Source organism: Pseudoalteromonas luteoviolacea, assembly GCF_001750165.1.
GTDB classification, from domain to species: Bacteria; Pseudomonadota; Gammaproteobacteria; order Enterobacterales; family Alteromonadaceae; genus Pseudoalteromonas; species Pseudoalteromonas luteoviolacea_G.
The window spans coordinates 933,701-991,371 of record NZ_CP015411.1 but is presented as its reverse complement, the minus strand read 5'-3'; the positions used below and the strand labels follow the sequence as shown (position 1 = coordinate 991,371).

The 57,671-nt window shown below is 42.3% G+C and carries 55 protein-coding genes and 2 tRNA genes (2 of these 57 running past the window's edge); 16 read left to right on the top strand and 41 right to left on the bottom strand.

The genetic code is table 11. The annotated features are described in order from the left end of the window. The 4 genes from S4054249_RS04175 to S4054249_RS04160 form a co-directional block, all read right to left on the bottom strand. Positions 1–52, bottom strand: the 5' portion of a protein-coding gene (locus S4054249_RS04175) for a mandelate racemase/muconate lactonizing enzyme family protein (RefSeq protein ID WP_039611808.1). Its footprint begins 1,124 nt before the window's first position; only the first 52 of its 1,176 coding nucleotides appear in the window; the start codon lies at positions 50–52; the stop codon falls past the left edge of the window. Between the two features lie 8 nt (positions 53–60). Continuing rightward, positions 61–828: a class II aldolase/adducin family protein gene (locus S4054249_RS04170; RefSeq protein WP_046357984.1), complete on the bottom strand. Its 768-nt coding sequence runs from the start codon at positions 826–828 to the stop codon at positions 61–63. A gap of 157 nt (positions 829–985) precedes the next feature. Next, on the bottom strand, positions 986–1,261 hold the full coding sequence (locus S4054249_RS04165) for a c-type cytochrome (RefSeq protein ID WP_230851908.1): 276 nt from the start codon (positions 1,259–1,261) through the stop codon (positions 986–988). A gap of 167 nt (positions 1,262–1,428) precedes the next feature. Further along, a complete protein-coding gene (locus tag S4054249_RS04160) occupies positions 1,429–1,971 on the bottom strand; it encodes a DUF2058 domain-containing protein (protein ID WP_046357986.1) in 543 nt (180 codons plus the stop codon). A 253-nt stretch (positions 1,972–2,224) separates the two neighbouring features. Here S4054249_RS04160 and S4054249_RS04155 point away from each other — a divergent pair, with 253 nt between their 5' ends. After that, the gene (locus S4054249_RS04155) at positions 2,225–3,376 is read left to right on the top strand and encodes an MFS transporter (protein ID WP_046357987.1); all 1,152 of its coding nucleotides are present in this window, start codon (positions 2,225–2,227) and stop codon (positions 3,374–3,376) included. On the opposite strand, the gene S4054249_RS04150 is transcribed toward S4054249_RS04155, so the two are convergent. Together S4054249_RS04150 and S4054249_RS04145 are read right to left on the bottom strand one after the other, a co-directional pair. Beyond that, positions 3,322–3,840 carry a prolyl-tRNA synthetase associated domain-containing protein gene (locus S4054249_RS04150; RefSeq protein ID WP_046357999.1) on the bottom strand — a complete coding sequence of 173 codons (519 nt, stop codon included), beginning with the start codon at positions 3,838–3,840 and terminating at the stop codon, positions 3,322–3,324. The genes S4054249_RS04155 and S4054249_RS04150 overlap by 55 nt on opposite strands. Further along, complete coding sequence (locus S4054249_RS04145) at positions 3,840–4,226, bottom strand: hypothetical protein (RefSeq protein WP_046357988.1); 387 nt, start codon at positions 4,224–4,226, stop codon at positions 3,840–3,842. Before S4054249_RS04145 ends, S4054249_RS04150 begins: the two co-directional genes overlap by 1 nt. A gap of 124 nt (positions 4,227–4,350) precedes the next feature. Between S4054249_RS04145 and S4054249_RS04140 the strand changes: the two genes are divergently transcribed. Beyond that, positions 4,351–4,426, top strand: a tRNA-Ala gene (locus S4054249_RS04140). 30 nt (positions 4,427–4,456) lie between these two features. After that, a tRNA-Ala gene (locus S4054249_RS04135) sits at positions 4,457–4,532 on the top strand. Positions 4,533–4,537: 5 nt separating this feature from the next. On the opposite strand, the gene S4054249_RS04130 is transcribed toward S4054249_RS04135, so the two are convergent. After that, a complete protein-coding gene (locus tag S4054249_RS04130; RefSeq protein ID WP_046357989.1) occupies positions 4,538–5,785 on the bottom strand; it encodes a glutamate-5-semialdehyde dehydrogenase in 1,248 nt (415 codons plus the stop codon). Positions 5,786–6,053: 268 nt separating this feature from the next. On the opposite strand from S4054249_RS04130, the gene S4054249_RS04125 reads away from it, so the two are divergent. Next, entirely contained in the window at positions 6,054–7,910 is a 1,857-nt protein-coding gene (locus S4054249_RS04125; RefSeq protein WP_046357990.1) for a cation:proton antiporter, read from the top strand. Positions 7,911–7,919: 9 nt separating this feature from the next. Here the strand turns inward: S4054249_RS04125 and S4054249_RS04120 are convergent, their stop codons facing one another. The 11 genes from S4054249_RS04120 to S4054249_RS04070 form a co-directional block, all read right to left on the bottom strand. Next, complete coding sequence (locus S4054249_RS04120) at positions 7,920–8,543, bottom strand: tetratricopeptide repeat protein (RefSeq protein WP_046357991.1); 624 nt, start codon at positions 8,541–8,543, stop codon at positions 7,920–7,922. A gap of 118 nt (positions 8,544–8,661) precedes the next feature. Next, positions 8,662–9,978, bottom strand: a complete 1,317-nt coding sequence (locus S4054249_RS04115) for an adenylosuccinate synthase (protein ID WP_046357992.1) — start codon at positions 9,976–9,978, stop codon at positions 8,662–8,664. A 185-nt stretch (positions 9,979–10,163) separates the two neighbouring features. Next, positions 10,164–11,042, bottom strand: coding sequence for a protease modulator HflC (hflC, locus tag S4054249_RS04110; RefSeq protein WP_046357993.1), 879 nt, complete (start codon positions 11,040–11,042; stop codon positions 10,164–10,166). 3 nt (positions 11,043–11,045) lie between these two features. Beyond that, the gene (hflK, locus tag S4054249_RS04105; RefSeq protein WP_046357994.1) at positions 11,046–12,209 is read right to left on the bottom strand and encodes an FtsH protease activity modulator HflK; all 1,164 of its coding nucleotides are present in this window, start codon (positions 12,207–12,209) and stop codon (positions 11,046–11,048) included. A 91-nt stretch (positions 12,210–12,300) separates the two neighbouring features. Next, the gene (gene hflX, locus S4054249_RS04100; protein ID WP_046357995.1) at positions 12,301–13,590 is read right to left on the bottom strand and encodes a ribosome rescue GTPase HflX; all 1,290 of its coding nucleotides are present in this window, start codon (positions 13,588–13,590) and stop codon (positions 12,301–12,303) included. Positions 13,591–13,611: 21 nt separating this feature from the next. Then, positions 13,612–13,875, bottom strand: coding sequence for an RNA chaperone Hfq (gene hfq, locus S4054249_RS04095; protein ID WP_023399904.1), 264 nt, complete (start codon positions 13,873–13,875; stop codon positions 13,612–13,614). Between the two features lie 77 nt (positions 13,876–13,952). After that, entirely contained in the window at positions 13,953–14,870 is a 918-nt protein-coding gene (gene miaA, locus S4054249_RS04090; protein ID WP_080928456.1) for a tRNA (adenosine(37)-N6)-dimethylallyltransferase MiaA, read from the bottom strand. A gap of 1 nt (position 14,871) precedes the next feature. After that, positions 14,872–16,788 carry a DNA mismatch repair endonuclease MutL gene (gene mutL, locus S4054249_RS04085; protein WP_063881469.1) on the bottom strand — a complete coding sequence of 639 codons (1,917 nt, stop codon included), beginning with the start codon at positions 16,786–16,788 and terminating at the stop codon, positions 14,872–14,874. Positions 16,789–16,790: 2 nt separating this feature from the next. Next, complete coding sequence (locus S4054249_RS04080) at positions 16,791–18,131, bottom strand: N-acetylmuramoyl-L-alanine amidase (protein WP_046356955.1); 1,341 nt, start codon at positions 18,129–18,131, stop codon at positions 16,791–16,793. Beyond that, positions 18,124–18,600, bottom strand: a complete 477-nt coding sequence (tsaE, locus tag S4054249_RS04075; protein WP_046356956.1) for a tRNA (adenosine(37)-N6)-threonylcarbamoyltransferase complex ATPase subunit type 1 TsaE — start codon at positions 18,598–18,600, stop codon at positions 18,124–18,126. The genes S4054249_RS04080 and tsaE overlap by 8 nt, the downstream gene beginning before the upstream one ends. Further along, positions 18,597–20,084, bottom strand: a complete 1,488-nt coding sequence (locus S4054249_RS04070) for a bifunctional ADP-dependent NAD(P)H-hydrate dehydratase/NAD(P)H-hydrate epimerase (protein ID WP_046356957.1) — start codon at positions 20,082–20,084, stop codon at positions 18,597–18,599. The genes tsaE and S4054249_RS04070 overlap by 4 nt, the downstream gene beginning before the upstream one ends. Positions 20,085–20,087: 3 nt before the next feature. Here S4054249_RS04070 and queG point away from each other — a divergent pair, with 3 nt between their 5' ends. Then, entirely contained in the window at positions 20,088–21,224 is a 1,137-nt protein-coding gene (gene queG / locus S4054249_RS04065) for a tRNA epoxyqueuosine(34) reductase QueG (protein WP_419555212.1), read from the top strand. Between the two features lie 17 nt (positions 21,225–21,241). Here queG and S4054249_RS04060 read toward each other — a convergent pair whose 3' ends face one another. Both S4054249_RS04060 and S4054249_RS04055 read right to left on the bottom strand, forming a co-directional pair. Next, positions 21,242–22,375: a response regulator gene (locus S4054249_RS04060; protein WP_046356958.1), complete on the bottom strand. Its 1,134-nt coding sequence runs from the start codon at positions 22,373–22,375 to the stop codon at positions 21,242–21,244. Positions 22,376–22,431: 56 nt separating this feature from the next. Further along, on the bottom strand, positions 22,432–24,384 hold the full coding sequence (locus tag S4054249_RS04055) for an ATP-binding protein (RefSeq protein ID WP_046356959.1): 1,953 nt from the start codon (positions 24,382–24,384) through the stop codon (positions 22,432–22,434). A gap of 298 nt (positions 24,385–24,682) precedes the next feature. Between S4054249_RS04055 and S4054249_RS04050 the strand changes: the two genes are divergently transcribed. From S4054249_RS04050 to S4054249_RS04035, 4 genes are all read left to right on the top strand, one after another. Further along, positions 24,683–25,216 (top strand): glutathione peroxidase, encoded by a 534-nt coding sequence (locus tag S4054249_RS04050; RefSeq protein WP_080928393.1) that lies wholly within the window; start codon positions 24,683–24,685, stop codon positions 25,214–25,216. 71 nt (positions 25,217–25,287) lie between these two features. Continuing rightward, positions 25,288–25,569, top strand: a complete 282-nt coding sequence (locus S4054249_RS04045; protein WP_046356960.1) for a peptidylprolyl isomerase — start codon at positions 25,288–25,290, stop codon at positions 25,567–25,569. Between the two features lie 139 nt (positions 25,570–25,708). Further along, positions 25,709–26,287, top strand: coding sequence for a glutathione S-transferase family protein (locus tag S4054249_RS04040; protein ID WP_046356961.1), 579 nt, complete (start codon positions 25,709–25,711; stop codon positions 26,285–26,287). A gap of 19 nt (positions 26,288–26,306) precedes the next feature. After that, complete coding sequence (locus tag S4054249_RS04035) at positions 26,307–26,657, top strand: DUF2750 domain-containing protein (RefSeq protein WP_046356962.1); 351 nt, start codon at positions 26,307–26,309, stop codon at positions 26,655–26,657. Here S4054249_RS04035 and S4054249_RS04030 read toward each other — a convergent pair. The 10 genes from S4054249_RS04030 to ndk all read right to left on the bottom strand — a co-directional run bounded on the left by S4054249_RS04030 (position 26,634) and on the right by ndk (position 37,611). Further along, the gene (locus tag S4054249_RS04030; RefSeq protein WP_046356963.1) at positions 26,634–27,023 is read right to left on the bottom strand and encodes a VOC family protein; all 390 of its coding nucleotides are present in this window, start codon (positions 27,021–27,023) and stop codon (positions 26,634–26,636) included. The genes S4054249_RS04035 and S4054249_RS04030 overlap by 24 nt on opposite strands. Before the next feature lie 194 nt (positions 27,024–27,217). After that, entirely contained in the window at positions 27,218–28,690 is a 1,473-nt protein-coding gene (der, locus tag S4054249_RS04025; protein ID WP_046356964.1) for a ribosome biogenesis GTPase Der, read from the bottom strand. Positions 28,691–28,763: 73 nt separating this feature from the next. Continuing rightward, a complete protein-coding gene (bamB, locus tag S4054249_RS04020) occupies positions 28,764–29,939 on the bottom strand; it encodes an outer membrane protein assembly factor BamB (protein ID WP_046356965.1) in 1,176 nt (391 codons plus the stop codon). Between the two features lie 9 nt (positions 29,940–29,948). Next, positions 29,949–30,563, bottom strand: coding sequence for a YfgM family protein (locus S4054249_RS04015; RefSeq protein WP_046356966.1), 615 nt, complete (start codon positions 30,561–30,563; stop codon positions 29,949–29,951). 9 nt (positions 30,564–30,572) lie between these two features. Beyond that, on the bottom strand, positions 30,573–31,850 hold the full coding sequence (hisS, locus tag S4054249_RS04010; RefSeq protein ID WP_080928394.1) for a histidine--tRNA ligase: 1,278 nt from the start codon (positions 31,848–31,850) through the stop codon (positions 30,573–30,575). A gap of 142 nt (positions 31,851–31,992) precedes the next feature. After that, positions 31,993–33,114, bottom strand: a complete 1,122-nt coding sequence (gene ispG / locus S4054249_RS04005; protein ID WP_039611838.1) for a flavodoxin-dependent (E)-4-hydroxy-3-methylbut-2-enyl-diphosphate synthase — start codon at positions 33,112–33,114, stop codon at positions 31,993–31,995. Between the two features lie 5 nt (positions 33,115–33,119). Then, complete coding sequence (locus S4054249_RS04000; protein ID WP_046356967.1) at positions 33,120–34,109, bottom strand: RodZ domain-containing protein; 990 nt, start codon at positions 34,107–34,109, stop codon at positions 33,120–33,122. Beyond that, positions 34,106–35,791 carry a type IV pilus biogenesis/stability protein PilW gene (pilW, locus tag S4054249_RS03995; RefSeq protein ID WP_230851797.1) on the bottom strand — a complete coding sequence of 562 codons (1,686 nt, stop codon included), beginning with the start codon at positions 35,789–35,791 and terminating at the stop codon, positions 34,106–34,108. The genes S4054249_RS04000 and pilW overlap by 4 nt, the downstream gene beginning before the upstream one ends. Positions 35,792–35,858: 67 nt before the next feature. After that, complete coding sequence (locus S4054249_RS03990) at positions 35,859–36,989, bottom strand: bifunctional tRNA (adenosine(37)-C2)-methyltransferase TrmG/ribosomal RNA large subunit methyltransferase RlmN (RefSeq protein ID WP_046356968.1); 1,131 nt, start codon at positions 36,987–36,989, stop codon at positions 35,859–35,861. A 190-nt stretch (positions 36,990–37,179) separates the two neighbouring features. Then, complete coding sequence (ndk, locus tag S4054249_RS03985; protein ID WP_023399882.1) at positions 37,180–37,611, bottom strand: nucleoside-diphosphate kinase; 432 nt, start codon at positions 37,609–37,611, stop codon at positions 37,180–37,182. A 216-nt stretch (positions 37,612–37,827) separates the two neighbouring features. Between ndk and yegQ the strand changes: the two genes are divergently transcribed. The 4 genes from yegQ (at position 37,828) to S4054249_RS03970 (ending at position 41,745) form a co-directional block, all read left to right on the top strand. Further along, entirely contained in the window at positions 37,828–39,186 is a 1,359-nt protein-coding gene (yegQ, locus tag S4054249_RS03980) for a tRNA 5-hydroxyuridine modification protein YegQ (RefSeq protein WP_046356969.1), read from the top strand. A gap of 2 nt (positions 39,187–39,188) precedes the next feature. Next, positions 39,189–39,446, top strand: coding sequence for a YfhL family 4Fe-4S dicluster ferredoxin (locus S4054249_RS25815; protein WP_046356970.1), 258 nt, complete (start codon positions 39,189–39,191; stop codon positions 39,444–39,446). Positions 39,447–39,650: 204 nt separating this feature from the next. Further along, a complete protein-coding gene (locus S4054249_RS03975) occupies positions 39,651–40,802 on the top strand; it encodes a M23 family metallopeptidase (RefSeq protein WP_046356971.1) in 1,152 nt (383 codons plus the stop codon). A 226-nt stretch (positions 40,803–41,028) separates the two neighbouring features. Beyond that, positions 41,029–41,745 (top strand): response regulator transcription factor, encoded by a 717-nt coding sequence (locus S4054249_RS03970; protein WP_046356972.1) that lies wholly within the window; start codon positions 41,029–41,031, stop codon positions 41,743–41,745. On the opposite strand, the gene S4054249_RS03965 is transcribed toward S4054249_RS03970, so the two are convergent. The 4 genes from S4054249_RS03965 to S4054249_RS03950 are packed head-to-tail and all read right to left on the bottom strand — an operon-like array spanning position 41,711 to position 44,916. Next, positions 41,711–42,541 carry a CsgG/HfaB family protein gene (locus tag S4054249_RS03965; protein ID WP_046356973.1) on the bottom strand — a complete coding sequence of 277 codons (831 nt, stop codon included), beginning with the start codon at positions 42,539–42,541 and terminating at the stop codon, positions 41,711–41,713. The two genes, S4054249_RS03970 and S4054249_RS03965, sit on opposite strands and share 35 nt — an antisense overlap. Further along, positions 42,541–42,963: a curli assembly protein CsgF gene (locus tag S4054249_RS03960; protein WP_046356974.1), complete on the bottom strand. Its 423-nt coding sequence runs from the start codon at positions 42,961–42,963 to the stop codon at positions 42,541–42,543. Before S4054249_RS03960 ends, S4054249_RS03965 begins: the two co-directional genes overlap by 1 nt. Then, on the bottom strand, positions 42,957–43,355 hold the full coding sequence (locus tag S4054249_RS03955) for a curli production assembly/transport protein CsgE (RefSeq protein ID WP_259695859.1): 399 nt from the start codon (positions 43,353–43,355) through the stop codon (positions 42,957–42,959). The genes S4054249_RS03960 and S4054249_RS03955 overlap by 7 nt, the downstream gene beginning before the upstream one ends. A 28-nt stretch (positions 43,356–43,383) precedes the next feature. Beyond that, entirely contained in the window at positions 43,384–44,916 is a 1,533-nt protein-coding gene (locus tag S4054249_RS03950) for a curlin (RefSeq protein WP_046356975.1), read from the bottom strand. Between the two features lie 719 nt (positions 44,917–45,635). On the opposite strand from S4054249_RS03950, the gene S4054249_RS03945 reads away from it, so the two are divergent. Then, on the top strand, positions 45,636–48,137 hold the full coding sequence (locus S4054249_RS03945; RefSeq protein WP_046356976.1) for a S8 family serine peptidase: 2,502 nt from the start codon (positions 45,636–45,638) through the stop codon (positions 48,135–48,137). A gap of 41 nt (positions 48,138–48,178) precedes the next feature. Here the strand turns inward: S4054249_RS03945 and S4054249_RS03940 are convergent, their stop codons facing one another. The 5 genes from S4054249_RS03940 to S4054249_RS03920 all read right to left on the bottom strand — a co-directional run bounded on the left by S4054249_RS03940 (position 48,179) and on the right by S4054249_RS03920 (position 54,057). After that, positions 48,179–48,793 (bottom strand): flavin reductase family protein, encoded by a 615-nt coding sequence (locus S4054249_RS03940; RefSeq protein ID WP_046356977.1) that lies wholly within the window; start codon positions 48,791–48,793, stop codon positions 48,179–48,181. A gap of 255 nt (positions 48,794–49,048) precedes the next feature. Then, positions 49,049–50,185 carry an RNA polymerase sigma factor gene (locus S4054249_RS03935; RefSeq protein WP_046356978.1) on the bottom strand — a complete coding sequence of 379 codons (1,137 nt, stop codon included), beginning with the start codon at positions 50,183–50,185 and terminating at the stop codon, positions 49,049–49,051. A gap of 183 nt (positions 50,186–50,368) precedes the next feature. Beyond that, entirely contained in the window at positions 50,369–52,801 is a 2,433-nt protein-coding gene (locus tag S4054249_RS03930; RefSeq protein WP_046356979.1) for an ATP-binding protein, read from the bottom strand. 308 nt (positions 52,802–53,109) lie between these two features. Continuing rightward, positions 53,110–53,664 (bottom strand): hypothetical protein, encoded by a 555-nt coding sequence (locus S4054249_RS03925; protein WP_046356980.1) that lies wholly within the window; start codon positions 53,662–53,664, stop codon positions 53,110–53,112. A gap of 108 nt (positions 53,665–53,772) precedes the next feature. Then, positions 53,773–54,057, bottom strand: coding sequence for a hypothetical protein (locus S4054249_RS03920; protein ID WP_046356981.1), 285 nt, complete (start codon positions 54,055–54,057; stop codon positions 53,773–53,775). 103 nt (positions 54,058–54,160) lie between these two features. Here S4054249_RS03920 and S4054249_RS03915 point away from each other — a divergent pair, with 103 nt between their 5' ends. Beyond that, complete coding sequence (locus S4054249_RS03915; RefSeq protein ID WP_235611266.1) at positions 54,161–54,448, top strand: hypothetical protein; 288 nt, start codon at positions 54,161–54,163, stop codon at positions 54,446–54,448. Here S4054249_RS03915 and S4054249_RS26495 read toward each other — a convergent pair. Beyond that, a complete protein-coding gene (locus S4054249_RS26495) occupies positions 54,438–54,584 on the bottom strand; it encodes a hypothetical protein (protein WP_155401393.1) in 147 nt (48 codons plus the stop codon). The genes S4054249_RS03915 and S4054249_RS26495 overlap by 11 nt on opposite strands. Before the next feature lie 110 nt (positions 54,585–54,694). Between S4054249_RS26495 and S4054249_RS03910 the strand changes: the two genes are divergently transcribed. After that, a complete protein-coding gene (locus S4054249_RS03910; protein WP_046356983.1) occupies positions 54,695–55,570 on the top strand; it encodes an SDR family oxidoreductase in 876 nt (291 codons plus the stop codon). 42 nt (positions 55,571–55,612) lie between these two features. On the opposite strand, the gene S4054249_RS03905 is transcribed toward S4054249_RS03910, so the two are convergent. Then, a protein-coding gene (locus tag S4054249_RS03905; protein ID WP_145924975.1) for a hybrid sensor histidine kinase/response regulator crosses the window boundary here: on the bottom strand, positions 55,613–57,671 show its 3' portion. Its footprint extends 314 nt past the window's final position; the window shows 2,059 of its 2,373 coding nt (coding positions 315–2,373); its start codon lies beyond the right edge, outside the window; its stop codon occupies positions 55,613–55,615.

Genomic DNA, 57,671 nt, shown 5'->3' with positions numbered 1-57,671 from the left:
CTGGTCTGTCTGGACAATGTATATCAAATACTTCGACGCGATTTACTTTCATTATGACTCCTATTGGGCAAAGCCTGGATCTAAGCGATATGCTTTTCTCAGCATTGCTGGCCAAGCGACTTGACCACCGGTACTGCCGCTGTGCACGACTTTAGCTTGTTTGTATATATTATCTTGAATTGGTTGTGGGACTTGTATTGCTGGCTGACCAGTCGACATAATTGCGACTTGAATTTCACATGCGCGTTGTAAATCAAAAAAGCGCATAAAGGCGTCACCAATTGTTGGCCCCACTGTTAAACCACCATGATTGACTAGGAGCATGTGATTATTATCACCCAAGTCAGACTGTAAGCGAGCTCTTTCATCGTCATTCACAGCAAGCCCCTCATACCCATGATAAGACAATGATGGCAATGAGAACATGCTGTGCTGGCTCAGAGGTTTCAGCCCTCCTTCAAGACTCGCCACAGCAATCGTCTCTTTAGTATGCAAATGAATCACACAATGTGCATCTTCTCGGACTTCATGAATTGCGCTGTGAATCGTGAAGCCTGCAGGGTTGATCTCAAATGGCGTATCATCAAGAATATTACCTTGTAGATCTACCTTCACGAGATTAGACGCAGTGACCTCATCAAAGCTTAAGCCAAATGCATTCACTAAATAATGATCTGTACCTGGTAACCTAGCCGACATATGAGTGTAAATTAAATCACCCCAACGAAAATGCTCAACTAAGCGATAACAAGCGGCAAGGTCAACTCGTAACTTCCATTCTTCATCACTTACTTTTCCTTTCAAGTTTAGTTGTTGCAGTTCGAACATCTTGGCTCCTTACACTCACCATAGTGATTTTAGATGTATAGAAGTCTAAATCACAAAAAAAAATAGTTCAATACGCAGAAGAGATCCTGCGTAAATTAATTCGGTACTAAAAAGCCACCTAAAGGTGGCTTTCAGATTGATTCTAAATTTAAATCGGCTATTTAACTGTTGATAGATACTCAGCAATTGCTTCAAGTTCAGCATCGGAGACATTTGCCACCATGGCCTTCATCGCGGCAGACATACCATTACTTCGCTTCCCAGACTTTATGTCTTTCATTTGCGCCAGTGTATACTCTTTACTTTGCCCATTTATTTTAGGGTACAAAGGCATAATCGGTGCTTTACCTTCTGCCCCATGGCATGTTTGGCATAATTTAGCTGTATACAAAGCTTTTCCATCTGCCGCTGCCACATTACCTGATGCCAACATAGTCGCAGTAGTTACCGATGCGAACACAAATTGCTTTATCTTCATCATATCATTTCTCTTTTTTGACGGTTATTTAACCAGTGTAGTAGACCCAAAGCCGCTCTACACAATTACTTATTCGGATTTAAAAAATGAACCGAGTCAATCAAGAAAAATGAAATAATAATCTACCAAACTAAGTCATCAGGGACTTCGTAATCCGCATACGGATCATCATCATCCTTTTTATCACTACCGTCTTCTACATGGAAAACAATATACTTTTCATCAACTTCGGCAATTTTTCTCGCTGGCTCATCTTCCAGTACATAAAACTGACTTTCCAATACACAAATTGCCAAGCGCCCTTTGGATAAAGCTTGCTGTGTCGACTCATTAACCTCTAATTCCTTTACTTTATTTTCGTAAGTGAAGTTAAATGTACGGTCACCTCTAATTTCTTCTTGATTATGATGCTCAAGAATTTGCTTCACACGAGCAACTTGTTCACGCTCTTTTAAATCATCTTGCTTTGCTTTATTCAGTGCTTCTGCTTTTTGCTGCTGTACTAGTTTGGTCTGTTCAATATGCTTTTGCAGATCCGTTTGGTCGCTCGTTGCGCCTTTTTTCTTTTTCTTCTTTTGCTGTTTGCGCTTTTCCGTTTTAGCAACTTTCATTTTGTGCTCAGTTGTCAAACCGGCTTTTAACAGCTGATCCTGTAAAGAACCCATCATGTCACTCCATCAATCTATACTTGCCGCCATTTTAATACCAAACTTAGCAAATCTCTAAATAATTTCTCTTGTGACGCAGTAAAACAGTCTGACAAATAAAGAAAACAAGAACCTTCCCTTGCCTTTTGCCACTAATCTACCAAGTTCAGCGAAGTAATTTATGATGTATAACAAATTTTTACTTCTTTTTAGAGCAAAAGCGTCGTCAAAAGTAGATAATAATATTGCACTCAAATTAAGAAACTAGAACATGCCCATATTTCATTTGCTATTGTGCTCAATCGTCGTATTTTTTGTGCTGTACGCCCCACAACCATTACTGGCCATGTTCGCCGAACACTACCAAGTCAGTCCAGCCAAAGCAGGGCTATTGATGACAGTCACCATGTTGCCACTGGCTATAGCGCCTGTTTTCTATGGTTTGGTTTTAACTCGCCGATGTAAGTTGACCGTGTTACGTCACACCATGCTTGCTCTAGCAACATGCTGTCTCGTCATTAGCGTCACTCAGCAATTTGAAGTTTTCTTATTCATGCGTTTTATTGAAGGTTTACTGCTACCAGCAGCACTTACGTCTATGACTGGATATATTGGTCAAACTTGGCAAGGGCAAAACCTTCGAGAGAAAATGACATGGTATGTCGGTAGCACCATAGTCGGTGGCTATGTTGGACGCGCCTTGGCAGCAAACTTTGCTAACTGGTGGGGATTTGAGAGCTTTTACCTCTTCAATGCTAGTTTATTGATTGTTCTCGCTTTGATGATCCGCACCACACGCAAACAACAAGACAATGCCAAACAGCTCACTTCTCCAAAAGACTACTTAAAACCGTTAAAAACAATCAAGCTACTGCGCTTATATAGCGCTGTATTTTGTATGTTTTTTTGTTTTTCAGCTTTACTTAATTACCTACCTTTCATTTTAAGTAATGAATATGAAATAGAGGACCCATCAACCATAGCTTGGGTTTACAGCGGTTATCTAATTGGTGCAATCATCTCCATGTTAACTCCTTATTTATCCAAGCTGTCACGTAACAATTGGCTAATTTTGAGCGTCTTATTTGTAATATATTCAACCAGTTTACTGATTATGCAGTGGCGTAATTTAGAGGCTTTTGTCGTGATGTTCACCCTGTTTTGCGCCTGCATGTTCATGATACATGCTAGCGCAGCACCTCTAGCAAATGAAATGAGCACAGCCAATGCGAGTGTCACCAATGGTGCGTATGTATCTTTTTACTATTGTGGAGGTGCACTGGGCACTTTTGTACCCGGCTTTATTTATCAACTTTATGGCATGCACGCCTTTTTATTAAGCTTGCTGCTTATCTGTATAGCCGGTGGCTATTTAACATTACTCAATTTTCGTTCTGGTAAAGTAACCCAGCTGGGTTCATGACCACTGTTTCGCCAAAATGCCTTTAAATCTTCAAGCGTTATTACCCATGTTTTGTCATTTTCAAATGGGTGACACTGCCATTGCTTAGCTTGTCTTAACTCACCATCAAGCCATAGTTCAACCTGCTTGTGCTCATCATTGAGTGTTGCCAAGGCAGAAACACTGCCCGGCTTCACCTTTAAGTATTTTTCTAACCGTTCACTAGAGCAAAACCCCAGCCGAGATACACCTTGCTGCTTTGACAATGCTTTCAAATCCAATTGCTTATCAGCCAGTGTAATGACCAAAAAATGGCGCTTGCCATAATTATCTCTCAGAAAAAGGTTTTTCAATCCCACCCCTTCTCTTTCCAAACCTATCTCTTTCGCTACAGTGCAATTAGCTAAAGGAACATGTTCATAGCTAATATAATCAATGCCTAATTGTGCTAATCGTTCACCAAGCCATTCAGAACTGGGCAATATCACAAGCAATGTCCTCGCAATTGCACACTGCGTTGACGCCAATAAACATTGTCAATATTGTAACCTGCCAGACAATAGGCCTCGTCTTTTAATGCTTGCTGCAAGAGACTGACCGCCTTATCTTCTAATGCCAGTTTTAGCTCTGGCGACTCCTCGACGCGTTTAAACTCAGAAAACTTTTCGAGCTGTTTTTTTGTTATTGGTTTGTTCTTAGCAAGTTCCATCTGTGGTGTAGGTTTGACCGTAACGATAAACGCAAACTCTGATTTTCCCTGAGCATTCTGACGTTTATGCAGTGTTTGTTTTTCAACTTCAAAGTCAGGTTTAGAAACAGAACTACAGGCGACCAAAAAGGTTGACAGGAGCAATAAAAATAGACGACTCATAACTTTCCTATCCAAAAATTTGTCCCAGTGTATCAAAGCTGGCCATATTTTTGAGTTTTTTGAGAAAAAAACTTGACGCGAAGCGCAAAAGTCTTTAAATTTCGCCTCGTCCAAAAGACATGTTGGGGCTATAGCTCAGCTGGGAGAGCGCCTGCCTTGCACGCAGGAGGTCAGCAGTTCGATCCTGCTTAGCTCCACCAATTTTTCTTTTTGACATTCCCAAATAAAGTGGGGCTATAGCTCAGCTGGGAGAGCGCCTGCCTTGCACGCAGGAGGTCAGCAGTTCGATCCTGCTTAGCTCCACCACTTTACTACGTTCTTATATTTCCAAATCCATTTACTAAGTATTTTTCCGTCGTCAAAGACTCAAGACCCATTGGACCATATGCGTGTAACTTAGTTGTTGCTATGCCAATTTCTGCACCTAACCCTAACTGACCACCATCACTGAATCGAGAAGACGCGTTCACCATCACAACAGAAGCATCAACTTGTGTTTGAAATTGTAGTGCCGCTTGTGGTGAGTCAGTGCAAATGACTTCAGTATGGTGACTGCCAAATTGATCAATATGCGCCAGGGCACCAGTTAAATCTTCGACTATGCGAATGGCAATTTCCAGTCCTAAATATTCTTGACCAAATTGATCATCTGCTAAGGTATTTACGCAGCTAAAATACGCTGAAGCAGATTGGCAAGCATGCACCTGTACACCAGCTTGGCTTAATACGTCTCGTACCTTTGGTAAAAACTCTCGAGCAATAGATTGATGAACCAACAATCCCTCTAATGCATTACACACGCCTGTTCTTTGAGTTTTACCATTCAGTAAAAGCGCGATCGCCATATCGAGATCGGCGTCCTTATCAACGTATAAATGGCACACCCCTTTGAAGTGTTGAATCACAGGAATAGCACTATGTGTCGTTACAAATTCAATCAGCCCTTCACCGCCACGAGGGATCACGAGATCTATGTACTCTTTTTGTGCCATCAGTTCTAGCAGAAGGGCTCTATCTGGATCGGGTACCACCGTAATCAACTCTTTAGGTAAACCGTATTCATCAAGGACCTTGTGCATTACTTGAGCAATCGCAAGTGAGCTATTTAACGCTTCTTTACCACCACGCAGAATAACGCCATTACCTGACTTAAAACATAAAGCTCCCGCATCAGCGGTTACGTTTGGTCTTGCTTCATAAATCATGCAAATAACACCGAGTGGTACACGCATTTTTTGAACTTCTATGCCACTTGCTTGTTTACCTAGTATTCGTTTTCCTCCTACTGGATCTGGTAACTGCGCGACGTCTTCTAGCCCGGATGCCATATCTTCAATACGTGCAGGGCTTAAAGTGAGGCGATCTATCATTGCTGCAGACAAGTTATTTTCACTAGCCGCTTGTAGATCTAGCTCATTGGCTTGTTGAATTTCATACTTACTTGCTCTAATTTCACAAGCCATTGCATTTAAAATGATATTTTTCTGCTCAGTATCCAATATCGCGAGTTTTTTCGCAGCACTTGCTGCATTCTTTGCTAAATTTGTGATTAACGTCATTTTATGTCCCCTCATTCCTCATTCTTGAGTGTATGTGTAAAACCCCATCACATACCCAATGATAATACGCATGTTCAAAGCTGAGGGTAAAGTGAATATTGCTTAAATGACGCCCAACCAATTGCTTTCTAAACCATTAGAACAACCTAAAAAAAGCGAAAAAACAGCGAACTTTTAACAGCTTATTCTCTTTTTTGACTTATTTACTATGATATAACGAAGCTAACACTATACTAATATTCATTGAGCTAACTAAGCTGGAGAGTTTATGTCGGCTATCTATATTGCCGCGATTGCCATATTTTCTGTATTTGCCCAATGGCTAGCATGGGTTGCTAAAGTACCTGCAATCTTATTTTTATTATTGACTGGTCTGTTACTAGGACCAGTTTCAGGCGTATTAGACCCAGATCAGCTACTTGGAGACTTACTCTTTCCTGTCGTCTCTTTATCTGTGGCCATCATTCTCTTTGAGGGCTCTTTAACACTTCATTTTCGCGAGCTAAAAGGGATCGGTAAGGTTGTCAGGAACCTATGCTCAATCGGCATGCTAACCACATTTATCATTATTACAGCTTGCGCTATCTATGTACTTGAACTTGATTGGCCAGTGGCGGCTGTGCTGGGTGCTGTATTAGTTGTCACAGGACCCACTGTGATCGCGCCAATGCTAAACGCCATGCGCCCAACGAAAGATATTGACCGAATTCTACGTTGGGAAGGTATCGTCATCGATCCTATTGGCGCTTTATTCGCTGTTTTGGTATTTGAAGCTGTTAGCTTAGTTGATAAAGATGGCGTATTCAGCCATACCCTTATGGCTTTGTTATCAACCCTCGGCGTGGGCCTGAGTGTTGGCATTATCGCAGGCTGGTTTACTAGTTTTATTATCCGCAAAGAATGGCTGCCTTTTGAATTACACAAATTTGGCATATTAGCTTTGGTACTGATGAGTTTTACACTATCCAATCATTTAAGTCATGAGTCAGGGCTGCTTGCGGTCACTATCTTTGGCATATGGCTTGCCAATCAGGATGATTTGGAAATTGACGCAGTGCTTGAGTTTAAAGAAGACTTGTCGATGATATTAATTTCTAGTCTGTTCATTTTACTTGCAGCACGCTTAAAACTTGAAGAACTGATGATGCTAGACAGTGGTATTTTTTGGTTTTTGGCCGTTGTACTGTTTGTTGCACGACCTTTGAGTATCGCTGTATCGACATTTAATAGCGATATCCCTTTTAAGTCACGGCTCATGCTTGCTTGGATTGCCCCTCGAGGTATCGTTGCGGCTGCTGTCGGATCCGTCTTCGCACTCAGTATGGCCCAATCAGGCCACCCAGATGCCGTACAAATCGTGCCTTTAATCTTTACCGTCATCATAGTAACCGTCATTCTACAGAGTCTCACAGCGACACCATTAGCCCGCTTGCTTGGCGTTAGGCAACCCAGTCCAAGTACGTTACTCATCATTGGAGCCAATCATGTAGCCAGAGCCATTGCATGCGGACTAAAAGAGCAGAATATTGATGTCTATTTATCCGATCCAGCCTGGGAAAACTGCAAAATGGCGCGAATGGATGGTCTACCCTGTTATTATGGAAACCCACAGTCAGAGCATGCTGAGCGCTATTTGCCGCTAACCAGCCTTCATTCTGTATTAGCTTTATCACCCAACAGACATCATAACGCATTAGGCGTGCAATACTTTTCTCACCTGCTTGATGAGCAAAGCGTTTACTCACTAAAGTCTTCAACTAACCATGCAAAAGCTAATAAGGACAGTGCGACCTTTTTATCTCGTCAAATATTGTTTGGTGATACCGGCAACTATGCCAAACTGAGCAGTTTAATGGCAAAAGGTGGCAAAGTCAGTGCAACTCGATTGTCAGAGGAGTTTAGCTGGGAGCAATATTTAGAAGTAAATAAAGAGGCAATTCCCTTGTTTATTATTTCTGAGCAAAAAAAAGAGGACGATCCGCTTTCAATCAGGCCCTTTACATCTGAAGATAAAAAGCTGCCGGAACAAGGTGACAGAATTTTGGCTCTACAACCACCAAAAATGTCCATCTTAAAAGATACAACGAACAGAGAGACATCTATTGGAGAAAAGCTCAATAGCTAAACAAGTAGCCTAGTTAAGCATTCTCGCCCGTTTGATAACACTCTCGGGCATTTTTTTTGCCAACTTGGCCAATGACATTTCTATTTGCTTGTGGATTTCTTTATCTGCAACAACGGCATGAAATAACCAACGATAAGCATCTTCATAATCTCTAGGGCTACCAAACCCTTGGTTAAATAACCCGACCAAACGCAACTGAGCATTTAGATTACCTAACGCTGCCGCTTCGCGTAAATACACTATCGCCATAGACTTGTCAGCTTGTACAAGCTGCCCAACATCATAGTATCGGCCCAATTGCTCAAGTGCTGCGGCTAAGCCTTGCTGCGCAGCCTGGCGCATGTAATACAAACCTAACTCTACGTCACGGTCAACACACACAGCATACGCTAACATATCGCCATACAAGAATTGATACGAAGGCAAGCCCATGATTTCCGCTCGTGCTTCAATATCCTGTACTAACTGGCAATCGTCGTCTTTTACTCGCTGTAAATGTTTATTATTGTTGATTAAAGTAATCAACTCATCTTGGGTATATAAAGGTACAGCTTCAATTTGTTCGTTCGCAACAAGCTGGCCTGTAAGAGAGAAGCCCAACAGCAATAAAGATAATCGAAGAGTTTTAGTCATAATACTTGGCAATTATTTGGAATCTCATAATATGAATACAAAAAGCATACCAAATTATCGTTCTGAGCATACACTAGGCACAAAAAAAGCTGCCGTAGCAGCTTTTTCTAAACTTTAATTATTCGCCGAATGGGTTGCGAACAATCATCGTCTCTACACGGTCAGGACCTGTTGAAATGATATCAATCGGTACACCGGTAATTTCTTCTAAGCGTTTGATGTAGTTGATTGCTGCTTCTGGAAGCTGCTCAACAGAAGTTGCACCGAATGTATTTTCGCTCCAACCTGGCATCTCTTCATATACTGGCGTTACTTTCTCGTAACCTTCAGCTGCCAATGGCGTCACGTTAGTCACTGTGCCATCTTCAAGCTGGTAACCCGTACAAATCTTAATTGTCTCAATGCCATCAAGTACATCTAGCTTTGTTAAACAAAAGCCTGTGATACTGTTGATTTGTACTGCACGGCGCATCGCAACTGCATCAAACCAACCAGTACGACGCAAACGACCTGTCGTTGCACCAAACTCATGACCTTTTTCACCTAAGTGCTTACCAACTGGATCTTGCTTATCTAGACCATCGTAAAGCTCAGTTGGGAAAGGACCTGAACCTACACGTGTTGTGTAAGCTTTAACAATACCAAGTACATAGTCTAGGTTTAGAGGACCAAAACCAGCACCTGTTGCTACACCACCTGCCGTTGTGTTCGAAGATGTAACATACGGGTATGTACCGTGGTCAATATCAAGCAATGTACCTTGCGCACCTTCGAATAAGATGTTGTCACCTTTTTCACGAGTCTGGTCAAGCAGCTCAGTAACATCAACAACCATTGACTTAAGGATCTCTGCAATTTCCATCGCATCATCGTATGTCTTCTGGAAGTCAACTGGTTCAACTTTGTAATAATGCTCTAGTGAGAAGTTGTGGTATTCAATCACTTCTTTAAGCTTTGCAGCGAATTGCTCAGGGTTGAATAGGTCGCCAACACGAAGGCCACGACGCGCAACTTTATCTTCGTAAGCTGGACCGATACCACGACCAGTTGTACCGATTGCTTTGTTGCCACGTGCAAGTTCACGCGCTTGGTCTAGCGCAACATGGTAAGGAAGAATTAGAGGACAAGCTTCACTGATAAGAAGACGATCGCGCACTGGTACGCCACGCTCTTCAAGCATTTTCACTTCTCGCATTAACGCATCTGGTGCCAATACTACGCCGTTACCGATCACACACTTTACGTTATCACGTAAAATACCTGATGGAATTAGGTGTAATACAGTTTTCTCACCATTAATTACCAAAGTATGGCCTGCGTTGTGTCCGCCTTGATAGCGTACAACTAAAGAAGCCTTATCCGTTAGTAGGTCTACAACCTTACCTTTACCTTCGTCACCCCATTGGGTGCCTAATACAACGACGTTTTTACCCATTGCAATATCACTTAGAAAAAATTAGGCGCAGATTTTACCAGAAAAGGGAGGTGAAAATCACCCTGTTTCGAATGATTTTTCTTCAGTCATTTTGATATTAGATAAAACCGTTTGAAATAAATACAAAAAAGCCCGACTAATTGCGGGCTTTTTGTTCCATCTAAGTAACATGATAAGCAAAAAGGTTACTTACTTTCTTTTTGCTTCATGTAATCAAAGAACTCACTGTCCGGAGAAAGTACCATCACATCACTCTTGCTTGTGAAGGTTTTCTTGTACGCTTCTAAAGAACGCACAAAACTGAAGAACTCAGGGTCTTTGTTGTAAGCTTGCGCATAAATATTTGCAGCTTCAGCATCACCCTCACCTCGTACAGTTCGCGCATTACGCTCAGCGTCTGCAAGCATAACCGTTACACGACGGTCAACCTCTGCACGGATCGTCTCAGCTTTCTCTTGACCTTCAGAGCGGTGCTCTTTGGCAACAGCGGTACGCTCAGCGCGCATACGTTGGAAGATGGAGTTACTTACTTCATTCGGTAAGTTAATCTGCTTCACACGTACATCCAATACTTCAATACCGAGTTCTTGTGCACTCTCAGATGCCTGAACCAACGCTTCTGCCATCAGCTCGCTACGTTCACCAGACACAATTTCTTTAATTGTACGAGAACCAAAGTTTGTTCTTAGACCGTTGTTCACTTTCTGCTTGAGTAGTGTTTCAGCATACTGCTTATCACCACGCGCACGTAAATAGTAGTTAGAAAAATCACTTACACGCCACTTGACATAAGAGTCAACGATAAGGTCTTTTTTCTCACTTGTTACAAAGCGGTCAGGCGCACCATCTAATGTTTGAATACGCGCATCTAAGTGACGAACTTGGCTAAAGAAAGGCACTTTAAGGTGTAAACCTGGCTCATACACGACTGCGTTATCTGAACTGTCTTTTTGTACCTTACTGAATAATAATACAATCGCTCTTTGCCCCTCAGTCACCACAAAGACTGAAGAGAACCCTAACAGGGCGAGAAGTATCAAAAAGATAAAACCAAAATTTCTCATCAATTATCTCCCGCTGTTAAAACGATCTTGTGAAAATCTATCACTACTACTATTCACACTGCTATTTTGAGACTGACCCAGAGATTGACGTAACTGGTTAATGTCATTTCGACTTGGCAGAGTAACAGGTGACGATGATTGAGATTGCTGCATGATCTTATCCAAAGGTAAGTACATCATGTTATTGCCGCCTTTTACGTCAACAATAACCTTAGAGCTACGCCCTAAGACTTCTTCCATCGCTTCTATATATAAACGCTCACGTGTAACTTGCTTTGCCGATGCATATTCAGGTAAAAGCTTTTCAAAACGAGCCACCTCACCTTGCGCTTCAAGCAAAATACGTTCTTTGTAACCTTCAGCTTCTTGAGTCATACGCGTTACTCGACCACGTGCTCTTGGTTCAATCTCTCTTGCATAAGCCTCTGCTTCACGGATAAAACGCTGTTCATCTTCTTGTGCTGCAATAGCATCGTCAAACGCATCTTTCACTTCAGCAGGTGGACGAGAGTCTTTAAAGTTAACGTCTGTGACGATTAAACCAAGGTTATAAGGTTCTATAATTTCATTAAGTTCATCCCACGTACGCTGACGCACAAGCTCACGACCTGTTGTCAGTACCTGGTCCATGCGAGAGTGGCCCACAACGTAACGTAGTGCACTATCCAATGCTTGTTGTAGACTGTGATCAGCATCAGTGACACTGAAGCGATACAAAGTCGGGTCAACTACACGGTACTGAACTTCAAATTCAACGCTAACTACGTTTTCATCTTCAGTCAGCATAAAGCCTGATGCTGATAATGAACGAACTGCTTCAATATCAATTGGAATTACGCGCTCAATGAAGGTCATTTTCCAACGTAAACCAGGCTCAGCGATACGATCAAATTGACCAAACTGAAGTACAATACCTCGTTCAGCTTCTTTAACGGTGTAAATACCACTCAATGCCCATACAATTAAAGCGATGATGAAAATGAAGGTGATCCCTGCACCACCAAGCCCATTTTTATTATTTCCTGGCTTGCCGCCAAATATCCCACCGAACTTGTTGTTAAACTTGCGGAATACCTCGTCCAGATCTGGTGGCCCTTGATCCCGTCCACCGCGATTTTTCCACGGGTCGTTATCATTGCCATTATTACCCGGTTCGTTCCAGGCCATAGCTATACTCCATTGTTATAAAATGAATTAAATTAAATCTAACAAAATTTGCCGAATTCTTATAGCGAATTAGGTCGAATTAGTATTTTTTTCAATCTTGAGCAATAAACCGTTCTATTTCCGGCCCTTGGTCTTTTTTCAGGCGCTCCCAATCAGCTTGTGGTAATCGTACATCAAGCAACCAATTACCTCGCTCATCATAGCTTTCCTCACACACTGCATTCAGATTGAACAGTGCGCCACGCAACTTACCAAAAGCAGGCGGTACAATCAGTTGATTGCAAAACATTTTTTTCGCAAGTAACTCTGAAATTGCTTGCGACAGCAGCTCTATACCAATATTTGCCTGTGCTGATAGCCACACTCTAATTGGTACGCCGTTTTCATCTCGATCGATCTTTGGCTGTATCTCTTCAACTAAATCTATCTTGTTATAGACCAACAGTTGAGGGATCTCATCAGCTTCAATTTCTTCTAAAACCGATTGTACCTGCTCTATATTTTCTTTTCTTCTCTGATCTGCCACATCAACGACATGAAGCTGTAAATCTGCTTCCCGTGTTTCAGTCAATGTTGCTTTAAACGCCGCAACCAGGTCATGGGGTAAATGCCTTATAAAACCAACAGTGTCAGCTAAAATAATAGGACCAACATCTGCTATTTCGAGTTTACGCAGCGTTGGATCTAGCGTTGCGAATAGCTGATCGGCAGCATAGACGTCAGAATTCGTAATTTGGTTAAACAACGTGGACTTACCCGCATTGGTATAACCAACTAAAGACACAGTTGGTATTTCATTACGGCTTCTAGCTCTGCGCCCCTGCTCCCGAACAACAGCTACTTTATCAAGCCGCTTTCGAATACTCTTAATTCGCTCTCTAAGTAATCGACGGTCTGTTTCTAACTGTGTTTCACCAGGGCCACGTAAACCAATACCGCCTTTTTGTCTTTCTAAGTGTGTCCATCCTCTGATCAAGCGCGTTGAAATATGTCTCAGCTGAGCCAGCTCAACCTGCAACTTACCTTCATGCGTCCTCGCGCGTTGCGCAAAGATATCTAAAATCAGTGTCGTTCTATCCAACACGCGGCATCGACAAATATGCTCTAAATTTCGCTCTTGAGAAGGACTGAGTTGGTGATTAAATATAATGACGTCTGCTTTATAAGTTCTGACAATCTCGGCAATTTCTTCTGCTTTACCTGTACCAACAAATAGTTTGGGGTGTGGTGCTTGACGGCTGCCTTGCACAACCGCCACGCTACTAACACCAGCAGAAGATACTAGCATTTCCAATTCTTGCAGATCTTCACGATCTCCTTCGTTAGGAAACTCTATGTGCACTAAGACTGCCTGTTCGCCGGCTTCATAACGGTCAAACAAGCAATATGCTCCTAATATCTATTAAAAATTTCCATCTTCGCTTTGCTCTGCGCCTTCATTTCCTTGTGTATTTTGGAAATTGACAGCTCTTGCAGGAACAACTGTTGAGATAGCATGTTTGTAAACCATTTGGTTCACAGTATTTTCGAGTAAAATTACAAATTGGTCAAAAGACTGGATTTTGCCTTGTAATTTGATGCCGTTAACTAAAAAAATTGAAACTGGAATGCGCTCACGACGCAAGACATTCAAAAACGGGTCTTGTAACGATTGGCCTTTTGCCATTTTCTTATCCTTCGTTCTAGGTGTTATTATGTTGAGTTAGTTGAATAAATCAAAACAAATTAATGGTTCAACTACTACTAGCTTAGCGAACTTAAAATTCGTTGCAAGTTTTCTTGCTCTCCGGTCTCTAGCCAAGTTACATTTGGCCAACTACGAAGCCAGGTCAACTGTCGCTTTGCAAGTTGTCTGGTAGCGGCAATACCTCTGAATACCATTTCATCGTAATCGCATTCACCGCTTAAATGCTCCCACATTTGTCGATATCCAACGCAACGGATTGACGGCAAATCAGGATGTAAATCATCTCGATGATATAAGGCCAAAACTTCGTTTTTAAACCCTTGTTCGAGCATTATTTTAAATCTTTTCTCAATTCGCTCATGTAGTATTTTACGATCATTTGGAGCAATGGCAAATTGATAGAAAGTATAAGGTAGCTCAGGTTGTTTTTGCTTTTGCAATAACGACATGGGCTTTCCTGTTATACGGTACACTTCGATTGCTCGATTTATTCGCTGCGAATCATTTTCAGATATTTTCGCAGCTGCATCTGGGTCGATCTTAGTTAATTCAGCGTGAAGCGCCTGCCAACCTTTTTCTGCCGCCTCTTTTTCAAGCTGTGCACGGACATCTTCAGACGCTTCAGGTAAAGGAGATAGCCCTTCAATTAACCCCTTGAAGTACATCATTGTACCACCGACCAATACTGGTACTTTCCCCTGCGCATGAAGCTTATCAATAAGCACAATGGCGTCACGGCGAAAATCCGCAACCGAATAACTCTCTCGGGGATCGATCAAATCTATTAAGTGATGTGGCGCCTGTGCAAGCTCATGACAGTCAGGCTTCGCGGTGCCAACATCCATCCCCTTATATACTAGTGCAGAGTCCACACTGATAATTTCAGTATCTAGATGCTTACATAGCTCTATAGCTAACGCTGTTTTACCAGCAGCTGTTGGCCCCATTAGCGTGATGACGGGTTTATTATGCAAACTAATACCCTTTTGGTAATAAATCTAAAATATAACTTGGCTCTATTTTAACGGCTTTTGCCATAATTGCTGCTCTGCTTTTTTGTTTTTTTAGCATTTTTTCACGCACTTTCAAAAAATGTTGCGAGTTAAAATACCCTTTCGGTGTATTTTTCAACAACCAGTCAACCCAAAAGCGAAGATTGTCCATATTGTTTTGGCTGTCATTGCAGGTCTCTAACAAACGCGCCATACATTGACCGACATCTAAACTATACAAGCTTACGGGCAACTTTTTCACCATCACATGGGCGTCCTGAAAAGTGAGATCAAAACCAAGTAGAGTCAACCATGAATTAACTCGCTCTATTACTGCAGACTCTTCCTGAGATTGATTTACTCTTACAGGCAACAACAGTGCTTTCCCCAAAAGCGTTCCATCCGTTTCTATTTGCTCTTGCCACATAACAGAAAGACCGTCACGTGTATGACCAACCATCAAAGTCTCTGTATGTTGCAATAACACGGCTCCGTCAGGAAGCGGCATCCAAGACGTTTGTTCGACACGCTGCTCTTTATCTATATCAATATGAGGCGTACTTTGTTCTGCACTTGAGCTTTCAATAGGACGGTTGTTAGACTCAGTTGTGAAAGCTTGATAAAGTTGGTTTACATTAACCTGTTTTGTCTGACCTGTAGCTGAATCTAAGCGATTTCGTGATGCTGCTTTATGTGAACGACTAGAGTGGCCGCCAAAGTCACTTGTATTGCTATCGTGAAAAGAAGTTACACTTGTGGATGACATCGACGAAGGTGCCACCGCTGCGGACTCATGTCTAAGCGGTGTTCGATACGATTGATGCTGATCCAATTGATTTTGCTCTGCGCTCGGCTCACATACCACCATATTTGGCTCAGTTTGAATCACTTCTTCTGTGTATGACAACACGGATCTGTTTGGCTCTACAACCTGTTTGACCGCCTGAACAATAAAGTCATGAACTAAGCGAGCTTGATGAAACCTAACTTCATGCTTTGCTGGGTGTACATTGACATCAACTTGCCTAGGATCTAACTCTAAATAAATCACAAACCCAGGCGTTTCTGGACTACCAGTCGCTTCTTCAAAGGCCTGTCTAATAGCATGCAAGATCAATTTGTCGCGCATCATCCGGCCGTTAACATAGGTGTATTGTGGTTGAGTATTGCTACCAAGAGGTAACACCCAACCGTATAACTCCAAACCTTCATAGCCAGATTCAATAAAGCTCGCTTCGCGTTGAAATACTCTACCAGCAACTTGCGCTACACGCTCAATACAGCGGGGGTCTTGTTTCGCTCGGTATTGACGTACTACTTTTTGATTGTGTGTCAGTGTTATCGCAATATCAAAGCGACTTAAAGCGATGCGTTTTACCAACTCGTCGATATGACTAAACTCTGTTTTTTCGGTACGCAAAAACTTTCTTCGAGCTGGTGTGTTAAAAAACAAATCTTTAACTTCGATCGTGGTACCGTTGGGGTGAGCTGTCGGCTGCACTTGCACAGCCATATCACGTCCTTCGGCACAGGCTTGCCAAGCCGTATCTTGTGATTCAGGTTTCGAGCTTAAAGTGAGCCTAGATACAGAGCTAATTGAAGCCAAAGCTTCACCTCTAAAGCCCAAAGAAGCAATCGCTTCCAAATCATCTAAATTTTTAAGTTTACTGGTGGCATGTCGCGATAAGGCCAGCGCTAGTTCATCTTTATAAATACCAGAACCATTATCTCGAATACGGATTAACTTGTGCCCCCCGCGCTCAATCTCAACTTGGATCCGCGTGGCCCCTGCATCAATGCTGTTTTCTACCAATTCTTTCACAACAGAAGCTGGGCGCTCCACAACTTCACCAGCTGCTATTTGGTTGGCCAGCCTTGCGGGTAATATCTCAATTGCCATCTTTATGCCTTGGGAATAGTCAAAACTTGACCAACATGTAAAATATTATTTTTCAACCGGTTGGCGCGTTTTAGTGCCGATATAGTGGTGCCATATCTCGCTGCAACCACACTGAGAGACTCCCCTCGCTTCACCTTATGCTGCAAAGGCTTTTTCTCTTTTAATCGAGCAAATAATGAATCATCGGGAGGATTTTGTTGGTAATAACGCTTAATTGCAACAAAAACAGCATTAGCCAAGCGCTGCTGATGATACCCCGTTTTTAATTGCTTTTCTTCTTGAGGATTAGAAATAAACCCCGTTTCAACCAGTATAGAAGGGATATCTGGCGACTTTAATACACCAAAATTAGCAGCTTGTGGACGCTTTTTATGTAACTTAGCCACTTTTTGCAACTCATTTACGACTTTTTCAGCCACTTGAAAACCCGTTTTCATGGAGTGATCCATCGACATATCTAATAATGTCTTAGCAAGATACTTTTCATTTGCAGTGTCTTTGATAACTCCTGCTGCGCCACCGAGTAATTGAGACTGTTTTTCCCTATTTTCCAACCATTTACCAATTTCTGAATTGGCACGACGCAATGACAACGTCCATACTGATGCCCCCCTTGGTCGTGGACTAGAAAATGCGTCGGCATGAATAGAGACAAAAAAGTCAGCACGTTTCTTTCTCGCTTTGGCTGTACGTGTATTGAGTTTTAAAAAGTAGTCACCAGAACGGGTTAGCTGCGCCTGCATACCCGGTTGTTTGTTTATCAACCTCTCGAGGCGCTTTGCTATTTGTAATGTTATATGTTTCTCATAGGTGCCAGTTGGGCCAATAGATCCTGGATCTTGACCGCCATGACCTGCATCAATCGCGATGATAATGTCTCTATCGCGCTTCAGGTTGCGTTTGGTACTTACCTTTTTAGAGGCTGGCGGCTTTTTTTGCCCATAGAGATCAACCACAAGCCTATCTGAGCTCTTACCTGTTGGGGCCAACGCAAAAATTACTGGCTTTGTCGGGCGTCCCAGTTCAAAAACGACACGTGTACTGTTGCGCTTTTTGGGTGAGCTATAACGTATTTTTTTAATAAGGCGATGTTGTCTAGGGATGGCGGGCAATTTAGGCAGGCGCTTGGTATTTTCAAAATCCACTACTAGTCGCAGCGGTTTTTGCAATACAAAATAGCTGAACTCTGGTTTTTTTGATAAATCGAATACCACACGTGTACTTTCAGCAGAGGGGCTGATCCGCACATTTTTTATGGTATTTTTTGCAAATGTTTGTGCCGCAAACATCAGCAGCACAAACATTGTAATTAAATGGCTGTATTTAATAGTAACACTACGCATAACTACTGATAGTTGATAATACCTGTAACCCACGTTCGCTATGTGCTTTTAACGTCACCTCTCTGGCATTTCCATGGTAGGCAAGGTAAATATCCATATCAGGTTCGGGAATAAATCCTCCCCCCTTCTCTGGCCACTCTACAATACATACCGCATTTGTAGCGAAGTAATCACGGATCCCCATAAACTCGAGTTCTTCAGGATCACCTAAGCGATATAAATCAAAATGATATACCGACTTCATCGGTAATTCGTATGGTTCTACCAATGTATAAGTTGGGCTTTTGACATTACCTGTGTGCCCAAGCCCCTGCACAATGCCACGAGTCATGGTGGTTTTACCAGCACCTAGATCACCGTGCATATAAAATACCGCACCTTCTACAATTGAAGATGCCAGTTTTTTACCTAGTTCAACGGTCGCTTCTTCATTGGCTAAAGGAAACGTTAAAGTACTGTTCTGGCTCATCCCATAATACCTCTAATATGGTCAAATAAATCACTTGCTAACATACCAAGTTGCCCATCGCGAGCTGCTTGCTCCGCTGCAAGGCCATGAATATACACACCTAGCGTTGCCGCTTCAAACCGGCTCAAGCCCTGTGCTAATAAGCCCGCGATTATACCAGATAATACATCACCCATCCCAGCACTGGCCATCGCTGAGCATCCTGAGCGGTTAATATTTACCCTTTTACCATCAACAATTAGACTTCCAGGTCCTTTTAACACGATACAAGCCGCATACTCTTTGCTTAGCTGTTCAGCCAATTCAAATCGCTTTGAGGTATTTACTGTTGGCTCACCCAGTAGACGCTTAGCCTCTCCAAAGTGGGGGGTTAATATCGCACGATGCCATGGCAAATGCGATTGAGCAAGCAAGTTAAGGCCATCCGCATCACAGACAACTAAGCCCTTATACTCCTTAACTGCTTTATACATTTTTTTAGCCCAAGCATCTTGGCCAAGCCCAGGGCCTATGACCACTACATCCGCTTTATTGAGCAGCGTATCCAACTCTGTGGTGACAGCAACACCATGAACCATCAATTCATAGCGCCCATGTAACACTGCGGCTTGGTTTTCAGGGTGCGTCGCAACGCTCACCAATCCGGCTCCGGTCCGTAAACATGCCTCAGCAGCGAGCCTTATGGCTCCCGCCATCCCTTTCCCCCCTCCAATCAATAACACATGTCCACATTGATTTTTATAGCTATCAGCTGCGCGAATTGGACGTAATGTGCGTAAATATTTCCCTCCAGGGTAACAGCAATTAGTGTGAGAAAGGTCCGCAAATGCATAGGCGATCCCTAAATCAGCCAGTAACAATTCGCCGCATAAGTGACGAGCATTACCCGTTAACATGCCTTGTTTTAGCGCAATAAAAGTCAGTGTAGTATCTGCTTGAAAGCTACAGGGAGATACTTCTGCTGTGGTGCCGTTGACTCCACTGGGAATATCTACAGCTAATTTCCATGCCTTACTGGATTTAAAGTGATTAAATGCTTCTTTAACTTGTTCGGGTAATTCTCCTCTAAACCCGTTGCCAAATACGGCATCGACAATTGCATCGTATTTACCGTCAATACACGAGCGTAGCGACACAACGCGACCACCGCTGCGGAAAAACAGTTGATAAGCTTCTGCCGCATCCCCTTTCAGTAAAGAAGGTTCAAACAGTGCACATACAGTGACGTGAATTTGCGCATGTAAACAACGTTTTGCAAGCATAAAGCCATCGCCTGCGTTATTTCCTTTACCAGTAAAAATCAAAATATTTTTCACCGATTTATCGCGCGTTAACTCAAACAAAGCATGGCCTGCTCGCTGCATTAATTCGCTAAGCGTGGTACCTGAATTTAAAGCGGCTTGCTCTTCATGCAGCTTTACTTCTTGGGCGCAATAAGCAATTTGTGGTAAATTATGGGTGTATTGACCTTGCAAAATAGACATTCCGTGAATAAAGCCATCTCTACTATTAACTATACTGAACTTGCCGAAAAAATTAAGTGTTGGGGCAAAGAATTAGGGTTTTCAGAAGTCGGGATCACCGATATTGACCTCAGTGAACATGAACAGCAACTTCAACGATGGTTAGATATGGGGTATCACGGAGAGATGGACTATATGGCGGCGCATGGTATGAAACGCGCTCGCCCAGCCGAATTGGTGCCAGGTACAAAAAGTATTGTCTCAGTAAAAATGAACTATCTCCCGCCTGATGCCAGTTTTGCACGCGCTCTAAAAAATAGTACTACCGCCTATATCAGTCGCTACGCACTTGGACGTGATTATCACAAAGTACTGCGTAATCGACTCAAAAAACTCGGACAGCGAATAGAACAAGAAGTTGGACAATATGGTTTTCGTCCCTTCGTCGACTCAGCTCCAGTCCTTGAAAGACAAATAGCTGAAAAAGCAGGTCTTGGATGGCGTGGTAAAAATAGCCTGCTTATCCACAAACAAGCTGGTTCCTGGTTTTTTCTTGGTGAGCTATTTGTCGACCTTCCTCTTCCAGCGGATGAAAAAAAAGTTGAAGAAGGGTGTGGCAAATGCAACGCATGTATCAGCTTATGTCCAACCGGTGCAATCGTAGAGCCTTATGTCGTTGATGCTAGACGCTGCATTTCTTACCTTACTATTGAACTGCAAGGGGCCATACCGGAAGAGTTTCGCTCATTACTAGGCAACCGTATTTATGGTTGTGACGACTGCCAACTTGTCTGCCCATGGAATCGTTTTGGCCAATTAACTGAAGAAGCTGATTTCCATCCTAGAAAAACGCTCAAAGATAGAGAGTTACTTGAGTTATTTGCCTGGGATGAAGCGACATTTTTAAAAAATACTGAGGGCAGTCCAATAAGGCGCATTGGGCACGAACGCTGGCAACGCAACCTCGCAGTTGGCCTTGGCAATGCAAACTATCATGAGCAGATAGTCACCGCGCTAAATGAAAAGCTACCCCATGTGAGTGAATTAGTGCAAGAGCACATACATTGGGCTATCGCGCAACAACATCTCAAACAGCATGATGAGCGTAAGAAGGCGCGCCTCATTCGTATCGTAGAAAAAGGCTTGCCTAGAGATGCCTGATCAGCATCTCGCCTTTGCTAATTTTCATCCGTAGTCAAATTACATAGATCGTGTTCTATCTCAGCAAAGGCATCTTTTACTTGTGCTATCGCTTCTTCTCTCGCTACCGAACTTTGAATCGCCTGATCAATATGGGTGAAAATAAAAACTTCCTGATCTTCGTCCAACCCCATAGACGGAATACGTGCTTCAAATAGCTCTTGCAATCGCTTAAAAATGGCTTCATTTTGAGATCGATTATTATTAAGCATTGATAACAACCCCGTAAACTTACTGTGGATGGTTTTTATTGCACCATTCAATTCTCGCTGTTGGTTGATCAGGGTATTTTTTGTCAAAATAGATAGTAGTTGTTGCTCAGTCACACTGACAATAAAACAAATGTGGTCACGGATCCGTCCATGCTTATCTGGATCATCAGAAGGCATATTTAATATCAATACGCTTAATAACTCATAATTAACTAATATTCTGTTTGTAAACTCATGCAATCTGCCTTTGGAGTGCAGGATTTCAAATAGCTCAATCACGATTGGTGAACACAGACCCGCTGTAGCAAAGTGCAAATTTTCACTATCGACACGCATTTCAACGTTACAACTTAACCCAAAGTTTGCTAGACAGCTTATCAGCGCATTCGCCAATTCTGGTACATCTTGAATCGTCCCGACCTGTTCTACAAAATTTACTATCTGCCCCATTTCACTGCTGGTTGCCATCGCGCTAAAAGCAGTTGTCGTCGCGTCTTCGATTTGCTGCTCTAATATATCCTTTTCTAACAGCATTTGGCCTAAATGGAGCAACTTAGCTTTTAGTTCACTGTGACCAAAAGGCTTCACTATATAATCTTCCGCCCCCACGGAGTACCCTTCCATACGCTCCTCAACCGAGCCGCGTGCGGATACAAACATCACAATAATATGGCTCAAGCTCGGATTTGCTTTAATGGCTTTACATACTTCATAGCCGCTCATTTGGGGCATGCTCACATCGAGTAATATCACTTGGGGATCAAAAGACTCTACGACTTCAAGGCACTCTTGACCACTGGTTGCTGTTTGAATTTCAAAGTCTAGGTCTTCCAAGATTTCTTCTATGATTTCGAGGTTAAACGGTTCATCATCCACTGCTAAAATACGTTGTAATGCCATAATTTAAGTTCCTTGTGCACTGTCCATATAGTTATAGACTGGGATTGAGATTGTCGCTAGTTGCCTTGAATATAAGGCAACTCAACAACAAACTCGGCGCCACCACTATCACTGTTACGCGCATAGATGCACCCTTTATGTAACAATACGAACTCTTTGCAAATTGCCAAACCAAGCCCTGTTCCTCCTGCGCCACTGTTGGTCTTACTACTTTGGGCAAATTTATCAAAAATATGCTCCAATTCATCACTCGGGATCCCAACCCCTTGGTCACAAATAGATAAATTTACACCCTCTTCGTTTGTAGACAAATAAACTTGAACTTGGCTCTGCTCAGGGCTAAATTTCAAGGCATTCCCAAGTAGGTTTCTCACAACCTGCACCATCTGTTCACGATCACAATAGATATCAACACCAGCCTCTTGCGTGTGTAAATTGATGGTAATGCACTTTTCCATTGCTAAGCCGGATACATCCTCAACACCCTCCGCTAAGATTGATGAAAAATCATGCGAAGCAGGATTAAATGGAAAGCGCCCGGCATCAAGCTTAGATAAATCGAGTAAATTATTTAACAGCAATAGAAGCCTCTCTCCACTGGTTTCAATGCGAGATAAATACTTAGTGAGTTTGTCTATAGGCGCTTCATTTGCAGCTAATTTGTCCAAACCAAAACGGGCAAAACTCAATATTGAGTGCATGGGTGTACGCAATTCATGAGACATATTGGCTAAAAACTCTGACTTGCTAATATTAGCTCGTTCTGCTGCGTCTTTTGCGGATTGCAACTGTGCTGTTCGAGCTTGTACTTCGGCCTCCAACACCTCTTTCGCCTCTTCTAGCAATTGTTGCTTACGCTTTAAATGAGCAACGTTTTTAAAAATAGCCGCCAATGCAATCTCGCCATGATGGTCAATCTCAATAAAGGTCCCCATTAGCGGAATTGCGAGGCCTTCCTTCCTCGGCAAAACCAAATCACAATCAAAGTGCCTAGCTATCAAGCCTGTTTCAATGCGACTTTTTAAAGCTTCAACTGATTGGCGCTCAAATAGGTTAAAAATTGAGTGCGACTCGAGTTCCTCTGCGTTTAATCCAAATAAATTCAAGCATGCGTCATTGGCCTCTATGACAAAACCTTTCAGGTTAAATAACATGATTGGATCTGGTGTGTGTTTATAGATAACACGCAATAAGCTATCCCGTTCAATAAGCGCGTCGACAGTATCTTGTAAGCGCTCCACTAACTCCTGATTATGCCGCCTCAATAGCTCGGTTTGCCAAAGCTTATGTAAAGATTGCAACAGAGCATTTTCGTCGACAGGCTTAGTCAATACATCTTCGACTCCCTGTCGAATCGCTTTTAACGTATCTACCTGGCTTTCACGAGAAGTCATCAGCAAACAGCGGCAGTTAATACGGTGCATTCGCACTTGCTCGAAGACGTCTAGTCCAGTTTCTGCTTCCAAGTTAAAATCACAAATAAGCAAATCGAAATTATGATCTTTAGCTAACTTTCCGGCTTCATTAGCATTAGCAGCCGTTTTTACATCCAACTGCGCGCCTCTTAAGCTAACGGACAATTGCTTAAGTCTTGCAGGCATATGGTCAACCAATAGCACCTTAGGTAACAGCAGCTGAGCTTGCTCACCAACCTCTAATACTCGCTCTAACAACCCTGTTATTTCTTTGTTGCCAAAGAATGGATAAATCACAATTGCATTGGAAAGCACTCGGTTCAGTTGGCTAAAAGCACTTAAGTGTTCTGAGTTTTCGGGTTTGGGCGCAAGCAGTATAATTTTTTCATGCTGGCTGAGCTCATCCAAAATCTCGAAATATTCTTGCGGGATACCATGCGCAATGGCAATAACATCGAAATGAGAGAAACAAGTTTGACTATCTAACGTTTCATAATGAATGTGCTCAACTTCACTACCAAGTAGTTCAAACAGTACCTTGATGCGCATTGCCAGCACACTATTACTGTCAATGATTAATACCTTATTTGGCATAGCTTTACCCTTTATCCGTGGTAAAGCTTAGTGTAGTCGAAATTCATAAAACCAATACAGAAATGCGAAAAGCACCACCCATCACGGATTGCAACGGGTGTAAATAACAAGCCAACAGGCACCAATAGACCAATTAGAGTAATCAATCTTTTCTCGTTTTTATGATAATCTCTAAGACCAAACAAGTTTCGCGTTCAGTATGCCAAAAAGCACATTTAAAACCATGTGCTTTAATTACCTGCAAAAATGAACTATTTCTTTTGCCGCTCGTAAATAAAAATAAACAACGGAATTAACCATGTTAAAAAGAACGATTATCAGCCTTGCTTTCGCCCTGAGTAGCCCATTCACTTTTGCTAAGTGTGACGACTTTACCGACGTTGATGTAAGAAAGCTACGCTCAAAAGAAACAGTGAACTTATGCCAATTCAAAGATAAGCCTTTATTGATTGTTAACACCGCCAGTAATTGTGGATTTACTGGTCAATTCAAAGACCTAGAAGCACTACATCAAAAGTATAAAGACCAAGGGCTAGTCGTTCTTGGCTTTCCATCTGATGACTTTTTCCAGGAAGAAAACGACGAGGCGGATACCGCAAAAGTATGTTTCGTAAACTACGGAGTCACATTCACTATGCTTGCTACAAGCCCAGTGCGCGGCGACGATGCAAATCCAATTTTTAAGCATTTGGGTGAGCAGGTCGGCTCTCCAAAGTGGAATTTTTACAAGTATTTAGTTTCAGCAGACAGAAAAGAGATAAAGCGTTTTGGTAGTCGTACTAAGCCGCTTTCCGAAGAGTTAACGACAGCCATAGAAAAGCAAATCAGGTAAAAGAATGCGTTTTTAGCACTTATATATTAGAATAAGGTATGAATAAAAATCAGGCAAGGCATGGAGAGAAAATGACATTAGCAAGTGCAAGACATATTTTAGTAGATAGCGAAGCACAGTGCTTGGAGTTAAAGCAGCGGATCGCAAGTGGAGAAGACTTTGCAGAATTAGCAAAAGAGTTTTCAAATTGTCCTTCAGGACAGGATGGTGGTGCACTGGGTGAGTTTGGACCAGGTATGATGGTGCCAGAGTTCGACAAAGTGGTATTTTCAGCTCCGTTAAACGAGGTACAGGGACCTGTACAAACGCAATTCGGATATCACCTACTCGAGGTGACTTCTCGTCAAGATTAACAGGCATTTGGCAGCACACAGTGTTGCCCCCCTTTCATCTGAATGAACACGTAACTACTTAAGATGTAATATTTCCTCCCTTAAACTAAAACCATGTCGTGCTACACTCATATGCAATTCAATAATGAGGGAACACACCATGATTTTATACGGTTCAAATACATCTCCTTATGTCAGAAGGCTAAGAATGTACTGTGGTATTCACCAGCTACCGATTGAATACAAAAGCATTGATATCTTCAATACACACGATCGAGAAGTTCTGATCAAACACAACCCAGCTCGTAAAATCCCTTTTATAGTCAGTGAAGAGCAAGCAATATGTGACTCCAATGTGATAGCTAGGTATCTACAGGATAAGTTTTCTCTACCACATTTAAACTGGGATCAGGAAAATCTACTCACCACCATTAACGCCTGTAATGATTCTCTAGTAGAAATGCTCTTAGGCGATCGTTCTGGCTTTGATACCAAAGCAGACGTTTTGTTTTTCAATTTACAACGCGAGCGTATAACTGAAACATTGGTTTACTTAGATAAACAATGTACAACAGATGTATTTTTGAACTGCGAGTATTTGCAGATCAGTTTATACTGCTTATTAGATTGGATCCGATTCAGAGACCTTGCAGATATTAGTCACCTAAATGGGCTGCTTAATCATCTGGAAACATGGCAGCAGCATACACTCGCCCAAGAAACGGATCCTCGCAGTTAATTTTTTACTGGTAAATAATATGAATGATCTTGAATTAGAATCTGAAGTGGTCAATTTTGTCACTGTCGTTAAACAAAGTGAGCAGCTATGGGCATTAGGCGCAGAAGACGGCGGCTTTGTCATTGTTGAGTCAAATCAATTTGAAGAGTCAGATGTTTTACTACTGTGGGGCGATGAAGCAGCAGCACAAGCACAGTGTAAAGATGAGTGGAATGAATTTAAGCCCATCGCAATTGATTTAGATTCATTTCTTGACGAGTGGGTTGAAGATCTCAGAGATGACAGCGCACTGGTCGGTATCAACTGGAATGATGATAATGTCTGCGTTGAGATAGAGCCTGTTAGCTTAGCTCGAGCACTCGCTGACTAACGCAATCAGCGTTCCTTCTATTGCGCGCACATAGGCTTGTATATGCGCGCCTTTTTGACATGGTGCAGACAAAGGCTCTGCGCCTGCTGCCACTGCCTTATCATAACAGCTAGAGACATTTTCACAGCCCAACGTTAATTCGAATCCTAAAGCAGGCTGCTTTGGCTGAGAGCGAATATAGGTTTGTTTAAACTGAGACTGTGCAACTGGATGCGTTGCAAATGCAAGCAATACAGTGCCGGTATTTAGCTCACCATAATCGCCATTTTCAGTTACTGAGTGTGCACTCAATCCAAAAGCTTGAAAATAAAAATCTAAGACTTCTTCGACATCATCTACATAAATGACTGTTTTAAGAAAATGCATCACTACAATAAGTTAAACAAGAATATAACTAATAAAGCATAATTAGTGAGCAGCGTAAAGCTTACAACTAAATCAATCCTAGCAAAGGGTAACTTAGTACAATGTACCAATTTTGATGTCAGACTAAGGTATGGAGAATTTGGGCGTGAAAAGTGATGTATGCAAAAATGAAAGTGGCGCTTAACGCGCCACTATTAAGATTTATTTCGCTGTTCTTTAGTAAACGCTCTCAATTTACGTTTTTGCGATAATGTCATCTTATTTGTTCTACCTGAATACGGGTTATCACCCTCTCTGAACTCAATTTTTATCGGAGTACCCATAATATTAAGAGCTTTACGATAATAGTTCATTAGGTAACGCTTATAGCTATCTGGCAAATCATGCACCTGATTACCATGGATAACAATCCTAGGTGGGTTGTAGCCACCGGCATGGGCATACTTAAGCTTTACTCGACGACCACGAACTAGTGGAGGCTGGTGATCAGCTTGAGCCATATCCATGATACGTCTAAGCATTGCGGTGCTCACCCGTTTAGTTGCAGACTCATATGCCTCATCTACAGACTCAAATAAATGACCGACACCTGTACCATGTAATGCAGAGATAAAATGTAAACGAGCAAAGTCAATGAAACCCAAACGACGATCTAACTCAGACTTAATACGCTCTTTAACGTAATTGTCTAAACCATCCCATTTATTTACGGCAATCACGAGAGAGCGCCCTGAGTTTAACGCAAAACCGAGTAAACTCAGATCTTGATCAGAGATACCCTCGCGCGCATCAACAACCAACAAAATAACGTTAGCATCCTCAATGGCCTTCAATGTTTTTATCACTGAAAACTTTTCAACCACATCACTGACTTTCTTACGCTTACGAACACCCGCGGTATCAATTAAAACGTATTCACGCTCGTTACGCGTCATTGGAATATAAATAGAGTCGCGAGTGGTGCCGGGCATGTCATATACAATAACACGCTCTTCACCAAGTATACGGTTTGTAAGTGTTGACTTACCAACATTCGGACGACCAATAATCGCCAGCTTTACAGGCTTATCTTCAAAACCTGTTTTTCCTTCTTCAGGCGCCTCTTCACCTTCAAAATAAAGCTCCGCAACACTATCATCATCTTGTACAATTTCATCTTCTTGCTGTGCAAGTTCAGCAATCGTTGGACCAAGTGTTGCGTCCAATAACTGTGTTACGCCACGACCATGAGCTGCTGCGATTTGATGAATGTCGCCCAATGCAAGCTGATAGAACTCAGCGCAACTAGAATCAGCGTCTATGCCGTCTGTTTTATTAGCAACAATGAAACTTTTCTTTTCTTGCTTCCTTAAATGTTGCGCAATGGCCTGATCTGCTGCAGTCATACCCGCACGAGCATCGACCAAAAATAAGACAACATCAGCCTCTTCAATCGCCAATAGCGACTGCTCAGCCATTTCCGTTTCAATGCCTTCTTCGCTGCCGTCAATACCACCAGTATCTACAACAATAAACTCATAACCATCATAATCAGCCTGACCGTATTTACGGTCACGTGTTAGACCAGGAAAGTCAGCGACGAGTGCGTCACGAGTACGCGTTAAACGATTAAATAATGTGGATTTTCCCACATTTGGTCGCCCTACCAGAGCGATCACAGGAAGCATAGACTACCTCTTCATTAAACAACAAAAGGCTTCGCAGTGCGAAGCCTTACTAAAACCTTTTCGTCAGGGATGATTAAGGGATTTTTATCGCACTGATCTCACCATCTCGGGTATACACGATCAACTTATCATCAACCACGATGGGTTCTACAAAAAAGCCCGAATCATCAAACTCTTGACGAGATACCAAATCACCAGTCTGCTTATCGAGCCAATGCAGGTTACCTTCCTGATCGCCAACGACAACATAATTACCAGCAACCGCAGGCGCGGTTAAATACCAACCACGCAGGCCTGCTTGGCTCCAACGTTCTGTTCCAGAGTCTTTATCTAGAGCATAGAGCACACCATCACTATCTACCAAGTAAATAGTATTCAGCTCAATCGCCAAATCACGATAACTACTGTACTCTCGATCCCAAACTGCGTTGCCATTGCGCACATCAATAGCAGCAAGCTTGCCATTATACGCTATCGTGTACACATACGCACCGGATACTATTGGTTTTGTATCGACATCGACCAAACGTTCAAATTCAGAAGCACCCTCGGCTAAGGCAACATCGGTACTCCAAGCAGTAAATCCGCTATCAGCAATAAGTACACTCAGCTTACCGCTTTCCTCACCAATCAAAACCCCACCATTTGCTGAAGTAGGTGAACTAAGACCACGCAGTGTTAACGCAGGTACTTCCTGCTCATAACTCCATCGCTCTTCACCAGTATCAGGGTGTAAGGCCAATAGTTTTCCTGAGCCTAAGTTGACATAAACGAGTCCATCACCGGCGCTCGGTGACGATAAAGCTTCACCAGGCACAGATTTACGCCAAACGACCTCGCCAGTTTCACGATCTAATGCAATTACTTCACCGTGCTCTGAACCAATATATATCTTACCGTACGCTTGTAATATACCACCAGATAACTTGGCTGAGTCATCATCTGCCCATGGCCAAATTGAAGTATCTTTACGCGTATCAATGACCCACAGTTGCTCACCATCTTCTGCATTGTAAGCAGCAACAAGGCCTTTTCGCTCTGCAGCAAAAACACGATTGTCATGTGATGTTGGTATCAGACGTGAAAAATAATGCTCAACTCCATCACCAAGAGATTCTTGCCAAACTGTCTGAGGTTCAAATTGATTGACGATCTCAGGGAGTACCAACTCCTCTTCATCATCGCTTGATGAACACCCCATTAACGATGCCATACACAATGCCAGTGAGGCCATTGTCAACTTCTTCATGGCTACTCCTTAGTTTGACACGATTGCCAAGTCATCCAACTTAATTTGCAGCAACGCGTTATTTTCAGCGCCATCCGCATCTATTGCTGCTTGGTATTGCTCGCGTGCTTTGTCTTTTTCACCTTGAGACAAATAAATGTCGCCTTTTACTTCAGCAACTTGAGCTGTAAAGCCAGCAGGAACAGACTGAGATAACGTACTTAATGCTTTTTCTGACTCACCTTGTGCAGCTTGAACACGTGCTAAGCGAAGTAAAGCCGTTGCTTTTAGTTCTGGGCTTTTAACAGTATCAACTACAAACTGCAGTTTTGTTGCTGCCAGTTCTAATTTACCAGCTTCAACCGCCTCTCTTGCAGCAACAAACGCAGCAAGCACGGCATAGTTAGAATCTGCATTATCCGCTAAAAAGGCATCACTTTTTGATAATACTTCACCACTTTCAATTAAAGTATTATACGCTTCTGAGCTTGTTTCAGCTGATGCAATTTGATTTTGGTTATAAGCCTTCCAACCATATAAGCCACCTAGAGCCAAAACAGCACCTAAGGCTAATGAAGTCCCGTTTTCTCTAAAAAAATTCTTTATCGCTTCAGCTTGTTGTTCTTCTGTTGAATAAATTTCCATTCTAACCTCTTACCCTACCAATTGTGCCAAAACCGCATGAGCTTCAACCATAGGCAAAGTCAATTGTTCTTTTTGTTCGCGTAAATACTTAATTGTCACTGTATTGTTTGCAATCTCATCTTCACCAAAGATAAGCGCAACAACAGCACCACTGTTATCTGCACGCTTTAATTGTTTCTTAAAGTTACCACCACCGGCGTGTACTTGAACTCTCAACCCAGGCACACTATCGCGAAGTTCCTCTGCAATTGCTGGCGCTTTGATACTAGCAACATCACCCATCGCCGCAACATAAACATCTACATTACGACGAATTTCACCCACACTGTTCAATTCTTCTAGCAGTAAAATTAAACGCTCCATGCCCATTGCAAAACCAACAGCAGGCGTACCTTTACCACCGAGTTGTTCAACTAAGCCATCGTAGCGACCACCGGCACAGACCGTACCTTGTGCACCAAGACTATCAGTTACCCACTCAAAAACAGTGCGATTATAGTAATCTAAACCGCGTACCAAGTTATCATTAACCTGATATTCGACGCCAGCCGCGTCTAAACGTTCACATAAATTTGTAAAATGTTGAACTGACTCTTCGTCTAAATGCTCTGACAGCTTTGGAGCATCTGCTACCACAGCTTGAACTTCTGGATTCTTACTATCTAGAACACGAAGCGGGTTAGTATACATACGACGTAATGAGTCTTCATCTAACCTGTCTTTATGCTGTTCTAGATACGCCACTAAAATATCTTTATATGCCGCACGCGCGTCATTAGAGCCTAATGAGTTAAGTTCCAATCTAACATGCTCTGAGATACCAAATGACTTCCAAAGTCTTGCAGTCATGATGATTAGCTCAGCGTCGATGTCAGCAGTCGCAATACCAAAAGTCTCGACACCAAATTGGTGGAATTGACGGTAGCGGCCTTTTTGCGGACGCTCACGGCGGAACATTGGACCCATATACCAAAGTCTTTGCTCTTGGTTATAAAGTAATCCACCTTCCACACCGGCTCTCACACATACCGCAGTCCCTTCTGGACGTAAAGTCAGTGAGTCACCATTGCGATCTTCAAATGTATACATTTCTTTTTCAACGATATCGGTCACTTCACCGATAGAGCGTTTAAACAAATCTGTTGATTCGACAGTAGGGAAACGAATTTCCTGATAACCGAATGCGCCCATTGTATCTCTTAATGCCGCTTCAACTTTTTGCCAGATCTGAGTCGTGCCCGGCAGGCAATCTTTCATGCCACGAATTGCCTTAATTTGCTTTGCCACTGAAATTCCTAATTTTTAACTATGCTTTTCTTAAAAATACAAGCGCAGGATACAACAAAACCCTGAATGCGGTACGATAAAATGCGTCTATTATACCCAGCTCGCCTAAAACGTAAACGAATTAAATCTGCCTACAAAAAGCCTATTCTTCGATAATTTTAACATCTATGCTCGGTTGAGCTTCTTTTTTAGCAACGTAATCTCGTACTTGCTCTTCTAATTGTTCAACGATGTTATCGTTGTCAATTCTCGTCTTTTGACGCTCACCATTGATATAAAGGCCTGAGCGACGATTAGCCCCCGCTAAACCAAGGTCACTCACCAGCGCTTCACCAGGTCCGTTTACAACACAACCAATAACAGAAACCGTGATTGGTGAGATGATATCTTCTAACCTTTCTTCTAATTGGTTCATGGTATTGACTACATCAAACTCTTGCCTTGAGCAACTAGGGCAAGCGATGAAATTAATACCTCGGGAACGGATCCGCAAAGACTTTAAAATATCAAAGCCAACTTTGATTTCTTGTACTGGATCTGCTGCCAGTGATACACGCAATGTATCACCAATCCCTTCGGCAAGTAGCATACCTAAACCCACTGCTGACTTTACAGAACCGGCTCTAAAGCCACCTGCTTCGGTAATACCTAAGTGCAAAGGTTGATCAATTTCTTTGGCCAGTAAGCGATAGGCGCCAACAGCCAAAAATACATCTGATGCTTTCACAGACACTTTAAACTGATCGAAGTTTAATCGCTGCAAAATTTCCACATGACGCATTGCAGATTCAAGCAACGCTTCCGGTGTCGGCTCTCCATATTTCTCTTGTAAATCGCGCTCCAGTGATCCGCCATTTACCCCTATACGAATTGGAATATTACGCTCTTGCGCTGCGTCAACAACCGCTCTTATTCTGTCTTCGCTACCAATGTTTCCGGGGTTAATACGCAAGCAATCAACGCCATATTGCGCCACTTTCAAAGCAATTCGATAGTCAAAATGTATATCCGCTACAAGTGGGATATCCACTTGTTCTTTAATGCTTTTGAATGCTTCCGCTGCATCCATCGTCGGAACAGAAACACGCACGATATCCGCGCCAGCATCTTGAATAGCACGGATCTGCGCCACAGTGGCATCAACATCCAAGGTGTCCGTGTTTGTCATCGATTGCACAGCAATTGGCGCGCCATCGCCAATGGGAACATTACCAACATTGATACGTGTGGACTTTCTTCGTTTTATGGGAGATTCTGAAAACATGACGACTACTCTGCTAACGGTAATTTAAATTTTGCTAAACGATTTCGTGGTAATCCAGATATATCGATCGGTTGACCATCCAATTCAATACTTACCACTTGGTGTTTACCTAGCACAACAGAAAAAGGCGCTTGGCCTGTGACTGTCATTGTATAACCAGCTTTTTTTACACCAAATGCAACTCTTTCTTGGGTTGCATCAAAGATCTCTACCCAACTATCTTGTTCAAAATACATGACAACTTGACTCATAGAAGGTGTAGCAAGCGTATTTTGAGACTCTGGCGATCGAACAGGTGACTCAGAGCCTTGTATTTGTACATTGAAGCTTTCATCAGCAACTGGATTAACTGAGCTACTTTGTTGCTCGGTGACTTGCTGAGCATCACTATTTACTGATTCCGTTGTTGGTGCAACTTCCATATTGAATGACTCACTAAGCTCATTTTTTTGACTTGCCACAGTTTGTTGCTCAGTAACCATTGGCTCAATCGCCTTTGTCGGAGATGCTTCTGAAGTAGGGGTAACTGACGAGCTTTGCGTCGCAATTGCCTCACTCAAGCCACTAATTTCCTCGCTAGAGTCCTTTTTACTTGCTGTTTGCCACCACCAAAATGCCGACAAGCCAACAAACACAATGAGCATCAAATAACTGACGACCATCAGCCGATTATCATTGGCCTCTTTTTCTGTGCGCCGAGAAAAGCTTTTCATATTGCGCTTCTGTTCTGGCACATCAGGCGTCTCATATAGGGCTAAGACACTTTCACTGTCTAACCCGAGTAACGAGCTGTAACTTTTGATATAACCTCTTACAAACGTCTCTGGTCCCAAAGTTTGATATTCATCATTCTCTAGCTTAGTAATTTGGCTGTGATTTAGTTTTAAACGAGCAGCAATATCATCAAAGCTTAAACTCTGCTCTGTTCTGGCGTTTGCTAAGGTCTGACCGAGCGATATTGACTCGGTCTTCGTTTCATTCTCTTCTAGATTCATAAAATATAGTTATTAGGGTCTACTATTAAAATGCGTCGCCCAGGCGTTAGGGCAACATCAGGTGTTAATCTGTTCCAGCGCATTAAGTCATCAATTAATAACTTATGCTTTATGGCAATATCAAACAATGACTCACCTTGTACGATAGCATGTGTCGTAATAGGGTCATTTAAAAAAACAACTTGCCCGACTGTAAGCCGATCAGACTTTTTTAGCGCATTCCATTTTAGCAACTTTTCAAGCTTAATATTATATTTTACTGATATACTGAACAGGTTTTCTCCCATTTCAATACGGTGTGTCGGTACTTCAGGAAGCAGTACTTCCTCATTCAGCATTCGCCCTGAATCATCAAACTCAATGCTGCTCGCTAGTGGCTCTCGGGAAAAAGTTATCTCACTCGGATCTACCCGATGAAAAACCACTTGCTCAGTATCAACTTTCTTGGGTGTCGTTATAAAACGTACTTTGGACTCGTCCTGTTGTTCAGTAATAACAATATCGGGGTCTATTGTATTTTCGCGCAGTGCTACTGTACGTTGTGCGCGTGAACCATCGGTGAATATTGCAGAATCAGTTTCAGAGTTGTCTCTCACTGCGCTCTGTTGACTTTGCTCATTCGATGCCTGAGAAACAGAGTGCTTTGCTTTTGTGAGCAATGAGTAAGAAGACGTCGCTTTTTGATTTGCATCATCTGCTAATACACGATTCTCTTCATTGTGTGCAACTTCAGGTACTTTACGCTTTATTTTAATTTGCGGATTAGCCACCACGCGGCTGTCATCAAGTTGAGTGATCTTATTAAGCTGAGCGACTCTATATTGCTCTTTCAATTGCTCGAATTCACTCAACTGCAATGTGTTATTTAACATCAAGCGTGCTTCAACAGAACTTGGATAAGTTTGTAACAGCAAAGTCTCTAGCTCTTGCGCATATTGCAAGCGCCCCATTCTGGCAGACAATAGATGCTCAAGCAGCATCCCTCGAGCTGAAACGAACCCTTTATTGGCGTAAACCTTGAGTACATCTTCAGCTCGGTGTAACTCACTTTTCGCATAAAACACACTGGCCATCAAGATCAGCACAGATTGACGCTGAGAGTTATGATCTAAGGCGCGTTTCAAATACTCTAATGCGAGATCAAAGTTGTCCTGACGCAGCGCGCACAGTGCAAGATTTTCGTAGCTCTCTGCGACACGCAGGTAACTCGGGATATCAATGGCTTTAAAAAATTGTTCAGTCGCAGCGTCGTAATCTCCGATACGACATAAAAAAGCGCCATAGTTATTGCGTGTGTTGGGGTCATTTGGGCCGTACTTCAAGGCACTGACATACGCATTTTGCGCTTTTTCATTTTCGCCGACTTGTTCAAAGTAATACGCAAGCGCATAATGGCTTTCAGGCAATTTGGGCGCTAAGTTCAAAGCCCTATCAAGATTATATTTCGCTTGGGTATTATTACCCGCGTTGAGATACTGTAAGGCAAGGGCAATACGGGTTTTAGCCGCATCTTTATTGTTGGTCTTTTTTTGCACTACTGGCTTATTGTTGTTTGCATAACGTGTTTCAGTTACACAACCACTTAGACTCGCTAATACCACAACACCACAGATACCGCTCAGCATACGCCGAGATGTACAAAATGATAACTGAGTGAGTAAACCATCCTTTAAAGCAGGCATTGACCACCTTTTTGCTAAGACACAGTGACTCTATATTACCTCAAAGCCACTGTGTTTCATCTATTTTTTAGCCTACTTTTACTGTTATTGCATTGTCTTGGTTTTGCTGCTTTCTCACAACACGTTTGGTTCTGTCAACGACATCACCTACTAATTGACCACAAGCAGCGTCAATATCATCACCACGTGTGCGTCGAACAATACAAGTTAGGCCCGCAGCTTGTAGCACTTTAGAAAAGCGATCGATTCGGCTATTGCTCGAACGACCGTACTCATTACCAGGGAACGGGTTGAATGGGATCAAATTAATTTTCGACGGTGTGCCCTTTAACACTTGCACCAACTCATGTGCATGATCTGTGCTGTCGTTCACCCCTTGCAACATCACGTACTCAATGGTGACATCTTTGTTTGCCTTTGAGCCATCAATATAGCGACGACATGCTGCTAGAAACTCTTCAATTGGGTACTTCTTATTGATTGGCACCAGTTCATCACGAAGAGGGTTATTAGGCGCATGAAGAGAAATCGCCAAAGCAACGTCAATTTTCTCTTTTAATATATCTAATGCAGGTACCACCCCTGATGTACTCAACGTGACTCGACGCTTAGACAAGCCAAACGCCCAGTCATCCATCATCAATTCCATCGCAGGTACAACGTTATTGATGTTTAGCAAGGGCTCACCCATGCCCATCATGACAACATTGGTAATGGGTCGCTTGGTGCTGTCGCCATCATGAAGGCCAATGTCGGTCGCAACACGCCACACCTGACCAATGATTTCAGACACTTTCAAGTTACGGTTGAAACCTTGTTGAGCAGTCGAACAGAAAGTACACTCTAGTGCACAGCCAACCTGTGAAGAAACACACAATGTAGCACGGTCTTTTTCAGGGATCCATACAGTCTCTACTTCCTGACCCCCCTCAAGAATCATTGCATATTTAATCGTGCCATCACTTGCAACCTGCTTTACTGAAATTTCAGGCGCTTTAATTTCGCACTGGCTTTGCAGTTTTGCTCTTAACTTTTTATTGATATTGCTCATATCATCAAAGTTATCGATACCAAAATGGTATATCCACTTCATCACCTGATCGGCGCGGAATGGCTTTTCGCCAAATGAAGCAAATAACTCGCGCATCCCCTCGCGGTTTAAATCTAATAGGTTAATTTTTTTCTCAGTCGTGGCCATGAAACAACCTCAGTTCAGGTGACGGATTGAACAACATAAATAAAAGCGCGCAATTGTACAAAAATCAATCAAACATCGCAATGATGTAATCGCTTTCAAAAACACCCCAATTGCTTTTCAAAACGATCAATACGTATTAAAGAGATTAAAAAAGGGCCCTAGAGCCCTTTTTCATCTGCTCAACTCGAAATTAACGAGTACGAGGGCAGATTTCTTCGTCGCTGAAGAAGTAAGCGATTTCGCGAGCAGCTGATTCAGTCGCGTCTGAACCGTGTACCGCGTTCTCGTCGATGCTGTCAGCGTAGTCAGCGCGTAAAGTACCAGCTAGTGCTTCTGCAGGGTTAGTAGCACCCATGATTTCACGGTTCTTGCGAACTGCGTCTTCACCTTCAAGAACCTGAACCATTACTGGGCCAGATGTCATGAACTCAACTAGTGCACCGAAGAAAGGACGCTCTTTGTGCTCTGCGTAGAAACCTTCAGCTTTCTCTTGAGAAAGGTGAACCATTTTAGAAGCAACGATCTTAAGACCAGCAGACTCGAAACGGTTATAGATTGCACCGATGTGGTTTTTAGCTACCGCATCAGGCTTAACGATTGAAAAAGTACGCTCTAAAGCCATCTTTTTAGCTCCAATAATAATTGTTGATATTTACGGGCGCGAATTATACGCGCTTTAGACGTAAAAGCCCACACCCTTGTTAAAATACACTGTGTATTGCTCTGAATTAAACCTGATCTACGTCAAAATCTCCTATACCAATCTCCCTTATACTGCGCCGCTTTTTAATTTCCCCAGCAGCTGGCTTGTAACCAGTTCAATGTATGAGGTCTAGACATGTTTGTACCAGAGCTACTTTCACCCGCAGGCAGTTTAAAGAATATGCGTTACGCTTTTGCGTATGGCGCAGATGCGGTATATGCCGGACAGCCAAGATACAGTTTGCGTGTGCGCAACAATGAATTTGATTTAGCGAACCTTGAGATCGGCATAAATGAAGCCCACCAGCAAAACAAAAAGCTCTATGTGGTGTCGAATATTGCGCCGCACAATAGCAAGGTAAAAACCTATTTAAGGGATATTGAGCCCGTTATCGCAATGAAACCAGATGCGTTGATCATGTCAGATCCTGGTCTAATTATGCTCGTACGTGAAAAATGGCCTGATATGCCCATTCACCTCTCAGTGCAAGCCAATGCTGTAAATTATGCCTCTGTGCAGTTTTGGGCAAATCAAGGGATTGAGCGCGTCATTTTATCTCGAGAGCTTTCGCTCGAAGAAATCGCAGAAATACGCTCATTGTGCCCACAAACAGAGTTAGAGGTCTTTGTCCATGGCGCTCTGTGTATGGCGTATTCTGGCCGCTGCTTACTATCAGGTTATATTAATAAACGCGATCCAAACCAAGGAACTTGCACCAATGCGTGCCGCTGGGGATACGATGCCAAACCAGGGCAAGAAACTGAATTAGGTGATGTCGTCCATAAAGTAGATCCAAACGCAGTGATCCCAACGCTTGGCGAAGGTCAGCCCACTGATCAGGTATTCATGTTAGAAGAGCAAGGCCGCCCAGGTGAGTATATGCCTGCATTTGAAGATGAGCACGGCACTTACATTATGAATTCAAAAGATCTACGTGCTGTACAATATGTTGAGCAACTCACCCAAATGGGCGTGCACAGTTTAAAAATTGAAGGCAGAACAAAGTCATTCTATTACGTTGCACGAACTGCTCAAGTATACCGCAAAGCCATTGATGATGCCGTTGCAGGTAAACCTTTTGACCCGAGCCTCATGCGCACGTTAGAAAACCTTGCTCATCGCGGTTATACCGAAGGTTTCTTAAAACGTCACGCGCATCAAGATTATCAAAACTATGAATATGGTCACTCGATTTCTGACAAGCAGCAATTTGTCGGCGAAATCTTAGGCCGAAATAATAATGGCTTGGTCGACATTGATGTGAAAAACAAATTCTGTACTGGCCACAGCTTAGAGCTCATGACGCCACAAGGGAATATTGCCTTTAACCTAGAGCATATGGAAAACAAAAAAGGTGAAACCATCATAGATGCCAAAGGCTCTGGACATATAGTGCAAATTCCGTTGCCAGAAGACATCAACTTAGACCATGCTATTTTAATGCGTAATTTGGGCACCGACGAAGACACGCGCAACCCATTTAAAAAGGCATAAATATGGCGCTGCTCATTACCAGCAAATGCATCAACTGTGATATGTGCGACCCTGAATGTCCAAACCAAGCAATTTACATGGGCAGTAAAGTCTATGAAATAGACCCCGATAAATGTACAGAATGCGTCGGGCATTACGACCAGCCAACGTGTGTCAGCGTTTGCCCCATAGATTGCATTAAGCCAGACCCCAACCACTTGGAAAGCCTAGATACCCTAGCGGACAAGTATCTTCGCCTAACCGGTCAATTAGATCAGTAATCTTTTTGTTGGCAAACACCATTATTCCAGATGGTGTTTGCCCACTGCGCCAAGCCATTATTGCGACATCCTTAATTATCCTCTCAATTTGTACTTTTTATTATACAAACGCCCTCATTTAGTGCTTAAGCTCTTATTTTACAATTTTATTACTTCTCGATATATACATAAAAGCAGTACAAAAAACAATCAAGAGGATACAACATGAAATCACCTATTAATAAAATGGCCGCAGTGCTCCCTGCACTCTTATTCACCTCAATATCAGCACATTCAGAGGGACAGCATCTTGATATCACGCCCTTCAACTTTAACCAGCAAACATTAGAACAACTGGCCATCAACCCACTTATTCAAGTAGATGAAACACAATTTATTTTTACCAATGAATTAGTAAATGAAGACTGGAGCGCTTTTCTTTACAGCGAAGCGCCGCATCTAATTGAGTACCAAGAAGCACTGTTACACTGGGCTGGATACACCAGCATCAACCCCAAGCTACTGCTCGCCCTCATGGAGCATGCAAGTCAGCTCATCAGTGCACCAAATCAAAAGTCTTTTTTGAAGCCATTCAATAATTGGTCTGAAAAAACGGGGTTTTCACAACAACTCAAAGATGTGGCATTGCAACTGAACCAGCGTTTCTATGCCTTTGAGGAACATGCAGCTCATCACAATACAGTCAAGAGTAACGCAGCTACGGTCGCACTTTCGAGCTTGTTAGGCAGTCCACAAGCACTGGCATCCTTTGCATCTAAATATAAATTATTAGTTTCAAGAAATTTATTCTCACCCAAAAAAACACACTTCACATCTACCAACAATGTACCTAACAATAACTTTTCAATGAACTTGCCATGGCCTTCTGGCTATTCTTGGACTAGTGGCGGGGCACACTCAAATACAGGCTCTGGTTATCCTTACTCATCGTTAGATTTTAACAATGGTTCTGGTGGATGGGGCTCCAATACCCCTTGGGTGCAAGCTTCTCATGAAGGCAGAGTCACCCGCTATTCCGCTTGTAACATCCGCGTAACGCACCCTAGTGGATACGCAACTCAGTACTACCACATGGATAATTTACAATACAGCTCGGGTGATTATGTCTCAGCAGGTGCTTGGCTTGGACGCTATGCCAACAACCGAAACATGGCGCTTTGCCAAGGCGGTCAATCTAGTGGACCACATGTACACTTTTCACTTTTGTATAACGGTAGGTTTGTTTCATTACATAACGCCTATATTAGTGGCTACAGGATTGACGTAGGTAATTCAAATTATGACGATAACTGCTACCGTTTCTATTTTGAGAAAAACGGTTACAGAACGTGTGCTTGGTCAAGGCTATACCATTAAACTCATACACCGATTAAGCTTTTTTTGGGCCGCAAATATATGCGGCCTTGTGATACTTTTAGTCCAAATAGCAGTGCCGAGTTTATTGCCCTGCCCCATCATAATTGAATAATACTTTATAACTAACCAATGATACTATTAAAATAAATTGAAAATTAAAGCTAAACTTATTGTGAAAAATATGTATATTTAAGGTAATGGGAACAATAAGAGGTCGTCGCATAATATGAAAGCGATTCAAGCTAGCAACAAGGAAGTTAGTCTATTTGTTTTAACTCACAATCAAACCGACACACAAGACATTGAATTTGTGAGATTTGTAAAAATTCTCGAGGCAACCTGCAGCCAAATTAAAATAGATACACGCTTGCCTGACATCACAGCGCGTGATCAATTCAATCTATATTTAGTCGATATAAGTCATCGCGAATGCAAAGATTTACTTAGTGCAGAGGTCAGTGCATTAGCAGCTCAACAAAACGTATTACTATTTAATGCGCAACCCAACTTAGTCAATGAACAAACCGCACTTTTGGCCCGAATAAAAGGCGTTATATATCAAAACACTTCTGCTGAAAATATTTTTAAAGGGATCCAACGCGTACTCAACGGCGAGTTATGGTTTTGCCGTACTTCAATATCACAAGCATTTGATGAATTGATCCAACAATTGCCCAACATATCACGCCCTCAGCCTCTGGATGTTCAGGATACTGAACTTGCATTGCTCACAGCGAGAGAAAAGTCTGTCATTAAACTCCTTGCCAGTGGTGCAAAAAATGACGATATTGCTGACTCTTTAAATATCAGCAGCCACACAGTTAAAACTCATATTTACAGCGCTTTCAAAAAAACCAACTCAAGAAATCGTATTGAGTTGGCTAATTGGGCACAAAAGCATATTCCACTCAACTCCGTGCCTGTATCGCTGCACCGTCATTAAGGTTAACTTGCTGGGCTGCTACTTGCTCTTTAGCTGCCCACACGCCTTTCTCTATACCTTGTGTAACTAACATCGTGAGTGCTTTTTCAATCGCCTGTGTAACACAAATATGCATTGGTTCGTTTTCACTAAAACCTGCTTCTGCTTCAGCAAGGCGCTTGTAACTCACATAACGGAAAAAACCGGCTCTCATTTCCATGGAAAGGACCGTTTTGGTAGTTGCCACAGACAGCAGTACTTGCCCTGTTCGAACATCGACCGCACGCATATAAATAGAAATCACATCTTCTCTATATAATTCTGACGCGCCAATGCCAAAATACTCCATGCCAAGACCCCCAGTTTTAACATTAGAGTCATAACTGATGATCCCACCTTCGAAAATGATTTTTGCCATGGTCAAAGGGGGTAACTTCGACGATTTCTTTTGTTCATCGCTCATTGCAGCTCGGGTAATCTTGCGCTCTGTTAATAAATTTTGTAATCCCTCTCGTTCGACGGGGATAAACCAATCAGTCTCATGCAAAGCTTGGATTAATATAGAATTTGCTCCCTGCGTGACTGCTGTCGAAAAAGAGCTGACATTATCTTTCGGCTTATATTGACCAGTTTGATCTCGAAATGAATATACCGCAACTGGGATCTTGCCAATTGGTTCAGGAAGCGCTTTTAGAGATGAAAATTCATGGCTTTGCTCAAGTGGCTCAGGCAAGCTTTGCTCTGGTGGCAGTACAGCACCAATACGACTACATCCGCCTAATAATACTAACAACCATAATACGACTACTTTAAACATTAACCAAACCTCGGTACTTCAATGATGGTAGTATCTCCATTATCAATATGCTTGATCTGTACTGTGATGGAGTCTGGTGTACTGGTGATCACCTGAATTTCATAGTCACCACTGGTAAAAGTTGAATCTTCATTAAAAATGCTGTCTTCTACATCATCGCCAAATGCCATATCAGATATTTCTCTCACCATCCGATTGAGGTAGGTGCGCTCTAATGACTCTTGAAACCGCTCCCCATAAGATTTTTCAATGATTGGCGCCCTATGTTTATTTTGTGCATTGGCTTTATTAAGCAGCATACTGGCGTTTAATGGGTTACCACCAAATGAGGGGTTGATGGGCTTATATACAATTTCAGTTGCAGATGCACTCAACATGAAAAAAGATAAATAGGCTAATATTATTGTTTTCATTACTACCATCCACTTTCAGCTAAATCTGGAGATCGTTGCTGATAACGGTCACTGGCCATCGCATCCATTACTGCAAATAATGCCGCCTCAACTCGCTCATCCATTGGACCTCCTCGACGCCCCATTGCAGTGCTATAAACTAAACGGCGATTCATACGCACATCTAGTCTCGTGCCTGCTCGGGGTAATACAGTTTCTTTAATTGTGATATTTACACCTGAAGTATTCGGTACTTCACGCCAAAGCTGCGAAAAGTCATAGTAAAACTGGTATCCAAAGCGGCTGATACTTTGGTCCATAACAAGACCACCTAATTCAACTTCGCCATGATCAGAGGGCGTTTTTGCAACAGCGTGGCTATGTAAAACCAGCAATATCATCAAGCAAAATATATACTTCATCGTAATAAGGGGGCTAAGCCCCCTCCTGTTATTGCTGCGTAATCGTCGCAACGTTGTTGTCACCAATCTGTGTAATATGCAAGGTTTGAGCGTTGCCAGAAACACCACCCTCAACTAAGTTGCCATTACCAGTCTGGCTAATAGAGACCACGTTGTCATTGCCCGCGACGACAAAGCCACCAGACTCAATACCTGCCACAAAGTTATTGCTACCATCTTGAGCTAAATCGATTGAATTATTGCTGCCTTCAAGCAATAAATCGATGACGTTTAACTCACCAGCTTGTGCGATATCAATTTGATTATCAGAACTTGCAACGACATATCCCATTGTGACAGCGGCGCTATTACCCATATCATTTTGCACAACTGAAATGTCATTATTGTTTGACTCTATACTTGGATCTGGCTCAGAAGTTTGTAGTAAGAATTCATTTTGAAAACCATTTTGAACCAAATCTACATCGTTATCATCACTATTAAAAAGTGCAACATGCGCATTGTTTTCTTCACCAAGTTGCATTGCTGTGACTTCATTATTGTCGCCCGCTAAACCAACATAAACCGAGTTTAAGCCAGAGTCTTGATTAACCGCTTGCTGTGCAACTGTTACAGCGTTGTTATCACCTTGAATGTCAACAGCAACTGATGAATCATCACCCTTTTGAGTCACAGTCACATCATTATCACTACCCTGAAAAATACCACTTTCAAACTCGATTCTGCTGCCTTCTTGATCAACTCGGAGATCGTTATCACTCCCTATGATGCCTGCAATTCTGATAGCACTTTCACTACCTTCACTCATCTCCAGGTCGATATCATTGTCATCCCCTGCGAGCTGTGAAATCTCAACTCGATGCTCATCGCCAATTTGAGATACTTCGATGTCGTTATCATTGCCAGCAACCGTTTCCAGCGTAACCGTGCTATAGATACCGTTTTGATCTACCGAGAATGCATTCTGATCACCATTAACATCGTTTAGGTGTACTTCATGCCACTGACCCGACTGTGTACCTGTAACCGTGTTTTGGTTACCCTGCATATTTTTATTGTAAAACCAGTGACCACCTGTGCTTTGAGAAACTCGCACATCATTCTCATCACCATTGATAACGTTTTCGACTTCGTTATTGATGCCAAAGTAACCTTCACCGCTCTGAGCAATAGCAACTTGGTTACTATTACCCGTAATTACGGTCTCTGCACCATGAGAGTCGCCTTCTTGCGCATAGCTTTGAATATTGCTATCCCCTGTTGTGGTAACTACGATTGCGTGGCTCGTACCAGTTTGGTTTGTGGTTGTTTCATTAAAGCTGCCTGTCGTTGTAACATCAGCTTGGTTACTTGTACCTTCTTGAAAGCTTGTTAGTGTATTACCACCTACAGATGAATTCTGAGTAACGGTTAATGAGTTCCCCGTCGTCAAACCTCTTTCTATCTGACTTAAGTTAGAAGTAGATTGAACTTTATTGGTCTGCTCAATGTTTTGAGCAGCAACTGATTGAGTGAAAGCCAAAGCAAGCGCACAGCTAATGATTGATTTAGAAAACTTCACACTTTTCTCCTTAGTGTTTAAGCATTTTAATTTTAAATTAGTACCTATATAGCTGCAGCTTTATTCAAATTAACACTGAGTAAACCCATCGTTGCCAAGACAGATAAACTCAAATTTAAATAAAGAACACACAAGAAAAAAGGTACATAAAAACCAAGTTTATTTATTCCTCAAACAACACAAATTGAGAATAAATCATGATGCGTCCTGTTCTTATTTAGAAGTTCTTTAATTATTGTTTAGTCACTTTTTGATCTACTTCAGTAATTACTTTTACTACACTCGGTAGACTTTGAAGTGAGTCACGTATTCACTCTAATTTGCAATTTAATGAAGATAAATGAGAAATTTTATTGAATAATTAAATTCATATTTATCATCACCTTATCAATCAGCTGCTCGGTAAATCATATTTAATCTCTATCGTATACAAAAAAAGTATGAGTAATAAAATCGCATATAAATTGATTCCCCCTCTTGAAACAATACAAAAAAAGCATGAGGGAAACCGGTTAAACACATCAAAAGGTCACAAAATAATATGAAATTCATGCTGTGAACTAATTTCAATTTGATGTCGGGTCTCTCTCTATACTAAGTTGATAACCGTTGCCAAAACGATGCCGTCATCAGTTCTAAAATAGAAGCTCTAATAAATTAGCAGTCGTGCGTATATGCACAACTTCTAAAGACTTAGAACAACTAATATTGGAAGAATGATGAAAACTAAACTTACAGCTTTAACTCTGGCGCTCACGCCTTTGCTCGCTTTTACTTCTCATGCGGCAGTACAAATTCAATCTACAACAAAAACTGTTGATAACAGTGTACTGGTTGTGTTCAAAGACAATGCTAGCGTAGCCATGCGAGCACAAGCTCGCCAACTGGTAAAAGCACGTATCTCAGACAATAATGCTGACGAAAAAGATGACAATTACAATCATATTTTAAAAGGCCGCTTAGCTAAATTTGATCTCAGTGCAGTATCGCCAAAAGAAGCCATTAAGTTACTTGAAGACCATCCCGCAGTTGCTTATGTAGAGCCAAACTATATGGTCCAAGCTCTGGCAATTCCAGATGACAGCCTGTTTGATCAGCTATGGGGCCTAAACAATACCGGACAAACTGGTGGTACAAACGATGCAGACATCAATGCGCCTGAAGCATGGGATATTAGTGTCGGTTCTCGTGATGTAATTGTCGGGGTTATTGATACTGGTGTTGACTATACACACCAAGACCTAAGCGCAAATATGTGGATAAACCCTGGCGAAATCGCAGGCGATGGGGTCGATAATGATGGTAACGGGTATGTCGATGACGTGTATGGTATCAATGCCATTACTGACAGCGGCGACCCAATGGATGACCAAGGTCACGGTACACACGTATCGGGGACGATTGGCGCAACAGGCAACAATACAACAGGGGTTGTCGGTGTTAACCACGAAGTCTCTATTGTCGGTTGTAAATTCTTGAACTCTTCAGGCAGTGGTTCAACATCTGATGCAATCAAATGTATTGATTACATGGTCGGTTTAAAGAATTCAGGCCACAATGTCAGTATCTTAAATAACAGCTGGGGCGGCGGCGGCTTTAGCCAAGCATTATATGACTCAATCACCGCCAGTGAACAAGCTGGTATCTTATTTGTCGCAGCAGCTGGTAACAGTGCTAGAGACAATGACGTATCACCTGGCTACCCGTCAAGCTATGACCATGACAGCATTCTTGCGGTTGCTTCGACAACTCACACAGATAATATGTCTTCATTCTCGCAATGGGGCCTTCAGTCTGTGGATTTAGGTGCACCAGGTAGTGATATACTATCGACTGTACCTGGTGGCGGATACTCTTCGTATTCTGGTACATCCATGGCCACACCTCATGTCGCTGGTGCCGCAGCTTTAGCGTTAGCAGTTAACCCTAGTCTAACGACACTTGAACTTAAAAACCTATTAATGCAATCAGGTAAGCCTATTGCTGACTTAGAAGGTAAAACAGTATCTGGTAAACGTCTAGACGTACATCAAGCGCTTATTGACGCAGATCCAGAGCCTGGTTTTAGAGTCATTGCTTCACCCGTTGCACAAGAAATCACAGCTGGTGATACTGCAAACTACGAGTTAACATTCAGCTCTATTGCAAACTGGCAAGGTGAGATTGCCTTGACGGCAGCAGGCGATTTAAATGGCGTAACACTCTCAAAAACAACGGTTACACCGGGTGAGACTGCAATACTGAGCGTGCCAACCACTGCAGAAACACAATGGGGCGCTTATAACTTCACAGTAAACGCCACATCAGGTCAGCTTAGCCAACAGAAACAGGTAGCGCTTTCAGTACTTCCGCAAGGTCTGCGCGACTTTACCTATGAGAATACAACGAGTGTTGATATCCCTGACAATGCAGCAGAAGGAGCGATATCGAAAATCAATATTGTCGATCCCATCACTATCTTCGGTTCAAGCACCGCATTGAATATCAACCACTCCTATATTGGTGACCTATTAGTTACACTTACATCACCAAGTGGTACCGTTGCAACACTGCACAATCGCAGCGGTGGTGGTACAGATGATATCGTCGGTAATTTCGCCTCTGACGCCTTCAATGGTGAGGTAGCGACGGGTGAGTGGACTTTAAAAGTCGTAGATAATGCAGCGGTTGATACAGGTACGTTAAATAACTGGTCAGTGACTTTAACTGGTGTAGGTGAAGTATCAGATCAACCCCCTGTCGCTGGTTTCAATTTCTCACGTGACGGACTAGATGTCACATTCACAAATACCAGTACAGATGTGAATGATGATATTGTGAGTGCAGCTTGGGATTTTGGTGACGGCAACACAAGCGACCAGCTAAACCCTTTACATACTTTTGCAGCATCTGGTGATTACGATGTTACATTAACTGTTACTGACAGTAAGGGCCACACGCATAGTATCACTCAAACAGTGTCTGTTAGCTCAGATAGCCCACAACTTGAAGTCGTCAGAGCAAATAAAACACGATTAGGGTCAATTCGTGTTGAATTGCGTTGGAGTGGTTCAAACGCAGATCAAGTCTCTATTTATCGTGATGGGGAAATAATCAAAACGGTGAATAACACTGGTAAGTTCCGTGATTACTCACGTAATGCAGCTGCAACCAGTTATACCTATAAGTTATGCCAAGCAGGTGATATATGTTCTCCTGAAGTTACCGTTAACTTTCAATAACCCAAAAATAGGGGCCTCCTAGCGCCCCATCTGCTGCACGGTTATTTTGGCCGTGCAGATTTAAACACCTCACCTAGACTTGCAAACTCAGCACCGCCTAACCGCGCTAATGGGTCAAGTTTTAATGCATCCATTTTACTGCGACCTTTATCATCAAGCTGTACAATATTATCGTCAATATAAGCGTGCTTTACTTCTACAAAGACTAACTTCATTGGCAGCTCACCCATTTCTACCACCTTATGCAGCTTACAAGCGAATGCAACTTTGGCTTTTTCTAACCTTGGTAATGACGACCCTGGAAATTCAACTAAAGATAAATCAAGTAGGTCAAGTTCAGACTCATCATTGGGTAGTGAAGCCGCTGATTGCGTTACTTCATGCGCTAGAGTGCTGTCCGCAATATGGATCACTAACTCCTCTGTCGCCTCAACATTAATGACGGAGTCTTTATATTCACCAGTAGGCTTTTGACCAACTGCATACATAAGTATGGCTGGGTCTGAACTAATCGCAGTAAAATAAGAGAAAGGCGCCAAATTAAGTGTGCCCTTTGCTGTTTTTGATAATACCCAAGCGATTGGTCTAGGCACGACAGTTTGAGTCAATGTATGGTAAACATGATTTGGAGATAATTCCTTAAAATCTAAAATCATTATTATCGCCTTAAATTAAATAGCAGATGTGAGTGAATACGAATTGTACATGAAAATAAATGGCGCTCATGGAAAAGTATAAACTTAATCGTGAACATCTATTGTGCCCTGCCTGCCCAAAACGCCTTTAAATAACTCAACTCCCATAACTAAAATAAATGTAAAACCAATATTAAGTGAGTCAAAAAAGTCAAAAGCCGTTTTATCAAAAATACGGCTTTTAATACCTGTATGCCAATTAGCTAAATTACGACATCATATCCACTGCGCAAAGCGACCACTCAATTCAAACCCCCAAAGTAATCCCGCAGTGCCTCCAATGACGCCAAAGCCCCAACCTAACATCCCAAATTTATTTTGCTTTGAGAGTTGTTTATACGCAATATCATCATCTTGTGCCTGCTTCATGATCCGCAGCTTATTTGCTGCAGCCATGGTCACAGTAAACCGAGTCACGCCAATCAATAAAAATAAATAGCTCAAGGTAGGAAATAGCCAACCTGCACTAAATTGATAAGCCAGCACCATCAGCAGAGCACTGACAATGATCCATGCATTGGTTACCCTTCGGGCACGATGTAGCCTTGCAATCTCGTCTGGGTCATCAAAGTATTTAAGTGCTCTCTTTGCTCCTATATCATTGGCAAGTAGTGCCATCATTCCACCAGCCGCGGCCCCACCGAGAATACTCACAAGCTTCCATAGCCATGATGCTTGAGATTGTGTCGCAGCACTGAACGTCGCCGCTGCCACTGGTGTGGAGGTCACAGTAATGGATAAAACCAATGATGACAGCCCAACTGGCGCTGTCGCTAAAATTAGCTTGCCATAGTTCGCCATCATTTGACTTTTAAGCTGGGTACGAACGCGCTCTAAACGCTTTCTCAGCGCGCTTTCACTTATCCCCAATAAGGTACTCACATGCGCTGTACTCTGGCCTTCTCGATAATAAAGTAACACAGCCTCTTTACTCTCATCAGGTAACTTCTCTAAGAAATGGTACAGCAGCGCTGATTGCTGCTTCTTAATCAGCATATCATCTAACTCATTTGCCCCATCAACTATTTGTTGTAGCACTAGATCAGCCTGCGCAGAACTCACCTGTTTATGTGATACAGCCCCTTGATCACGAAGGTGGTTGATGGCGGTGTAACGTGTTAACTGTCTTATCCAAGGTAAAATGCTGGCGTTACTCTTTAACTCTCCCAGCTTGTGCCATGCCTTAATAAACACCTTTTGACTGACATCTTCACTGTGCGCCACATCTTTAGTGATTGCCAATGCAATACTACTCACCACGCCAGATAGCCGCGTAACCAAAGCAGAAAATGCTTTTTTATCACCCGCTTTTGCACTCTCAACCAATTGAATAAGTTGACTTTCAATATCCATCGCTTTTTCTCCTTCCCTTTAACGGTAAAACCGCTAAACATACCATCGACTTTATCATATCTTTTCCTTCTCACGTGTCGTTATAAACACAGTCACGTTGAGCAAGAAATCTGTGACAGCAGACGGCATATTATTTTTAAATATTTAGTAGTTCGTTGAATAAGGTAAGACTTTAAGACCAACTCACAGCAGAGATGATGGCTTAGCTGGACACAGGATCACGAAGCTCGTTCCCTGCTTTTGCTGTGTTTTCAATTCAATTTTGCCAGCAAACTCATTTTTGATGATGTTATACACTCGAGATAAGCCAAGTCCACTACTGCCTGCTCCGAGCGCCTGAGCTGCAAACGGTATAAAAATATGGCTGGCCATAGCAGACTCAATACCACACCCATTGTCACTATAATTCAGCTGCACAAGCTGTTCTTCATTTGCTTTAAGCTGAGCTGATATCTCTATACAGCCCCCACAAGATGAAGCAAAACCATATTTGATTGAGTTATCTATCAACTTACTTAACACTTCATCCATGGCTTCAGCTGGACCATATAAAGTAATTGCAGGATCAACATTCAAGCTGTATTCAATCTTGTTTAATGCAAATTGCCGAGTATATTTCTCAATAATTTGACGACATAGTTCAGCTAATGAAAACGCAGTACGCTCAGTATCAAACTCATGTCGATAACCTAAACTCTGAAATTTTTCGCTCAATCCAAGTAATTTTTCCAAACTCGTATGGTTTGAGTGTAAACTTTGCTCAATCACACCCAGTGTATTTATCAGCTCAGACTTTTTGAGTTGCCCATTTTGTATCATTTTCTGCAAACTTTCTAACTTTGAGCAGATCACAGATTCTGCTGTAGCAATATTGCCAAGCGGCGTATTAATCTCATGCGCCATACCTACAACCATACTGGTCATTGAAGCCATTTTTTCTGCCTCTACCAGTTCATTCTGTGTTTGCTGCAATACCTGCAATGAGTTTTGTAACTTGTCTGTTTTATCTGTGAGCGCTTGATTGGCCACCTGCAACTCTTTGGTTTTTAGAGCAACCTTTTCATCGAGCGTCATATTGGATATTTGTAATTTCTGCTCAGTTTCCTTTAATTCCGTAATATCGGTGATCACACCTTCAATACTCTCTTTGTCTTCACTGTAGCCACCACGCTCAATCATCCAACGGATCCCATCAACACGATGGATGATTCGATAAATCACTTTAAAACGCCCCGTTGACTCAAGCTCATCTTGAATAACCTGCCACACCATACCTTGATCATCTGGATAAATGATGTCCGCAAATGCCAAGGCTTTATTTTGAATAAAATCATCTGCCTGATACCCTGTCGCCGAGCCAATGGCGCCATTTAAATACATCATGGTCCAATATTTATCATTCTTACAACGGTATACTATTGACGGAATTCGATCGACTAAGGTTTCATAACGCAACTTTTCCTGCGCTAAAGTATGTGAGATGTCTTTGAGGTGCTTAACATAGGCTTTATTTTTGCGATGAAAATAGGCAAACAATAAAGTTAAAATAATCACTTCAGCAGCAATGCTAATAAATGCCATAGTTTGCAGTGCAGTAAACGCTTGTTCAATTTTTTGTATAGCCGGTTGCAATGGCATTGACGTCATTAAAACCCAACCTTGAGATTTAATTACAGAGATGGTAAAGAGCCGTGACTGATAAGCAAAATACGATTCATCATGCGACCAAAGTTTTTGGTACGCTTCATACCAAATGCCATGCTCTAAAATCTGAAAGTTCATTTGCGTATCAGCATTCAGTAAATTTGCCATATCAGAGGCAACAATGTCACTTTGCTCATTCAGCAAAATAAACGCACTCTGAGGATCTCCTTTTAACAACTTCGCGTTATCCAATAGGCTTTGCAATGTAATGTCATGACCAACATTTCCTTGCCATTTACCATTAAGATACACAGGTGTTACCGCCGAGAGCATTAATAACCCAGAGATAGGATCTTCGATTAAGGGCGTCCAATAAGTACCTGGTGCCACGTCTGGCACCAACCAAGGAGTCCCTTTATAACTAAACCCATCAGGGGCTTTAAATACAAAGTTAGGTTCTTCAGGCCAATAGATAACTATGCCGCCCGATGGGCCCATAAACCAGGTATCTGAAAACTGATTTGACAGAGCCCCTTGACCAAATGTTTCCACCGTTTGCTTGGCCGTTAAAAGCTGTTCTGAATGGAGTGTTGAAAGCGCTGTACCGGGGGGGAGATAAATACCCGCTTGATGCTGCCCATCAAAGCCACTTGGTCGTGTTCGCAGTGAACCATCAGGGTGAGGTTGAATCAGTGCAGATAATTGTGCCTTAGTATTGGAGTCACCTTGCTTAAGGCGAGCTTGCAGCGCTTTGCCTAATCTCTCAGATGAGTTTGACGCATATTGCAGCCTTTGTTCAATTTGCTCTGCAATTACTTCTGTTTGCCATGCACGCTGCTCTTTTATTTCAAAAAGCGCATTGTCTATCAATTTAGACTGCTCTAACATACTAAAGTAAAGCAAGATAGCTAATACCAATACTGCAGAAATGGCAGGAACAAACCAAGGAGTAGTGCGATACTTTACGCGCATAAGGACTCAGTCATCCGAGTGTCAAACATAGCGACCCCATTCAGCTGGCAACGACTCATAACCTATCAACCACTTATGCATTTATATAATCATTGACAAAAATACTAAATTTTCAAATTAATCATGTAATGTCGAAAGGGGCATGCCTGATGAAAAAGCCATGTTTAAGAGCGCCACAGCAGACCTAGTTAATGGCAGACAATATTGAGAGAACAAAAACTTAGAAGAGTAAACGCCATATCTAGCTTTTCTAGGCCATGGCGTCATTTAATGGCAACAATACAAAACAATTTTTATATTTTATCGCTTTATTTCAATGTCAGCTGATGAATGGTCATTGTCGCGCTACCGCCAGCACGATCTGTCAAATCAGGCACAAAGTACAATGCAGATACCGAGGCATTAATGATCCCTTTGTCCTTAGACCAATGAGGCGTCCAATCGGGTCTAGTGAAATCAGACAAAGTAACCTCTCTCGTCAGTGGCTGCATTGCTTGCGGTAAAATGACTTGATAATGAGCATAACTCTTATCTCCGGCACCGCCGTATTCTTTTTGCGACAACTTGATCACCAGGGGGTTATCACTTTGGTAGGTCACTTCAATGCGCGACAAACCATTTAAGTTGCCTTGGGGAATATCATAAATCAATTCTACCCAAGAGTTATTTTGTTTATCGACTCTGGGGACACGATCAAACCCTATTTTGACACGGTTTTCTTGTACAAGTGGTTCCGTCAAAATAACCTGACTGCCATGTGGATCAGTGGCATAACGCCAGTTTTTTGCATCGAACGAAGGGGGCGTTTGCACACTACTGCACCCCACGAGTAATAAACCACTGAAAAAAGAAATGGCGCGCATTATGCTCTCCTTATGAATAAACGCGCTGATGATAATTCAGACAGTATTTTTTTACAGGAAATTGCGGCTATTCACAATATCACGCCGATCAATGACCAGCTTGACCCCTTAGTTGCCACGCGCGACCGCAACTAATTGCTCACGAAACCATTTAATAACCTGCTCATCTTTATTTTTTATATGCCAGTAGAGCCTCATAGCATAACTCTCCATGGGGACCGGTGTTTCAAATTGTGAGATTTGAAATTGCTGACTTATCGCATTAATAAACCTGCGCGGTGCAGTAAATATGGCATCGCTCTTTTCAACGATATAAGGGGCTGTTAAAAAATTCGCGACCTTGTATTGTACCGTGCGCGAAAGACCAAGTGCATTCAGCGCATCATCTACCATACCTCGGGTATCTTTACCCGTTCCAGCAAGTAGATGCGGAATGTGCCATGGCCCCGTAGCACTGCTATCTACATTGCCAAATGCCGCAGAAATTGAAGTGCAAATGAAACAAAGTAAAAATGCTCAACCCGCAAAAGGCTGGATCTATGCCGATTATCAAATGACCACATTCAGTAACTCTGAAGAAACCATGGCGACCAAGTACTACCTCGGTGACGATGAATTGCACTACTGGCCACAAGATGCCCTAACCAAAGCTGGAGGTAATTACTCACGCAGCGAGCAAGATTGGCACCCACATATTGTGGTCGACCGTGAACTGATCACAGGTCAAAACAATAAATCTGCTGTTGGCGTAGCTAAAACACTTCTCAAGCAAATTAACCAATAATCTCCTCTTTTAAAAAAAGCGTGCCGCGGCACGCTTTTGTTATTTCTGCCACGCCATTTTCCTGCGCCATTTTCATTCTTTTTGTCGCAGCCCCTTTTGCCAGTACTCGAATATCTACTTTACATTCTCCTGTCACAACCTAGCCCTAAGTCGCCCAAAACTAAATACCTGGATTAATTTCATTAATAGCACTCAACTCGATAATCTAATCGCAATTCAGCAGAAGCCTAATTTTGGAATAAAGATATGACACAATCTGTTTTAGTTACTGGTTCTAACAGTGGTTTTGGTTACCTGTTCGCAAATACCTTTGTACGCCACGGTTTTAAAGTTGTTGGCACTATGCGTGATCCACAAGGTCATAATGCTTCCATTGCCAACGAACTCAAATCTAACGGCATCATGGTTGTCGACATTGACGTCACCGATGATAACAGCGTCAATGAAGGCGTTGCGCTGGCCATCGAAAAAGCAGGGCACATCGACATTGTTATCAATAACGCGGGTGTCGGTACTCTCGGCTGGCAAGACAGTTTCGATATTGATGACTTTAAAAAAGTATTCGATATCAATGTATTTGGTGTACAGCGTATGACACGCGCTATTTTAGGACATATGAAGCAACGGGGTAGTGGCACTTTGCTCCAAGTTTCAAGTATTTTAGGCCAATTTGTCCTCCCCTTTTTAGGCTCATATAATGCCACCAAACATGCCGTTGAAGGGTTAGCTGAAAACTATCGCGTTGAACTGTCACAATTTGGTATTCAATCACTGATCGTACAACCGGGCGGATTTGGTACTGACTTTGGCGCAAACCTGCTGCGCTCAAGTGACCAAGCCGTCACAGTAAGTTATGGAGAATTTGCAGATGCGCCCGAAAAAATGTGGGCAGGTACAGAAGCTGGACACGATGCAGACAACGCGCCAAGTCCACAAATGGTCGCAGATGCAGTGTTGACCTTACTACAAACGCCAGCAACACAACGCCCATTTAGAACCACTGTCGATGGTACTGGACTTAACCCTGTGATCGAAGCCACTAACCAAGCAAGAGAAGCAGCTATGCAACATATTTACAAGCTGTATGACATGGCACATTTACTTGACTTAAAGCAAGGCTAGTTATTCTCACCAAGTAGTCTATTGTTAGATTACTTGGTGCTTTTATAAGTTTAGTTCTGTCATATGTTGCTTAAACACTGCTTCCAACTCATCCATTTTAAATGGCTTGCCAAGATGGCCATTCATACCAATCTCTAGGTATTTATCCACTTCTGATTGCATGACATTGGCTGTCAGAGCAACAATTTTCAACTGCTCAACAGAGTACACTTCTCGAATTCGTTTTGTCGCTTCAACCCCATCCATAACTGGCATTTGAATATCCATAAACACAATATCAAAGTCCGCTTTTTTATGGGTGATTATATCAACAGCGCTTTGACCATCCTCAGCCACCTCCACTGCCACACCAGTAATACGACTGAGCAATTTTAGCGCAACAATGCGATTAATTTCGTTGTCCTCCACTAATAAAACACGCATACAGCCACCTTGTAAGATATCTGAACTTGGCGTATCCGGTTTAGTGCTACAACCTGACTTACTTACAGCATGAATAGCGGCCTCTGCTGGCCTAGGCGCCGCACTTGCTGACTGACTGATTTGTTTCGCCTCACTCAACGCATCAATTAAATCTCTTTTTAGTAACGGTTTATATAGAATAGGAAAGTCAGACTCTGTTTTAATACTCTCTCGTGTATGCGCAGTGTAAACCACAACGCGTTCGGGTAAGCAACTATCCCCCCCCAACTTTGCAAGTAACTCATTGGCATGGCAGTCTGGTAAAATCCAATCCACCAGAAGTATATCAAACTTGCGTTCACGCAATGCGATACATGCATCATCGCCATTACTCACTCCGGTAACTTCTAACCCTATTGAACGTGCAATATTTTGGCTGATCTCTAAATAAATCGGGTCATCTTCAACAATTAATATCGAACCAGACAACTGAATTTGCTCAGATTCCTCTACCTCCTCAGTTATCACACAAAGCGGTAATTTGACTGTAAACTTTGATCCTTTCCCAAGTTCACTCTCTACCTCTAACAGCCCTCCCATAAGCTCTGTTAACAGTTTACAAATCGTCAGTCCCAATCCAGTCCCTCCATACTTACGGGTTGTAGAGGACTCCGCCTGAGTAAATCGTTCGAACAACATGTCGACTTTATCTGGAGCAATGCCAATGCCGGTATCCGTTATAGAAATGGATACCCAGCAAGTATCTCCTTCCTGTTTTTCTTGCTGTACACTCAGAGTAATAGAACCATCTTCAGTAAACTTGACTGCATTCGATGCAAAGTTCAGCATGATTTGGTTAATTCTAACCGGATCGCCAACATACTGTTTACTCAGTGTGGGGGCTAAATCGAAAACCAGCTTAACCCCTTTGGTATTTGCAAGTGGTGTAATTAAAGAGCGCAAATTATCTAATAAGTCTTCAAATTGAAAAGGTACACGCTCAATATGCAATTTCTTAGATTCGATTTTTGAAAAGTCCAAAATATCATTAATGATGGTTGTGAGTGCATTGGCTGAAAAGCGTACTTTTTCTAAGTAATTTCGCTGAACCCCTGTCAGCTCTGTCGTTAAAAGAATATCTGTCAGCCCCAAAATACCATTCATAGGAGTGCGTATTTCATGGGACATATTTGATACAAACAGAGACTTAGTTTCGGCAGCTTGATTCGCCATCATATTAGCTTGTTTAAGGTCAATTAATAGCCTTGCTAACGCGAGAATAATCAATAAAAAAACAACGCAAAGCAGCATAAATACTGCGCGCATCATTTGCCATCTTGATTCATCCGTTGAACGCACCAGCGCATTAATATCTCGCAAGATCACGGTTGATATATTACTTTGCTGAATTGGCACAAGTAGATTTGAGGCCTTGAGCGCATTATCTAATACAAATTCGATATGTAAACGCAGTACTCTAAGGCGTGGTAGATTAGCTTCTAAGTTTTTAATTTGAGGCACTAATACTGACAGCTCGCGGTTAACTTGCTCTATCACGGGCAATGAGTTCGTCATGTGTAAGTTTGATATTAATGCGATGACGCGACTTAGTAAAGCTTGTACATCGGGGCTAAACTCTGCTTTTTCTAACTCTAACTTGGCGATATAACGATAAGAAGTTTTCAACATCGAGGCCAAT

Bases quoted from the DNA above. Each gene is read 5' to 3' on its own strand.
- S4054249_RS04170 (WP_046357984.1), bottom strand. From the start codon at position 828: ATGTTCGAACTGCAACAACTAAACTTGAAAGGAAAAGTAAGTGATGAA.
- S4054249_RS04165 (WP_230851908.1), bottom strand. From the start codon at position 1,261: ATGTTGGCATCAGGTAATGTGGCAGCGGCAGATGGAAAAGCTTTGTAT.
- S4054249_RS04160 (WP_046357986.1), bottom strand. From the start codon at position 1,971: ATGGGTTCTTTACAGGATCAGCTGTTAAAAGCCGGTTTGACAACTGAG.
- S4054249_RS04155 (WP_046357987.1), top strand. From the start codon at position 2,225: ATGCCCATATTTCATTTGCTATTGTGCTCAATCGTCGTATTTTTTGTG.
- S4054249_RS04145 (WP_046357988.1), bottom strand. From the start codon at position 4,226: ATGAGTCGTCTATTTTTATTGCTCCTGTCAACCTTTTTGGTCGCCTGT.
- S4054249_RS04130 (WP_046357989.1), bottom strand. From the start codon at position 5,785: ATGACGTTAATCACAAATTTAGCAAAGAATGCAGCAAGTGCTGCGAAA.
- S4054249_RS04125 (WP_046357990.1), top strand. From the start codon at position 6,054: ATGTCGGCTATCTATATTGCCGCGATTGCCATATTTTCTGTATTTGCC.
- S4054249_RS04120 (WP_046357991.1), bottom strand. From the start codon at position 8,543: ATGACTAAAACTCTTCGATTATCTTTATTGCTGTTGGGCTTCTCTCTT.
- S4054249_RS04115 (WP_046357992.1), bottom strand. From the start codon at position 9,978: ATGGGTAAAAACGTCGTTGTATTAGGCACCCAATGGGGTGACGAAGGT.
- hflC (WP_046357993.1), bottom strand. From the start codon at position 11,042: ATGAGAAATTTTGGTTTTATCTTTTTGATACTTCTCGCCCTGTTAGGG.
- hflK (WP_046357994.1), bottom strand. From the start codon at position 12,209: ATGGCCTGGAACGAACCGGGTAATAATGGCAATGATAACGACCCGTGG.
- hfq (WP_023399904.1), bottom strand. From the start codon at position 13,875: ATGGCAAAAGGCCAATCGTTACAAGACCCGTTTTTGAATGTCTTGCGT.
- mutL (WP_063881469.1), bottom strand. From the start codon at position 16,788: ATGGCAATTGAGATATTACCCGCAAGGCTGGCCAACCAAATAGCAGCT.
- S4054249_RS04080 (WP_046356955.1), bottom strand. From the start codon at position 18,131: ATGCGTAGTGTTACTATTAAATACAGCCATTTAATTACAATGTTTGTG.
- tsaE (WP_046356956.1), bottom strand. From the start codon at position 18,600: ATGAGCCAGAACAGTACTTTAACGTTTCCTTTAGCCAATGAAGAAGCG.
- S4054249_RS04070 (WP_046356957.1), bottom strand. From the start codon at position 20,084: ATGTCTATTTTGCAAGGTCAATACACCCATAATTTACCACAAATTGCT.
- S4054249_RS04060 (WP_046356958.1), bottom strand. From the start codon at position 22,375: ATGGCATTACAACGTATTTTAGCAGTGGATGATGAACCGTTTAACCTC.
- S4054249_RS04055 (WP_046356959.1), bottom strand. From the start codon at position 24,384: ATGCCAAATAAGGTATTAATCATTGACAGTAATAGTGTGCTGGCAATG.
- S4054249_RS04050 (WP_080928393.1), top strand. From the start codon at position 24,683: ATGTTAAAAAGAACGATTATCAGCCTTGCTTTCGCCCTGAGTAGCCCA.
- S4054249_RS04045 (WP_046356960.1), top strand. From the start codon at position 25,288: ATGACATTAGCAAGTGCAAGACATATTTTAGTAGATAGCGAAGCACAG.
- S4054249_RS04040 (WP_046356961.1), top strand. From the start codon at position 25,709: ATGATTTTATACGGTTCAAATACATCTCCTTATGTCAGAAGGCTAAGA.
- S4054249_RS04035 (WP_046356962.1), top strand. From the start codon at position 26,307: ATGAATGATCTTGAATTAGAATCTGAAGTGGTCAATTTTGTCACTGTC.
- S4054249_RS04030 (WP_046356963.1), bottom strand. From the start codon at position 27,023: ATGCATTTTCTTAAAACAGTCATTTATGTAGATGATGTCGAAGAAGTC.
- der (WP_046356964.1), bottom strand. From the start codon at position 28,690: ATGCTTCCTGTGATCGCTCTGGTAGGGCGACCAAATGTGGGAAAATCC.
- bamB (WP_046356965.1), bottom strand. From the start codon at position 29,939: ATGAAGAAGTTGACAATGGCCTCACTGGCATTGTGTATGGCATCGTTA.
- S4054249_RS04015 (WP_046356966.1), bottom strand. From the start codon at position 30,563: ATGGAAATTTATTCAACAGAAGAACAACAAGCTGAAGCGATAAAGAAT.
- ispG (WP_039611838.1), bottom strand. From the start codon at position 33,114: ATGTTTTCAGAATCTCCCATAAAACGAAGAAAGTCCACACGTATCAAT.
- S4054249_RS04000 (WP_046356967.1), bottom strand. From the start codon at position 34,109: ATGAATCTAGAAGAGAATGAAACGAAGACCGAGTCAATATCGCTCGGT.
- pilW (WP_230851797.1), bottom strand. From the start codon at position 35,791: ATGCCTGCTTTAAAGGATGGTTTACTCACTCAGTTATCATTTTGTACA.
- S4054249_RS03990 (WP_046356968.1), bottom strand. From the start codon at position 36,989: ATGGCCACGACTGAGAAAAAAATTAACCTATTAGATTTAAACCGCGAG.
- ndk (WP_023399882.1), bottom strand. From the start codon at position 37,611: ATGGCTTTAGAGCGTACTTTTTCAATCGTTAAGCCTGATGCGGTAGCT.
- yegQ (WP_046356969.1), top strand. From the start codon at position 37,828: ATGTTTGTACCAGAGCTACTTTCACCCGCAGGCAGTTTAAAGAATATG.
- S4054249_RS25815 (WP_046356970.1), top strand. From the start codon at position 39,189: ATGGCGCTGCTCATTACCAGCAAATGCATCAACTGTGATATGTGCGAC.
- S4054249_RS03975 (WP_046356971.1), top strand. From the start codon at position 39,651: ATGAAATCACCTATTAATAAAATGGCCGCAGTGCTCCCTGCACTCTTA.
- S4054249_RS03970 (WP_046356972.1), top strand. From the start codon at position 41,029: ATGAAAGCGATTCAAGCTAGCAACAAGGAAGTTAGTCTATTTGTTTTA.
- S4054249_RS03965 (WP_046356973.1), bottom strand. From the start codon at position 42,541: ATGTTTAAAGTAGTCGTATTATGGTTGTTAGTATTATTAGGCGGATGT.
- S4054249_RS03960 (WP_046356974.1), bottom strand. From the start codon at position 42,963: ATGGTAGTAATGAAAACAATAATATTAGCCTATTTATCTTTTTTCATG.
- S4054249_RS03955 (WP_259695859.1), bottom strand. From the start codon at position 43,355: ATGAAGTATATATTTTGCTTGATGATATTGCTGGTTTTACATAGCCAC.
- S4054249_RS03945 (WP_046356976.1), top strand. From the start codon at position 45,636: ATGAAAACTAAACTTACAGCTTTAACTCTGGCGCTCACGCCTTTGCTC.
- S4054249_RS03940 (WP_046356977.1), bottom strand. From the start codon at position 48,793: ATGATTTTAGATTTTAAGGAATTATCTCCAAATCATGTTTACCATACA.
- S4054249_RS03935 (WP_046356978.1), bottom strand. From the start codon at position 50,185: ATGGATATTGAAAGTCAACTTATTCAATTGGTTGAGAGTGCAAAAGCG.
- S4054249_RS03930 (WP_046356979.1), bottom strand. From the start codon at position 52,801: ATGCGCGTAAAGTATCGCACTACTCCTTGGTTTGTTCCTGCCATTTCT.
- S4054249_RS03925 (WP_046356980.1), bottom strand. From the start codon at position 53,664: ATGCGCGCCATTTCTTTTTTCAGTGGTTTATTACTCGTGGGGTGCAGT.
- S4054249_RS03920 (WP_046356981.1), bottom strand. From the start codon at position 54,057: ATGGTAGATGATGCGCTGAATGCACTTGGTCTTTCGCGCACGGTACAA.
- S4054249_RS03915 (WP_235611266.1), top strand. From the start codon at position 54,161: ATGAAACAAAGTAAAAATGCTCAACCCGCAAAAGGCTGGATCTATGCC.
- S4054249_RS03910 (WP_046356983.1), top strand. From the start codon at position 54,695: ATGACACAATCTGTTTTAGTTACTGGTTCTAACAGTGGTTTTGGTTAC.